The organism is Pseudomonas sp. Sample_11, from assembly GCF_004307505.1.
Taxonomy (GTDB): Bacteria; Pseudomonadota; Gammaproteobacteria; order Pseudomonadales; family Pseudomonadaceae; genus Aquipseudomonas; species Aquipseudomonas atacamensis.
In genome coordinates this window covers 57672-113092 of record NZ_RCOD01000027.1, presented here as the reverse complement: position 1 = coordinate 113092, position 55421 = coordinate 57672, and the positions used below count along the sequence as shown (strand labels likewise).

At 58.3% G+C, this 55421-nt stretch carries 60 protein-coding genes (2 of these 60 cut by a window edge); 22 read left to right on the top strand and 38 right to left on the bottom strand.

Annotation, left to right across the window (positions count from 1 at the left end; genetic code table 11):
- On the bottom strand, positions 1-211 hold the start of the coding sequence (xylA, locus tag D8U60_RS06095; protein WP_041480538.1) for a xylose isomerase. Its footprint begins 1106 nt before the window's first position; the window shows 211 of its 1317 coding nt (coding positions 1-211); it begins with the start codon at positions 209-211; its stop codon lies off the left edge, out of view.
- 284 nt (positions 212-495) lie between these two features.
- Here xylA and D8U60_RS06090 point away from each other — a divergent pair, with 284 nt between their 5' ends.
- Positions 496-1671 (top strand): DNA-binding transcriptional regulator, encoded by a 1176-nt coding sequence (locus tag D8U60_RS06090; protein WP_016774329.1) that lies wholly within the window; start codon positions 496-498, stop codon positions 1669-1671.
- Between the two features lie 12 nt (positions 1672-1683).
- Here D8U60_RS06090 and D8U60_RS06085 read toward each other — a convergent pair whose 3' ends face one another.
- The gene (locus D8U60_RS06085) at positions 1684-2850 is read right to left on the bottom strand and encodes an MFS transporter (protein WP_130899723.1); all 1167 of its coding nucleotides are present in this window, start codon (positions 2848-2850) and stop codon (positions 1684-1686) included.
- 95 nt (positions 2851-2945) lie between these two features.
- Between D8U60_RS06085 and D8U60_RS06080 the strand changes: the two genes are divergently transcribed.
- Both D8U60_RS06080 and D8U60_RS06075 read left to right on the top strand, forming a co-directional pair.
- Entirely contained in the window at positions 2946-3839 is an 894-nt protein-coding gene (locus tag D8U60_RS06080; RefSeq protein ID WP_130899722.1) for a LysR family transcriptional regulator, read from the top strand.
- Positions 3840-3942: 103 nt separating this feature from the next.
- Positions 3943-4332 (top strand): hypothetical protein, encoded by a 390-nt coding sequence (locus tag D8U60_RS06075; RefSeq protein ID WP_122610120.1) that lies wholly within the window; start codon positions 3943-3945, stop codon positions 4330-4332.
- 111 nt (positions 4333-4443) lie between these two features.
- On the opposite strand, the gene D8U60_RS06070 is transcribed toward D8U60_RS06075, so the two are convergent.
- Positions 4444-4959, bottom strand: a complete 516-nt coding sequence (locus D8U60_RS06070) for a hypothetical protein (RefSeq protein WP_039759025.1) — start codon at positions 4957-4959, stop codon at positions 4444-4446.
- A 72-nt stretch (positions 4960-5031) separates the two neighbouring features.
- Positions 5032-5982, bottom strand: coding sequence for an aromatic alcohol reductase (locus tag D8U60_RS06065; protein ID WP_130899721.1), 951 nt, complete (start codon positions 5980-5982; stop codon positions 5032-5034).
- A 93-nt stretch (positions 5983-6075) separates the two neighbouring features.
- On the opposite strand from D8U60_RS06065, the gene D8U60_RS06060 reads away from it, so the two are divergent.
- Entirely contained in the window at positions 6076-6534 is a 459-nt protein-coding gene (locus D8U60_RS06060; protein ID WP_016774338.1) for a helix-turn-helix domain-containing protein, read from the top strand.
- Between the two features lie 11 nt (positions 6535-6545).
- Here D8U60_RS06060 and D8U60_RS06055 read toward each other — a convergent pair whose 3' ends face one another.
- Positions 6546-6959, bottom strand: a complete 414-nt coding sequence (locus tag D8U60_RS06055) for a PaaI family thioesterase (protein ID WP_024012607.1) — start codon at positions 6957-6959, stop codon at positions 6546-6548.
- 132 nt (positions 6960-7091) lie between these two features.
- Here D8U60_RS06055 and D8U60_RS06050 point away from each other — a divergent pair, with 132 nt between their 5' ends.
- Positions 7092-7547 (top strand): GNAT family N-acetyltransferase, encoded by a 456-nt coding sequence (locus tag D8U60_RS06050; RefSeq protein WP_130899720.1) that lies wholly within the window; start codon positions 7092-7094, stop codon positions 7545-7547.
- Between the two features lie 7 nt (positions 7548-7554).
- Here the strand turns inward: D8U60_RS06050 and D8U60_RS06045 are convergent, their stop codons facing one another.
- From D8U60_RS06045 to D8U60_RS06005, 9 genes are all read right to left on the bottom strand, one after another.
- Complete coding sequence (locus tag D8U60_RS06045) at positions 7555-8184, bottom strand: DUF3885 domain-containing protein (protein ID WP_130899719.1); 630 nt, start codon at positions 8182-8184, stop codon at positions 7555-7557.
- Positions 8185-8232: 48 nt separating this feature from the next.
- Positions 8233-9174, bottom strand: a complete 942-nt coding sequence (locus D8U60_RS06040; RefSeq protein WP_130899718.1) for an AraC family transcriptional regulator — start codon at positions 9172-9174, stop codon at positions 8233-8235.
- Between the two features lie 230 nt (positions 9175-9404).
- The gene (locus tag D8U60_RS06035; RefSeq protein WP_122699104.1) at positions 9405-10229 is read right to left on the bottom strand and encodes an oxidoreductase; all 825 of its coding nucleotides are present in this window, start codon (positions 10227-10229) and stop codon (positions 9405-9407) included.
- A gap of 189 nt (positions 10230-10418) precedes the next feature.
- Positions 10419-10751 carry a hypothetical protein gene (locus tag D8U60_RS06030; RefSeq protein ID WP_122610114.1) on the bottom strand — a complete coding sequence of 111 codons (333 nt, stop codon included), beginning with the start codon at positions 10749-10751 and terminating at the stop codon, positions 10419-10421.
- Positions 10752-10962: 211 nt separating this feature from the next.
- On the bottom strand, positions 10963-12036 hold the full coding sequence (locus tag D8U60_RS06025) for an ArsO family NAD(P)H-dependent flavin-containing monooxygenase (RefSeq protein WP_130899717.1): 1074 nt from the start codon (positions 12034-12036) through the stop codon (positions 10963-10965).
- Between the two features lie 67 nt (positions 12037-12103).
- On the bottom strand, positions 12104-12817 hold the full coding sequence (arsH, locus tag D8U60_RS06020; RefSeq protein ID WP_073475046.1) for an arsenical resistance protein ArsH: 714 nt from the start codon (positions 12815-12817) through the stop codon (positions 12104-12106).
- Between the two features lie 47 nt (positions 12818-12864).
- Entirely contained in the window at positions 12865-13335 is a 471-nt protein-coding gene (locus D8U60_RS06015) for an arsenate reductase ArsC (protein ID WP_130899716.1), read from the bottom strand.
- Positions 13336-13351: 16 nt separating this feature from the next.
- Entirely contained in the window at positions 13352-14635 is a 1284-nt protein-coding gene (locus D8U60_RS06010) for an arsenic transporter (protein WP_130899715.1), read from the bottom strand.
- Between the two features lie 24 nt (positions 14636-14659).
- Positions 14660-15016, bottom strand: coding sequence for a metalloregulator ArsR/SmtB family transcription factor (locus D8U60_RS06005; RefSeq protein ID WP_122610110.1), 357 nt, complete (start codon positions 15014-15016; stop codon positions 14660-14662).
- Between the two features lie 281 nt (positions 15017-15297).
- Here D8U60_RS06005 and D8U60_RS06000 point away from each other — a divergent pair, with 281 nt between their 5' ends.
- Both D8U60_RS06000 and D8U60_RS05995 read left to right on the top strand, forming a co-directional pair.
- Positions 15298-15684, top strand: a complete 387-nt coding sequence (locus D8U60_RS06000) for a MerR family transcriptional regulator (protein ID WP_016774345.1) — start codon at positions 15298-15300, stop codon at positions 15682-15684.
- Between the two features lie 76 nt (positions 15685-15760).
- Positions 15761-16147 (top strand): carboxymuconolactone decarboxylase family protein, encoded by a 387-nt coding sequence (locus D8U60_RS05995; RefSeq protein ID WP_041480634.1) that lies wholly within the window; start codon positions 15761-15763, stop codon positions 16145-16147.
- Between the two features lie 59 nt (positions 16148-16206).
- Here the strand turns inward: D8U60_RS05995 and D8U60_RS05990 are convergent, their stop codons facing one another.
- Genes D8U60_RS05990 through D8U60_RS05980 form a run of 3 tightly spaced genes read right to left on the bottom strand, consistent with a single transcriptional unit; the run spans position 16207 to position 18989 of the window.
- Complete coding sequence (locus D8U60_RS05990; protein ID WP_130899714.1) at positions 16207-17208, bottom strand: NAD(P)H-quinone oxidoreductase; 1002 nt, start codon at positions 17206-17208, stop codon at positions 16207-16209.
- A 1-nt stretch (position 17209) separates the two neighbouring features.
- Positions 17210-17542: a carboxymuconolactone decarboxylase family protein gene (locus tag D8U60_RS05985; RefSeq protein WP_130899713.1), complete on the bottom strand. Its 333-nt coding sequence runs from the start codon at positions 17540-17542 to the stop codon at positions 17210-17212.
- Positions 17543-17552: 10 nt separating this feature from the next.
- Positions 17553-18989, bottom strand: a complete 1437-nt coding sequence (locus D8U60_RS05980) for an NAD-dependent succinate-semialdehyde dehydrogenase (RefSeq protein ID WP_130899712.1) — start codon at positions 18987-18989, stop codon at positions 17553-17555.
- 211 nt (positions 18990-19200) lie between these two features.
- On the opposite strand from D8U60_RS05980, the gene D8U60_RS05975 reads away from it, so the two are divergent.
- The gene (locus D8U60_RS05975; protein WP_130899711.1) at positions 19201-20127 is read left to right on the top strand and encodes a LysR family transcriptional regulator; all 927 of its coding nucleotides are present in this window, start codon (positions 19201-19203) and stop codon (positions 20125-20127) included.
- 70 nt (positions 20128-20197) lie between these two features.
- Here the strand turns inward: D8U60_RS05975 and D8U60_RS05970 are convergent, their stop codons facing one another.
- The 3 genes from D8U60_RS05970 to D8U60_RS05960 all read right to left on the bottom strand — a co-directional run bounded on the left by D8U60_RS05970 (position 20198) and on the right by D8U60_RS05960 (position 22095).
- Entirely contained in the window at positions 20198-20449 is a 252-nt protein-coding gene (locus D8U60_RS05970; protein WP_130899710.1) for a DUF2790 domain-containing protein, read from the bottom strand.
- Between the two features lie 222 nt (positions 20450-20671).
- On the bottom strand, positions 20672-21655 hold the full coding sequence (locus D8U60_RS05965) for an alpha/beta hydrolase fold domain-containing protein (protein ID WP_130899709.1): 984 nt from the start codon (positions 21653-21655) through the stop codon (positions 20672-20674).
- Positions 21652-22095 (bottom strand): TspO/MBR family protein, encoded by a 444-nt coding sequence (locus tag D8U60_RS05960; protein ID WP_039758892.1) that lies wholly within the window; start codon positions 22093-22095, stop codon positions 21652-21654. The genes D8U60_RS05965 and D8U60_RS05960 overlap by 4 nt, the downstream gene beginning before the upstream one ends.
- Before the next feature lie 163 nt (positions 22096-22258).
- On the opposite strand from D8U60_RS05960, the gene D8U60_RS05955 reads away from it, so the two are divergent.
- The gene (locus tag D8U60_RS05955) at positions 22259-22495 is read left to right on the top strand and encodes a hypothetical protein (RefSeq protein WP_016774354.1); all 237 of its coding nucleotides are present in this window, start codon (positions 22259-22261) and stop codon (positions 22493-22495) included.
- Between the two features lie 42 nt (positions 22496-22537).
- On the opposite strand, the gene D8U60_RS05950 is transcribed toward D8U60_RS05955, so the two are convergent.
- Positions 22538-23449 (bottom strand): magnesium transporter CorA family protein, encoded by a 912-nt coding sequence (locus tag D8U60_RS05950; protein ID WP_130899708.1) that lies wholly within the window; start codon positions 23447-23449, stop codon positions 22538-22540.
- 3 nt (positions 23450-23452) lie between these two features.
- Entirely contained in the window at positions 23453-25033 is a 1581-nt protein-coding gene (locus D8U60_RS05945) for a RimK family protein (RefSeq protein ID WP_130899707.1), read from the bottom strand.
- A 94-nt stretch (positions 25034-25127) separates the two neighbouring features.
- On the opposite strand from D8U60_RS05945, the gene D8U60_RS05940 reads away from it, so the two are divergent.
- Entirely contained in the window at positions 25128-26222 is a 1095-nt protein-coding gene (locus D8U60_RS05940; RefSeq protein ID WP_130899706.1) for a GNAT family N-acetyltransferase/peptidase C39 family protein, read from the top strand.
- Between the two features lie 10 nt (positions 26223-26232).
- Here D8U60_RS05940 and D8U60_RS05935 read toward each other — a convergent pair whose 3' ends face one another.
- On the bottom strand, positions 26233-27804 hold the full coding sequence (locus D8U60_RS05935) for a sensor domain-containing diguanylate cyclase (protein WP_130899705.1): 1572 nt from the start codon (positions 27802-27804) through the stop codon (positions 26233-26235).
- 159 nt (positions 27805-27963) lie between these two features.
- Between D8U60_RS05935 and D8U60_RS05930 the strand changes: the two genes are divergently transcribed.
- On the top strand, positions 27964-28395 hold the full coding sequence (locus D8U60_RS05930; RefSeq protein WP_122699117.1) for a DNA methylase: 432 nt from the start codon (positions 27964-27966) through the stop codon (positions 28393-28395).
- 22 nt (positions 28396-28417) lie between these two features.
- Here the strand turns inward: D8U60_RS05930 and D8U60_RS27595 are convergent, their stop codons facing one another.
- The 4 genes from D8U60_RS27595 to D8U60_RS05915 all read right to left on the bottom strand — a co-directional run bounded on the left by D8U60_RS27595 (position 28418) and on the right by D8U60_RS05915 (position 31625).
- Positions 28418-28558: a hypothetical protein gene (locus D8U60_RS27595; protein WP_163012312.1), complete on the bottom strand. Its 141-nt coding sequence runs from the start codon at positions 28556-28558 to the stop codon at positions 28418-28420.
- A 12-nt stretch (positions 28559-28570) separates the two neighbouring features.
- Entirely contained in the window at positions 28571-28873 is a 303-nt protein-coding gene (locus D8U60_RS05925) for a hypothetical protein (protein ID WP_130899704.1), read from the bottom strand.
- Between the two features lie 52 nt (positions 28874-28925).
- Positions 28926-29807 (bottom strand): manganese catalase family protein, encoded by an 882-nt coding sequence (locus D8U60_RS05920; protein WP_130899703.1) that lies wholly within the window; start codon positions 29805-29807, stop codon positions 28926-28928.
- Positions 29808-30086: 279 nt separating this feature from the next.
- Positions 30087-31625: a class I SAM-dependent methyltransferase gene (locus tag D8U60_RS05915; protein ID WP_130899702.1), complete on the bottom strand. Its 1539-nt coding sequence runs from the start codon at positions 31623-31625 to the stop codon at positions 30087-30089.
- 338 nt (positions 31626-31963) lie between these two features.
- Here D8U60_RS05915 and D8U60_RS05910 point away from each other — a divergent pair, with 338 nt between their 5' ends.
- Complete coding sequence (locus D8U60_RS05910; protein ID WP_130899701.1) at positions 31964-33883, top strand: tyrosine-protein phosphatase; 1920 nt, start codon at positions 31964-31966, stop codon at positions 33881-33883.
- A 36-nt stretch (positions 33884-33919) separates the two neighbouring features.
- On the opposite strand, the gene D8U60_RS05905 is transcribed toward D8U60_RS05910, so the two are convergent.
- From D8U60_RS05905 to D8U60_RS05895, 3 genes are all read right to left on the bottom strand, one after another.
- Positions 33920-35047, bottom strand: a complete 1128-nt coding sequence (locus D8U60_RS05905) for a mechanosensitive ion channel family protein (RefSeq protein ID WP_130899700.1) — start codon at positions 35045-35047, stop codon at positions 33920-33922.
- Between the two features lie 165 nt (positions 35048-35212).
- Positions 35213-36196 carry a helix-turn-helix domain-containing protein gene (locus tag D8U60_RS05900; protein ID WP_130899783.1) on the bottom strand — a complete coding sequence of 328 codons (984 nt, stop codon included), beginning with the start codon at positions 36194-36196 and terminating at the stop codon, positions 35213-35215.
- Positions 36197-36427: 231 nt separating this feature from the next.
- On the bottom strand, positions 36428-37039 hold the full coding sequence (locus tag D8U60_RS05895) for a transferase (protein WP_130899699.1): 612 nt from the start codon (positions 37037-37039) through the stop codon (positions 36428-36430).
- A 110-nt stretch (positions 37040-37149) separates the two neighbouring features.
- Here D8U60_RS05895 and D8U60_RS05890 point away from each other — a divergent pair, with 110 nt between their 5' ends.
- Positions 37150-37449 (top strand): hypothetical protein, encoded by a 300-nt coding sequence (locus D8U60_RS05890; protein ID WP_130899698.1) that lies wholly within the window; start codon positions 37150-37152, stop codon positions 37447-37449.
- Between the two features lie 43 nt (positions 37450-37492).
- Here the strand turns inward: D8U60_RS05890 and D8U60_RS05885 are convergent, their stop codons facing one another.
- The 4 genes from D8U60_RS05885 to D8U60_RS05870 all read right to left on the bottom strand — a co-directional run bounded on the left by D8U60_RS05885 (position 37493) and on the right by D8U60_RS05870 (position 41525).
- Complete coding sequence (locus D8U60_RS05885; protein ID WP_024012629.1) at positions 37493-38395, bottom strand: bestrophin family ion channel; 903 nt, start codon at positions 38393-38395, stop codon at positions 37493-37495.
- Between the two features lie 88 nt (positions 38396-38483).
- Positions 38484-39026, bottom strand: coding sequence for an AAA family ATPase (locus D8U60_RS05880; RefSeq protein ID WP_130899697.1), 543 nt, complete (start codon positions 39024-39026; stop codon positions 38484-38486).
- 84 nt (positions 39027-39110) lie between these two features.
- The gene (locus D8U60_RS05875) at positions 39111-40421 is read right to left on the bottom strand and encodes an MFS transporter (RefSeq protein WP_130899696.1); all 1311 of its coding nucleotides are present in this window, start codon (positions 40419-40421) and stop codon (positions 39111-39113) included.
- 57 nt (positions 40422-40478) lie between these two features.
- Positions 40479-41525, bottom strand: a complete 1047-nt coding sequence (locus tag D8U60_RS05870; protein WP_130899695.1) for an SDR family oxidoreductase — start codon at positions 41523-41525, stop codon at positions 40479-40481.
- Between the two features lie 145 nt (positions 41526-41670).
- Between D8U60_RS05870 and D8U60_RS05865 the strand changes: the two genes are divergently transcribed.
- From D8U60_RS05865 to D8U60_RS05845, 5 genes are all read left to right on the top strand, one after another.
- A complete protein-coding gene (locus tag D8U60_RS05865) occupies positions 41671-42603 on the top strand; it encodes a LysR family transcriptional regulator (RefSeq protein ID WP_130899694.1) in 933 nt (310 codons plus the stop codon).
- A gap of 509 nt (positions 42604-43112) precedes the next feature.
- Positions 43113-44060 (top strand): retron St85 family effector protein, encoded by a 948-nt coding sequence (locus D8U60_RS05860; RefSeq protein WP_130899693.1) that lies wholly within the window; start codon positions 43113-43115, stop codon positions 44058-44060.
- On the top strand, positions 44057-45007 hold the full coding sequence (locus D8U60_RS05855; RefSeq protein WP_130899692.1) for a retron St85 family RNA-directed DNA polymerase: 951 nt from the start codon (positions 44057-44059) through the stop codon (positions 45005-45007). The genes D8U60_RS05860 and D8U60_RS05855 overlap by 4 nt, the downstream gene beginning before the upstream one ends.
- A gap of 369 nt (positions 45008-45376) precedes the next feature.
- Complete coding sequence (locus D8U60_RS05850; protein ID WP_130899691.1) at positions 45377-46252, top strand: hypothetical protein; 876 nt, start codon at positions 45377-45379, stop codon at positions 46250-46252.
- A 307-nt stretch (positions 46253-46559) separates the two neighbouring features.
- The gene (locus D8U60_RS05845; RefSeq protein ID WP_130899690.1) at positions 46560-48029 is read left to right on the top strand and encodes a hypothetical protein; all 1470 of its coding nucleotides are present in this window, start codon (positions 46560-46562) and stop codon (positions 48027-48029) included.
- A 164-nt stretch (positions 48030-48193) separates the two neighbouring features.
- Here D8U60_RS05845 and D8U60_RS05840 read toward each other — a convergent pair whose 3' ends face one another.
- On the bottom strand, positions 48194-48706 hold the full coding sequence (locus tag D8U60_RS05840) for a nuclear transport factor 2 family protein (protein WP_130899689.1): 513 nt from the start codon (positions 48704-48706) through the stop codon (positions 48194-48196).
- Between the two features lie 179 nt (positions 48707-48885).
- Here D8U60_RS05840 and D8U60_RS05835 point away from each other — a divergent pair, with 179 nt between their 5' ends.
- Positions 48886-49860: an AraC family transcriptional regulator gene (locus tag D8U60_RS05835; RefSeq protein ID WP_241663515.1), complete on the top strand. Its 975-nt coding sequence runs from the start codon at positions 48886-48888 to the stop codon at positions 49858-49860.
- A gap of 70 nt (positions 49861-49930) precedes the next feature.
- Here D8U60_RS05835 and D8U60_RS05830 read toward each other — a convergent pair whose 3' ends face one another.
- Both D8U60_RS05830 and D8U60_RS05825 read right to left on the bottom strand, forming a co-directional pair.
- Complete coding sequence (locus tag D8U60_RS05830) at positions 49931-50596, bottom strand: transmembrane anchor protein (RefSeq protein ID WP_130899688.1); 666 nt, start codon at positions 50594-50596, stop codon at positions 49931-49933.
- Between the two features lie 12 nt (positions 50597-50608).
- Positions 50609-51346, bottom strand: a complete 738-nt coding sequence (locus D8U60_RS05825) for a HupE/UreJ family protein (RefSeq protein WP_130899687.1) — start codon at positions 51344-51346, stop codon at positions 50609-50611.
- 513 nt (positions 51347-51859) lie between these two features.
- On the opposite strand from D8U60_RS05825, the gene D8U60_RS05815 reads away from it, so the two are divergent.
- Positions 51860-52159, top strand: coding sequence for a metal-sensing transcriptional repressor (locus D8U60_RS05815; protein WP_016774379.1), 300 nt, complete (start codon positions 51860-51862; stop codon positions 52157-52159).
- A gap of 7 nt (positions 52160-52166) precedes the next feature.
- Positions 52167-53303 (top strand): nickel/cobalt efflux protein RcnA, encoded by a 1137-nt coding sequence (locus D8U60_RS05810; RefSeq protein ID WP_130899685.1) that lies wholly within the window; start codon positions 52167-52169, stop codon positions 53301-53303.
- Between the two features lie 164 nt (positions 53304-53467).
- Here the strand turns inward: D8U60_RS05810 and D8U60_RS05800 are convergent, their stop codons facing one another.
- Positions 53468-53830, bottom strand: a complete 363-nt coding sequence (locus D8U60_RS05800) for a hypothetical protein (RefSeq protein ID WP_130899684.1) — start codon at positions 53828-53830, stop codon at positions 53468-53470.
- Positions 53831-54376: 546 nt separating this feature from the next.
- Between D8U60_RS05800 and D8U60_RS05795 the strand changes: the two genes are divergently transcribed.
- Positions 54377-55421 carry the 5' portion of an APC family permease gene (locus D8U60_RS05795; RefSeq protein ID WP_130899683.1) on the top strand. It continues 278 nt past the right edge of the window, so 1045 of the gene's 1323 nt are visible here — the first part of the coding sequence; its start codon is at positions 54377-54379; its stop codon lies off the right edge, out of view.

Genomic DNA, 55421 nt, shown 5'->3' with positions numbered 1-55421 from the left:
TGCGTTGCCACGGGCGTTTGAAGGTTCCGGCACCGAACACATCGGAGCCCGGCCAGACGAAGGTGTGCCAGTAGCAGGCGGCCATGCGCAGGTGTTCGCGCATGGGTTTGCCGAGGATCAGTTTGTCGGCGTCGTAGTGGCGGAATGCGAGGGGCGAATCACTGTTCGGGCCTTCGTAGCGAACCGGCTCGATATTGGGGAAATACTGCATGGACCTTGTCCTTGTTGTTCTTGGCGGTGTCTCGATACTAGCAACGGCCCCGTGCCCGCTGATTATGAAAAGCCTCAACTGCGAGTGCGATTTTGCGTATTGAGCTTCAGCGCGCGCAGGCCTAGTCTGTGTCCATCGTCGCCGCGACATGGCGGCCCGGAACAAAAATAATTTGAGGCCGCTTTCGCGAGCAGGCTCGCTCCCACATTTGATTCGTGTCGTTCACAAAACCGTGTGGGAGCGAGCCTGCTCGCGAATGGCTTGACGCAAAATCCGGATACTGAATGAAAAGCCTACCGCCCGTGCACCGCATCGCCCTGTTGTTCAACGGCAGCAAGATCTACGACCGTGGAATCATCAGCGGCATCGGCAACTACTTGAGCAGCACCCGCGCTTCCTGGGACCTGTTTCTGGAAGAGGACTTTCTCTGCCGCTTGAAAGGCATCGAGCGTTGGCAGGGTGACGGCATCATTGCTGACTTCGACGATCCGCTGATCGGCGAGGCGCTGGCCGACATTCATTTGCCGGTGGTGGCGGTGGGCGGTTCCTACGAGGATGCACGCGCTTATCCAAAAGCGATTCCCTACGTTGCCACTGACAACAACGCATTGATCACCCTGGCTTACTCGCATCTGGTCGAGGCGGGGTTGCAGCGCTTTGCCTGTTTCAGTCTGCCTGAGGCGCAAGCCAATCGCTGGGCGCAGGAGCGGGAAAAAGCCTTTCGCAAACTGATGCAGCGCGACGGCCTCCACGCCGAGATCTATCGCGGCATGGGCACCAGCGCACCGCTGTGGGACAGCGCCGTCGAACAACTGATCGCCTGGCTGCACAGCCTGCCCAAACCGATCGGCATCATCGCCGTCAGCGACGCCCGCGCCCGGCAGTTGCTGCAAGCCTGCCTGACCGCCGGCATCGCCGTGCCGGAGCAGGTCGCGCTGATCGGCATCGACAACGACCCGCTGACCCGCAGCCTGACTCGCGTACCGCTGAGTTCGGTGATTCAGGGCACCGAAACCATGGGCCGCACCGCTGCGCAATTGCTGCACCAGATGCTCCACGGCATGCCGTCCACCGGCACGCAGATTCTGATTCCGCCGGACGCGGTCAACGTGCAGGTGTCGAGCTTGCATCAACCGCTGGGCAATCCCTACGTCATGCAAGCGCTGCTGTTCATCCGCCAATATGCCTGTCAGGGCATCAAGACCGCACAGGTGGCTGCGTATGTCGGGGTGTCGCGTTCATCACTGGAAGCGCATTTCCGCGCCGAGCGCGGTTGCAGCGTGCATGACGAGATTCTGCGTTTCAAACTGGCGGCGGCTACCAGCGGTTTGAAGAACACCGATGCGGCGATTGCCGACATTGCCCAGGCCTGCGGCTTCAAGTCTGCGCAGTATCTGCACACGGTGTTCCGTCGCGAGTTCGGCTGCACGCCCCGCGAGTATCAGCAGGGCGGCGCATAGCGCTGCGAAGACTTACGCCAGCGCAGCGGCACTGGCTCTGGAGCGCCAGGCGAACGTCAGCACCATCAGCAGGCCCAGACCAGCCATCGCCGCGCCGGCCAGGGAAATCGCCGGATAACCCAGCCCGGCATTGATCACCGCGCCACCCAGCGCCGCGCCGATCGCGTTGCCGAAATTGAACGCACCGATGTTCACCGCCGAAGCCAGATTCGGCGCGTCCTTGGCGGCTTCCATCACGCGCATCTGCAGCGGCGGCACCAGAGCGAAGCTGGCGATACCCCAGATCAGAATGGCGACGGCGGCCGGCAGCGGCCAGCGCATCAGCACCGTGAACGCCAGCAACACCACAATCAATGCGCTCAGCGACACGATCAGGGTGCGGTCGATCGAACGGTCGGCAGCCTTGCCACCCCACATGTTGCCCAGCGTCAAACCGATTCCGAACAACACCAGCATGGCGGTGATGAACGCGGCGGAGGCGTGGGTTTCGCTGCTGAGAATCGGCGCGATGTAGGTGAACACGGTGAACATCGCACTCGAGCCGACCACGGTCAGGGCCAGTGCGGCCAACACCGGACCGCTGCCCAATACACGTATTTCCGCCAGCGCACCCGCGCCTTGCTCTGCTTTCAGATTGGGCAGGGCGAACCACAAGGCGATCATGGTCAGCACGCCGAGACCGGTAATGCCCCAGAACGCCGTGCGCCAGCCGAACAGCTCACCGAACCAGGCCGCCAGCGGCACACCGCCAATGGTCGCCAAGGTCAGGCCCATGAACATCGCCGCCACGGCGCCGGCACGTTTTTCCGGCGCGACCACACTGGCGGCGACCACAGAGCCGACCCCAAAGAATGCGCCGTGATTGAGCGAGGTGATCACCCTGGCGACCATCAGGCTGTAATAGTCGGTGGCCAGCGCCGACATCAGATTGCCCAGGGTGAAAATCGCCATCAGCCCGATCAGCAGATAGCGCCGCGGAATTTTGCCGGTGGTCAGGGTCATCAACGGCGCGCCGAGCAGTACGCCCAAGGCGTAGGCGCTGACCAGCAACCCCGCAGCGGGAATGGAAACGCCGAGATCGGCGGCGATGCCGGGCAACATGCCCATCGGCGCGAACTCGGTGACGCCGATGCCAAAGGCGCCGACAGCGAGTGCAACAAGTGGTGGATTGATACGCATGGAAAGTCTCCTCATCTATGCCGCCAATGCTACGATCCATCGTTTTCAGGCGGTAGATGGCGATTTTGGCAATCACCTTTGCGTAAGAGGCACGAATGGACTTCAACGGCAGATCAGGGGAAATGAGCGTGTTCGTCACTGTGGCGCAGGAGGGCAGCCTCTCAGCAGCTGCGCGTGCGTTGGGGCTGACGCCTTCGGCGGTCAGTCGGATCATCGCCCGCGCTGAACAACGACTTGGCACCCGCTTGCTGCTGCGCACCACCCGCGCGCTGACGTTTACCGCCGAGGGCGAGGCCTTCCTGCGCGGTGCCCGGCGAATTCTCGCCGACATGGACGAAGTGGAAGGGGCCATCACCGATCAAGGCGTACCCAAGGGCCGCTTGCGCGTCAGTGCCGCCCTTGGCCATGGAAGGCTGACCATTGTGCCGCTGGTCGCAGCCTTCACCGCCCGCTACCCGAACATCGTCGTCGACCTCAGCCTTGGCGACGAAGTAGTCGACATCCTTGCCGGTCAGGCGGACGTCGCCATCCGCTTCGGCCATCTGCCCGACAGCCCACTCACCGCGCGTCGGCTCGGCCACACCGGCCAGGTCGTGGTCGCATCGTCCGACTACCTGCAACGCCACGGCACACCTCTCGAACCGGAAGACCTGCTCAAGCACAACTGCCTGCGCTTCAACTTCCGCCGCGCCGAAGCCAACTGGCCGTTTATCCGCGACGGCAAGGAGTTCTCGCTGAAAGTCAGCGGCAACATCGAATGCAGCAGCGGCGAAGCACTGGCCCAGTTCGCCAGACTCGGCGCAGGCGTTGCACGGATTGGCGAGTTCACCGTCAGGGAAGACTTGCAGCGCGGCACGCTGATCCCGCTGCTGCAAGCGTTCAACCCGGGCGATGAGGAGCCGATTCATGCGGTGTTCGTCGGCGGCGCGGCGATGCCGGTGCGGGTGCGCTTGTTTGTGGATTTTTTGTTGGAGCAGCATCGGATGTAAGAGGTGGCATCTTTTCATCGGATCTGATTCTGTGCACGCAAATGCAATCATATTGCTATCATTTGCAGCTCTTCATTTTTCAGTCTGAATACAGTGAGTACCGATGTTCGTGAAAACGCTGAATGGGTTGCTTGTCTTATTGGTTTGCGGCGTGCTGGGCGCTTGCGGAAAAACAGACCGTTTTGCCGACGGCTGGGATCAAGGCGGCAACCTGCATGACGTGAGTCTGCGCGAGTGGGCCTTTGCAACCGATGCCAACCGGCTTGCAAGTGCTGCCGATTTTGTCCGGGAATTTATTCCGGCGTTGCCAGCAGTGTCTTTGCCGCTTGCGAGCGCCCTGGTTGAAAAGTGCCTGACCGAGAGTGCGTATATAGCCGCTATCGAGGAGATTGGGGTGCGAAGCAGAATTGAACCCTGTATTGAATATGCTCAACAAACCGCCAAGAGCCTCGCGCAGGAATATGCCAAGCGCCAAGGTGTTTCCAGCCAGTAAACGGTCGCCAGCGAAGTATTGTCGAGTGTCGGCTCCCAGTTACAAAGGGCCACCGCAGAATGATGGACCAGGATGTTCTTTACTGGCGCCGAGCGAGACAGGTTGTTGTTTTCACTCGACGAATCTGAGGCATGCAAAAGCGGTTTTGATACGCAGTTGCTTGATGGGTTCGATGCTTTCCTGAGATCCGATTTTTTTGACTACGCCCAGGCCGCAGTATTGTTGATTGAAGGTGAAGATCGGGAGAAGGCCAGCCTTGGGTTCAGTCCAGTAGCCCGACTTCAACGTATAGCTGGCCCCAGCCTGAGGGGTGAAAGAGAAGGGTATCTGGCAAAACTTTCCACCAACCGTTTGCCGGTAAGTCAAAACCAGCTCTTTGTCGACAGCTACCGGCGATTGGATAAAACCCTCGGTATAGGGCAAAGGCGTGAAGCCTGCGTAACATCCCGATTCGTTGAAGGTCATCGCATCGAGGTTAGTGCCGCTTTCATATTTAAGCCTGACCGTCGCCGAGGGTTCATCCTGCCGGGGAAATTGATACTGTTTACCCTGAAACAGTGAAGTACAACCGCTCAGTGCCAATGCTCCAGCCAAAAGCGTCAAGCCAAATCTGCCATTCCCGTACATGTACTGCTCCTGGATACCATTGGACTTTTCAGAAGCAGATGATACCGAAAAGTGGCCACATGCTACTAAGCTTTACGAGGTTTCAGACAGCCCAAGATTTTCCCTCGCCCACTGCTCAGCCGTCGTGACCTGAATCGCCCGCTGCTCATTGAACGTGCCCGCTTTAGGCCACGCCACACCTCGACCTTGGGCAAACACCGCGCGGTATTTTTTGATGTGGTGAGTGGGGTCTTTTTCCAGTTCCTGCATCAGGTGCGGCACTGTCCAGACGTTACGCTTGAAGGGCCGTCCGAGCACGCGTTCGAGAAGGCCCGCGACCTGTTCATAGGTCAGCGTGTCGCCCGACAGATACACGATCTCGTTGCGAAAACGCGATTCGAAGAAAACGATTTCTGCGGTCAGCTTGCCGATGTCGTCCGGGGTCGTCAGCGTCACGCTGGTGTCCAGGCTGCCCAGGGCGTTAACGGTGTCGTTGTCGAAATCAACGACTTCAAACACCGGCTCGAAGAGGAAACTGGTAAACATGCCGGTCGAGATGATCACCCATTCGGTTTTGTCCTGCGCGCGCAGCAGTTCGCGCACGTCGAGCTGAGCATCGAACAGATCCTGCGGACTGCCCCGGCCGATCACTTCGAAGTCCACGCCAAACTGCCAGGGAAAGTAGCGTTTGATGCCCGACTTGAGCGCAGCGGTCGCCAGCTTCATCGGCGTCTCGCGACCAGCGACCATGCCGGCGCAGCCGATGACGGTATCGAAAGGTGCGAAGACTTCGGCCAGTTGGTCGATCGAATCGTTGACCAGATCTGCCGCTACCATCTGCACGCCGAGACTGCGCAGTTCATCGATTTCGGCTTTCTTTGCCGGCAACTGACTGTCGATCGTCGAGGCCCTGAGCAGGACGCTGATCGTGCTGCCGGGCGAGCGCTTTGCCACTCGCGCAAGGTTGCGCAAAACCGGCAGGCCGAGTTCGCCTGCGCCCAGGACAAGAATGGATTGCGGGGAAGGGTGGCTCAATTCGGTCATGATGTCTCCTGAGATCTGCATGTAAGATCGGCAAATGCTGGCACGATCGGGCAGCACTCAGAAGAAGGCACACGCGTGATACCAAGTGAAGAAATGACTGATCAGCAAGCGCTCAGTGAGGCAGAAGCAATCTGCCAGACGCTCAGACGAGACGATGATGGCGTGCGCCGCGAAGTGCTCGCGCACGCCGGCAGTCGCTGGTCTTTGGGCATCCTGCATGCCTTGGGGGTGTACGGCACGATGCGTCACGCCGAGATCAAACGGCAGATGACCGGCGTGACTCAGCGCATGTTGACCAAAACCCTGCGTGCTCTGGAACGCGACGGCCTGCTGACCCGGCGCGAGCTCGACCAGGTGCCGCCGCACGTCGAGTACGAGCTGACGCCATTGGGCATGGGCTTGCTGGTGCGGATGTCGCCGATCTGGACTTGGGTGGTGGAAAACGTCGAGGGTTTCCGCCAAGCGCGACGCACGTTCGATAGCCAGGTCGGCAAGAAACCCTCATGGCAAATTCCTGTTCCAGCGCGGGATGATTCTGAAGCGTCAGACTGAGGTTTCGCGCTTCAGCTCAGCGGCACCGCGAACACGGCACTGGCGCGCGCGACCGTTCGCTCACCTACGTGCAGACTGACGCCAGCAAACGCCAGTTGGCGGCCCTTTTTGGAGTGTTCAAGACGCACTTCGAGCCACTCGTTGATTTGCACCGCACCGAGATAATCCAGGGTCATGCTCGCGGTGATCAACGGCTGCGGCGGATCGCTGGAGAAGGCCATGGCGTAGCCCATGCCCACGTCCGCTAGTGTCGCCAATACACCGCCATGCAAAGTGCCACGGCCGTTGGCGTGGCGGGAGTCGGTCAGTAAGCCCAACTCCAATTGCAGGCCGTGGCCTCTGGCGTAGATCGGGCCGAGCAGATCCAGCAACGGACTGCTGCGGGTCAATGGAGTGAAACCTTCGGGAATGGCCGTGGTGTTCATGATCCCATCCTGATGCAGGTGGCTGACCTGTGTGATTGGGCGAGGAAACGCAGGAGGGGGCAAGCACTATGCGGATGGGGAATTTGCTGCGATAAGTGCTGTACACGGAACTGACCAGCAAGGAGCTACGGGATGGATATTCAAATTCACATTGCGAGGGATGCGGATGCATCGGCTATCAGTGAAACGATCATCAAGACGCTCCGTGAGAGCAATGCTCGCGACTATCCACCCGAAATCATTGATCGAGTGACTGAAAATTTTTCGCCCTCGAACATCCTTCGTTTTTTGACTGAGCGTCAGGTGCTGGTCGCTACGCTCGACAGTCAAATCGTCGCAACGGCAAGTCTTGATGGAGACGTTGTTCGAAGCGTATTTGTCGACCCGGACTTTCAAGGAATGGGTGTCGGAAGCCAGCTGATGAAGAGCATTCAATCACTCGCCATGGACGCAGGTTCCAACTTGCTGCGCGTTCCTTCCTCAGTCACCGCAGAAGGCTTCTATGCTTCGCTCGGCTTCAAGAAAATCAGAGATGAGTTTCATCAGACGGAGCGCACGATCATCATGGCGAAGACGTTGAAACGATAGCGTTCACCTAACGTTTCAGCCTGCCGAATGTGGCTTCCATCGCTACGCGGTCATGGTCGAGCAACCAGGCATGATGTCGTTGATAAAGCTGCAAAAGTAGTTCGGTGTTGGCTCCAACCACGTCCATGCCTCTGTCGTCATAGGGAAAGACCATGACTCGCTTGGGCAGATTGAACAGGTAGACAGCACAGTTCGCACGCGGTTGGATAGCACCGAAGTCCTTGGCCAATGCGCACCAGAGTAATGCTTGAATGCTCGCCACAGATGCTTCGAAGGCGACGTTGACCCAATACTCCGGTTCTTCCTCGGTGAACCATTCCTCGTTGTCTATTTCTTCGCTCCAGATGCACAGCGCTGATGGAGTGTCGATTCCAGCAGATTTAAGGGCGCGAAGAGTGCTGCGATGGGCGAATCGATTGCGACCGGAATGAGTACGCAGACACGCTACAAACGATGCGTCCCCTTGGAAAATGTCGCCGCAGATGGATATGGATTTGCGCATAGCGGTCAGGAATTGCTCGATCATTCCGCCCGTTTCGGAGAGTTCGAAACGCAATCCTCCCGGCCAGGAATAGAAAAGCGGACGGGCGAATGCCTGGGGTCCAAATGCGTTTTCGATCTCAGCTCTCAGATTCACTTTCTTCCCTTCAATGTGGATTTCTGTTTGTTCAAGACGCGGGTGAAGTCAGTGCGACGACACAAACGGCGAAGCAGTCGTCGGTGCCGGCAGCGCATAGGCCTGTTTCATCCACGCAACTTCCGCTAGCGGTGTGCGGCCGAAGAGGCGTTTGAAGTCGCGGCTGAATTGCGAGGCGCTTTCGTAGCCGACCAGAAATGCAGTTTTTGCCGCAGTCAGGTCGTTACGCAGCATCAGCAATCGCGCCTGGTGCAGCCGCGTCGACTTCAGATACTGCATCGGCGAAGAATCGGTAACCTTGCGAAAGTGCAGATGAAAATTCGGCACGCTCATCTGCGCTTCCTCGGCCAGGGTTTCTACGTCGAGATGTTGGTGATAACAGCTGTGGATCTTGTGGATGGCGCGGGTCACTTTGCCGAACTGGCCTTGTTGGGCGATGGCGGCGCGCAGGGTGCCACCTTGTTCGCCGGTGAGGATACGGTAGTAGAGCTCGCGCAGCATCGCCGGGCCGAGGATTTGCGCGTCGGCATCGTCGCTCATCACTTCAAGAAAACGCAGGGTTGACCGGCGCAGCGGTTCGTCGAGCGGCGAGGCGTACATGCCCATCGGTTGCGCTGTGGGAAATTCCCACCGCTCATCCACTTGCTGAATCAGCTCGCCGGCCAGGGCGAAATCCAGACGCACGTACACCGCGAGCATTGGCTCGGTTTCGCTGGCATCGGTTTCCATGGTGAAGGGTACCGGCACCGACACCACCAGATAATGCTGAGCGTCGTAGACGTAGACTTCATCGCCGAGATAACCGCGTTTACGCCCCTGACAAAGGATCACCACGCCCGGCTCGTACAACACCGGCGTGCGGGTCAGCGGTCGGTTGGAACGCAGGAAACGCACATCGTCCAGCGGGCTCAGGTTGTAACCTTCCAGCGGGGCGAGCTGGCTCATTAGCTGGACCATGCGCGCTGTGATGGGGTCTTTCGGTTTCGGCATGGGCTGTGGGTTTCCTTGTGAAAAGGCGGGTTTGAACCTGTCTGGCTGATTGGCGGGGTGTCAGACAGAGCCCTCACCCTAGCCCTCTCCCAGAGGGAGAGGGGACTGACCGTGGTGCTTTCTGGTACTACGCCGACCTGTAATATCGTGCCGAACGCGGGGTTGAATCCACCCGCGATCGGCTCCCTCTCCCTCCGGGAGAGGGCTGGGGTGAGGGTGCTTTTGATCTTTCAGCCATCCGTCGAGCGGCTAAGCGCTGCCCATTGCTCAATACTCTCCGCCGTGCGCTGCAACTTGTCACGCACCAGCGCCAGCGCATCACTGCCCAATAGCAGGTGAGCCGGTGGGTTTGGACTGTCGATGATCGTCAGCATGACCCGTGCAGCTTTCTGCGGATCGCCCAACTGATGGCCACTTTTCTCCTCCCGGGCCTTGCGCACCGGATCGAAGCTTGCATCGTAGTCACTGATGCTACGCGGCGTGCGTTGCATCGAGCGGCCTGCCCAGTCGGTGCGAAACGATCCCGGCGCCACAGCGGTAACAAAAATATTGAAGGGCGCAAGCTCCTTGCTCAAGGTGTCAGAAATCCCCTCCAGAGCGAACTTGCTGCCGCAGTAGTACGCGATCCCGGGCATGGTGATATGGCCGCCCATCGAAGTGATATTGAGGATATGCCCCGCGCGGCGCTGGCGGAAATACGGGACGAACGCCTTGGTCACCGCCACCGCGCCGAATACGTTGACGTCGAACTGGCGGCGCATTTCCTGCAGCGATGACTCTTCAAAAATCCCCTCATGGCCATAACCTGCGTTGTTGACCAGCACGTCCACCGGGCCGTGACGATCCTCCACAGCCGCAACCACCCCATCAATGGCATCGAAATCGGTAACGTCCAGCACCACCCCATGCGCGCGCTCGGGCGACAGCGCTTCGAAGGCTGCCAGAGCGGATTCACTGCGCACTGTGCCGATAATCCTGTGACCTTGAGCGAGCGCTTCCTTGGCCAGCGCCTGGCCGAAGCCGCTGCTGACACCGGTGATGAAAAGGGTCTTCATGGATCTGTACTCCAGCAGGCGATTGGAGAGGCCATGCTAGGGCGGATAACGCTGGCGGACGATGCCGAATCGGATCGAAGTATTGCCTGTTCCTATCAATTGAGTTTTCGATCAGGTCTTGCCTCAAAAGACGGAAAAGTCCTGCAGGTCTCAAACCCGCAGGACTTTTCCTGTCTCGGCAACACGCGCTTAAGCTGCGCGACGACCCGGTGTACGGTCCGATCCATCAGCGGCGAGCGCCTCACCCAGTGGGGTGCGGTCTGAGCCGTCGGCAGCGATGGCCTGGCCTTGTGGGGTCTTGTCATAACCGTCCTCAACCAGGCCTTGTTCCTCGAGGCGGTTGCGGCCGTTTTCAGCCAGAGCCTGGCCCTGCGGCGTACGTTCCGAGCCATCGGCAGCAACAGTCTGCTGTGGTTCGTTGACCTGGGTGAAGAAACGATCTTCCTGATTGCTCGGTACGGCGAATGCGCTGGCGCTGAGGGCGAAAGTGGCGACGGCGATCAGTTGGCTTACAGTTTTCATGGCGGTGACTCCGGTCAAGTTGAGATTGAGGTCCGGGTCGTTCAGATCAGTCTCTGGTTAACCCGTTGCAGTGGTGTGTTCTGCATGGGTTCAGATTAGGGGGCAGGGGGGTGTCGGCGTTAGGCGGATACTGTTCGCAATTTGCCTGATTCTGCTCGCTGAAGATGATTTACAGGCTAGCGACCTTATGGCTTCACGGCGCCGCGAGCAATCAGGTTCCGCCAGTGAGATAGCTTTGCACTTGCCTGACTACATCCCGGGCGGTGCGGGTTACGCCGATCAATGTGGCAGAAGCGAGCCCCGTCCAGTCGCCGTAACCCACCAGCCACAGATCGGGTATCGCAACGCTTCGGCTTTCGTCCACAATCACTTTGCCATCCCGGCCTACAATGTTCAGGTTGTTCAGGTGATCGAGCGCCGGAGCAAATCCCGTGCACCAGATGACAGCGTCCACCTTTGTCTCGATCCCCGATGACCATACAACCCCTGTCGAAGTAAAGCGCGTGAACGGCTGTACCGCGCTCAACACACCGCGCTCGCGAGCCTCCTTGACCGGTGGCACCATGACAATGTCGCCCAGTCCTCCAACGGGCTGTTGAGGCTCCACGCCATCCTGCTGCGCCTTCAGTCGAGCAGTAGCGCGTTCGAACAGGACGCGTCCATCCACCTCATCAGGTAGGAACGTTGGGGCCTGTTGCGTGACCCAGGTTGCCTGCGCCACTTTGGAGACCTCGGCGTAAATCTGGGCGCCGGAGTTGCCGCCACCGACGACAAGGACGGTTTTACCCGCAAACTCGTTCGGCCCGACGTAATGAGCGGAATGAAGCTGCCTGCCTGCAAACAATGCCTGGCCGGGATAGTCTGGTACGAACGGGCAGCTCCAGGTGCCTGTTGCACTGATAACCGCTTTGGCGTCCCAGTGGTTGTCCCTTGAGATTACACGCAAGCCGCCTTCGATCTTCTCGACACGGGTCACCCGCGTGGAGCGGATGATGGGGAAGTCATACCGGCGCTCGTACTGAGTCAGGTATTCGACAACGTCGTCCCGCCCGGGCGTCCCCTCGGACAGGGCCGGCATCGGCCAGCCTGCAATCGAACTCCATGCCGACGGCGAGAAGAGCCGCAGCGAATCCCAGCCATGCCGCCAGGCGCCTCCTGGTCCCGGCTCGGCATCCAGCAGCACGTAAGACAAGCCTGTGCGCTTCAAAAAATAAGCGACAGTCAGCGCGGATTGGCCACCACCAATGACCACGACATCAAGTTTCGAATTCTGACTCACCAGCATCCTCCCGGCGCAAAGGCCTCAACGTGTGAAAGATCGTGGTGCGGCTCATACCGGTTCCGCACACGCATCAAATGGAACGCTGGTTGACTCGTCTGGACAGCTCTTCGGCGGATTCCTTGCGCTCGGAATAACGGTCGACCAGGTAATCCTGACGATCACGCAAGAGCAGCGTGAACTTCATCAATTCTTCCATCACGTCCACCAGGCGGTCGTAGTACGAAGAAGGCTTCATACGTCCGGCCTCATCGAACTCGGTGAACGCCTTGGCCACAGAAGACTGGTTCGGGATGGTGAACATCCGCATCCAGCGGCCAAGTACCCGCAACTGATTGACCACGTTGAAGGACTGCGAGCCGCCGCAGACCTGCATCACAGCAAGGGTTTTGCCTTGCGTAGGTCGTACAGCGCCCAGCGCCAGCGGAACCCAGTCGATCTGCGCTTTGAACACGGCACTCATGGAGCCGTGACGCTCAGGAGAGCACCACACCTGACCCTCTGACCATTGCATCAGCTCGCGCAGTTCCACGACTTTGGGATGCGTGTCGGGTGCGTCATCAGGCAGCGGCAGACCCGCAGGGTCAAAAATCCTGGTTTCGGCGCCAAACTCCTTCAGCAGGCGTGCCGCTTCTTGCGTGACCAGACGGCTGAATGAGCGCTCTCGCGTCGATCCGTATAGCAGCAGAATGCGAGGCTTATGCTCCGAAGGATTACGAGGCGACAGTTGCTCCAGCGAAGGAATGTCGATCAGTTCGGCATGGACGTTCGGCAATGTGTCTTGCATATAAGCTCCTACGGCGGCGCCAGGTTGGGCACCGCCTCGGTTGATCTTCAAAGCGAACCGATGCGGTTCAGTTCAGCTTTCAACTGTTCAGCGCTGATGGTCTTCAGTGGCAGCGCAAGAAATGCGCTCACGCGCTCGTGGATTTTGGCGAGTGTGGTTTCAAATGCAGCGGTGATCTCGGCTTCCGACCCGCTAGCCTCGGACGGGTCGGCCAGCCCCCAATGCGCCTTCAGGGCTGGGCCGAAGAAGATCGGGCATGCTTCTCCAGCAGCGCGATCACAGACGGTAATGACGATGTCGGGAGGCGAGCCCTCGAAAGCATCCGAAGCCTTGCTGCTCAAGCCCGCCGTAGAGATGCCCGCCGCCTCCAGCGTTTGCAGTGCCCGTTGATTCACCCGGCCGCTGGGAAAGCTTCCCGAGCTGACGGCTTCTAGACCCTCGGGCGCCAAGTGGTTGAAAAGCGCCTCGGACAGAATGCTGCGGCAGCTGTTGTGGGTGCACATGAACAAGATTTTCATCAGACGATTCCTTGATTCAGAAACTTAGGCGCAGTGCCAGGGCGGACAATGTGGCGACGAGGATGGGCAAGGTCAGCACGATCCCGGTCTTGAAGTAGTAACCCCAGCTGATCGTTATGTTTTTCCGGGCGAGCACGTGCAGCCACAACAGCGTGGCCAGGCTCCCGATCGGGGTGATCTTCGGGCCCAGGTCGCAGCCGATGATGTTGGCGTAAACCATCGCTTGCTGGACTACACCGTCGACTTCGGCGGCATGAATGGATAAGGCGCCTACCAGAACGGTGGGCATGTTGTTCATGATCGAAGACAGCAATGCTGTCAGCAGCCCTGTACCAAGGGACGCGCCCCAAACGCCATAACCGGCGAACACGTTCAGGATCTGCGCGATGTGGTCGGTCAGGCCGGCGTTCTTCAGGCCATAAACAACCAGGTACATACCCAAAGAAAAAATCACCACCTGCCATGGCGCCTCTTTGAGCACCTTGCTTGTGTTGATGGCATGACCACGAGCCGCGATGACATAGAGAATGCATGCACAGACCGCTGCGATGGCGCTGATTGGCACCCCCAATGGCTCAATGACAAAGAAGCCGATCAGCAGTAGTGCCAGCACCCACCAGCCGGCTACGAAAGTGGCACGGTCATGGATTGCGTCATCCGGATTGTCCAGTTGGTTGAGGTCATAGGTCTTTGGTAAATCTTTGCGGAAAAACCACAGCAGCATGGCTAATGTCGCCGCCACGCTGACGATGTTTACCGGCACCATGATCGAAGCATATTCGTTGAAGCCGATATTGAAGTAGTCGGCAGAAACAATGTTGACCAGGTTGGAAACCACAAATGGCAAGCTCGCCGTATCTGCGATAAATCCAGCGGCCATGACGAACGCCAATGTCGCGGCGGGAGAAAAACGCAGCGCCAGCAACATCGCGATTACGATGGGAGTGAGGATCAATGCCGCTCCGTCGTTGGCGAACAGTGCCGACACAGCCGCACCCAGCAGGACGATAAATGCGAACAGCCTGCGGGTGCTTCCGCCTCCCCACCGAGCCACGTGCAATGCAGCCCACTTGAAAAAGCCTGCCTCATCAAGCAGCAAACTGATGATGATGACCGCGATGAATGTCCCAGTGGCATTCCAGACGATGCGCCAGACCTCGGGTATGTCTGCAAGGGTAACGACGCCTGCCAGCAGCGCCACGATGGCACCGAGCGTCGCACTCCAGCCAACCCCGAGTCCCTTGGGCTGCCAGATGACAAGGACGATGGTGGCGATAAAGATCAATACGGCAATCAGCATTTCATTAATCCGGTTGGGCGTGAATCAGTTGCACACGGCTTGGTTGATCGGACGGTCGCTCATGCCGCAAAGGCGCTTGGCCTCGGTTTCCAGCCATTGCTGATTGGCGTCTACCACTTCCTTCAAAACTGCAGCCACCCACGCGGGCAAATCAGGATTCACCCGGTAGTACACCCATTGGCCTTGGCGACGATCCAACAGCAAACCGGCAGAGCGCAGCAGCGCCAGATGACGAGAAATCTTCGGCTGACTGAGGTCGAGCGCTGCCGTCAGCTCGCATACACAGAGTTCACCTTGGCTCACGACAAGCAGGGAAATTTTGGCTCGGGTGTCGTCGGCCAGGCACTTGAACAAGGTGGTGGGGGTCATGGGTTCTGTCATACGTCCTCCAGAAGCTTTTGTCTTGACCAAAACGAAGAGCCTGATGCGCTTGCGGATGTCGTGACGCGTAATGGTGAAAGGCGGCGGCATAATTGCCGAGCAATGGATACGGATAACCGAATATACGCATAGTCATATATCTGGTAAAGCGAATATAACAGCGGTTGAACCGTCGAGACTGATAGCGACGGACCGCGCGGATAGTGCCCGCGATTTGTCTGATTCCACTGATTGAAAATAGCCATTGACTTAGAGCGCGCTCAAACCTTTACGGTGATGACATGAATCCAGAACTGACAATTTCAAAGTTGGCCAAGCGCCTTGATTTGAGCGCTCACACGATCCGCTATTACGAGCGCATCGGGCTGTTCGACCCGGTTGGGCGCGGTGGCAATGGCCACCGGGTGTACGCCGAGAAGGATGTGCTGTGGGCCGAGTTTCTGCTCCGGCTGAAGGCGACCGGAATGCCGATCCAGCAAATGCTGCGGTATGCCGAATTGCGTCGATCAGGCGACTCGACCCTGGCAGAACGCCGCGAACTTCTCGAGCAGCATCGCCGGGACGTGCAAGCGCAGATCAGCCAGTTGAGCCAGTCCCTGGAGGTTCTGGATAACAAGATTCAGATCTATCACCAACTCGAGCAAAAGGAGCATCACCATGATCCGTAAACTTCCCGGTCTCAATCGTTTGCTGTCCGCCACACTGATTGGCGCCAGCGTGACCAGTGTGGCAGCGCCGGTGGAGATGACTGATCGTCGAGAGCGCGGAGAAGCCGCTCTGACGCAGATTACTGGCGGACCTGGTCAGGCAGTGGTTGATTCATTGAAGGATACTGCTCCAGAGCTTGCGGACTGGATTCTGAGTTTTGCCTACGGCGATGTCTTCGCCCGCCCCGGGCTCGATCACTGCACTCGTGAGCTGGCAACCGTTGCGGCACTTACCGCATTGGGCAATGCCCAGCCACAACTGAAAGTTCATATCGGTGGCGCCCTGAACGTCGGGTGCACACCGGAGGCGGTGGTCGATGTGATCTTGCAAATGACCGTATACGCAGGGTTTCCCAGCGCCTTGAACGGTATAACCGCTGCGCGTGAAGTCTTTGCTGCTCGCGGGATCAGTGTCAAATCTTGAGTGCGCTGGCCGCTGACCTTGCAACAGGACGGTGCAAGGCCAGATTTGATCGACCTGCCTTAGCGCAAATCCTCCGGCTGCATCGTCAGGATAATCTTCCCGACATTCTGCGAGGATTCCATCCGCCGATGGGCATCGGCTGCGCGGGACAACGGAAAGGTGCTGTCCACCACCGGTTCCAGACTCGCAGCGCCAGCGAAGCGTTTCAGCCAGTGGTCGCGAAAGCGCTGGATCATCGCGTGCTTCTCTGGCTGGGTGCGCGACTTCATCACCGTGCCGATGATTTGCAGGTGCCGGTAGAGGATGTGCTCCAGCTCCACGTCGACCTTGCCGCCGCCACCGAGAATGCCGACCTGCACCAGGCGACCACCGTGGGCCAGCGAGGCGATGTTGCGGGCGAAGTAGGGTGCGCCGATAAAATCAATGATCACATCGACGCCGCGCCCGTTGGTTTTGTCGGCGATGACTGCGGCGAAATCCTCGTTTTTGTAGTCGATGGCCACGTCGGCGCCCAGGTGTTCGACGCGCGACAGCTTGCTGCCTTCGGTGGTCGCGTACACCGTGGCGCCGGTGGCGTAGGCCAGTTGCACGGCAGCGGAGCCGACGCCGCCGGCGGCGGCATGGATCAGCACCGAGTCACCTGACTTGAGTCGGGCCAGGTGCAGCATCGCTTCGTGGGCGGTGACAAACACTTCGGGAATCGCCGCGGCGTGCACATAGTCGAGCTGTGCCGGAATCGGCATGGCCATGCGGTAGTCGATGCGCGCCAGTTCGGCGTAGGCGCCGCCGCCGACCACGCCCATCACCCGGTCGCCGACGGCGAATCCGCTGACCTCGCTGCCGGTCTCGAGCACTTCCCCGGCAATCTCCAGACCGATGATCAACGAGTCGCCGAAGTTCGCATGGCCGTAGCCGCCGGTTCGGTGAGTCAGGTCGGCACGGTTCACGCCGGCCGCATAGACACGCACCAGCAGGTCGGTCGGGCGCACTTCAGGGTTGGGCGCTTCGCCGAGTTGCAGCACTTCTGCCGAACCGAATGCTTTCAGGTTGATGGCTTTCATCTCAGCGTTGCTCCGTGTCGGCAAGGGTGGCATTGGCGATGGCCGAGGCGGTGATGGCGCCCGGGAAACCGACGTAAAAGGCCAAGTGAGTGATCGCCGCCGACAACTCTTCATGGCTCACGCCATTGCTGACAGCGCGGCGCAGGTGCGCGGGTAATTCTTCGCAGTGGCCGCCGGCAATCAGCGCAGCGACAGTGATCAGACTGCGGTCGCGGGGTGACAAGGCGGGGTCACTCCAGATTTGCGGGTACAGCGTTGAGTCCACGAATTGCGCCAGTTTCGGGGTGAAGGCGCGGGCGGCTTCGCGTGGGCTGCTGAAATCGATAATCGACATGGAAATCCCCTTAAACCTGGCTGATGAATTTGTTGGTGAGGTAGTGCTCGATGCCTTCGATGCCGCCTTCGGAACCGTGGCCGCTTTCTTTCATGCCGCCGAAGGGCAGTTCGGTGGCGACGATGCGGTACTGGTTGATGCCGATCATTCCGGCTTCCAGGCCATCGGCGACGTCGATCGCGGTGCGCGCATTGGAAGTGAACGCGTAGGCCGAGAGGCCGTAGGGCAGGCGGTTGGCTTCTTGCAGGCCGTCGCTCAACTCATCGAAAGGCATCAGTATCGCGATGGGGCCAAAGGGTTCTTCGTGCATGATTCGCGCACTCATCGGCACATCGGCCAATACGGTGGGCTGGAAGAAGAAGCCTGCGCCCGGCAACGCTTCGCCACCGGCCAGCACCCGTGCGCCTTTTTCGACGGCGTCGGCGATCAGTTGCTCCATCTTCGCCAGTTGCCGTGGGTTGGCCAGAGGGCCGACCTGGGTTTGCGGATCCATGCCATCGCCGATTTTCAACGCCTGGGTGGCCGCGACGAAGTGCTCGACGAACTCGTTATAGGCCTCGCGCTGGATCAGGAAGCGAGTCGAGGAAATGCACACCTGGCCGGTGCCGCGAAAGCGATTGGCGACGCCTTCCACAGCAGCTTTTTCGATGTCGGCGTCGGCAAACACCAGCACCGGGCCGTGGCCACCCAGTTCCAGGGTGATCGGCTTGACGCCTTCGGCAGCGCGGGCCGAGAGCAGCCGACCGATCGGCACCGAACCGGTGAAGGTCACTTTGCGAATGATCGGTGAGGCAATCAAATGGCTGGACACTTGATCCGGCACGCCGAACACCACTTGCAGCACGCCTTTGGGCAAACCGGCATCGTCCAATGCCCGGGCCAGGGCCAGCGCGGTGGAAGGGCTTTCCTCGCCGGGCTTGAGCACCACGCTGCAACCGGCGGCCAGCGCTGCCGAGAGCTTGCGCGCCGGGGTGATGGCCGGGAAATTCCACGGTGTGAACGCTGCCACAGGGCCGATCGCCTGGCGTTTTACCAATTGCAGTACACCCGGACGATTGGCCGGGACGACACGGCCGTCGATGCGTCGTGCGCTTTCGGCGAACCACTCGAAATATTCCGCCGCACGGGTCACTTCATCGAGGCTTTCGCGCAGTGGCTTGCCTTCTTCCAGCGTCATTTGCGCAGCGATGTGCGGGGCGCGTTCGAGGATCAGGTCGGCGGCGCGCTTGAGGATTTTTGCGCGCTGGTCCGGCACGGTCTGGCGCCATTGGTCGAAGCTCAGTCGGGCCACTTCGAGGGCGTGATCCAGGTCTTCGGCGGTGGCCAGTGGCACCTGGCCGATTTCCTCGCCGGTTGCCGGGTTGACCACGGCGGCGGTCGCGCGGTCCTGGGCGGTGAGCCATTGACCACCGATGAAGAGATAGAGCGGATCGTAAGGAGTGTTCATGGATGTCGCCTTCATGGTTGAGGATTCATTCGGCGCCTTGTACGCAGCGGTTCAGGCGTCCCGTGGAATCCAGTCTATGGAAGGCGTGCCGTTTGATTTAGCCGGCCACGAGGGAATCATTGTTGTCCCAGAAGGTAATATCGAGCGCAGGGGCGAGCGTGTAGCATCCGTCCTTATCCGCAGTGAGTGGCAGTTCTACAGGACGATCAGGATGGACAAACTTTCAAACATGTCGGTGTACATCAAGGTAGTCGAGATGGGCAGTTTCACTGCCGTGGCCAACCATCTCGACTCCACCGTCGGTAACGTATCGCGTGCGGTCTCGGCGTTGGAAAACGTGCTCGACACCCGCCTGTTGCAACGCTCGACCCGGCGTCTCTCGGTGACCGATGCGGGCCGGCGGTTTTATGAACGCTGCGTGAAGATTCTCGCTGACCTGGAAAGCGCCGAAGCCGAGGCGAGCAATGCCGCCTTGCAACCACGAGGGACGTTACGGGTGCACTGCGTGCCCGGACTGGCCCGGCAACTGGTGACCGGCGCGGTGTTGGAATATCGCCAGGCGTTCCCCGAAGTGACCGTCGATTTGATGCTCTCCCAACGCATGCCCAATCTGCTTGAGGATCAGTTGGACGTGTCCATTCTGATCGCGCGAACGCTGCCGGATTCGGCGTATGTCAGCCAGAAGATCGGCGTCAGTCACTGCGTACTGGTGGCCTCTCCGCAATACCTGGCGCGGCATGGCGCACCCGAAACGCCGGAGCAGCTTTGCGATCATCAATGCCTGCTGCTCGGTACCGTGGATTACGTGCGCGATGAATGGCAGCTCAAAAGCAAGGCGGGCGATGCGACGTTCATCCCGAGCGGGCCGAGTTTCAGCGTGAACGATATGGACGCAATGGCCGTGGCCATTCGCGAAGGGGCGGGGATTGGTCTGTTGGCAGGCTTCACGGCGATCGACGATTTGCGTGCCGGCAGGCTGGTGCGGGTGCTGCCCGATTACCACACCTACGAGCGCAATGTTTACGCGGTCTACACGTCTCGCCAGTTTGTCGATGCGAAGATCACGCGATTCATCGATACCTTGAAACCCCGGGTCGGCGCGCAGTTGGCGAGCACTGCTCAGGCGCTCATCGATTGAAGCGGTTAAAGCATTTGCGTCTCAGCGAGCCAAATCTGAGACGCAATGGGTGTGCGAGGTATTGGCCTGATCAACCGTTGCTGCAGCCGCTGCCCATGATCTCGTATTGCAGGATGTGCTGTTTGCCTTGGGAATCCTGATAAGTCATGTGCACCGGCACTACAGCGCAGACATCCGGCACGGGATCTTCCGAGATGATTTTGGCGACGTCGAGGTGACTGGCGTAGGTGTATTGCTCGACGGGTGGCGTGGTAGTCGATTCCTGAGCCATGACCACCGAGCTGAAGCCGAAGAGTGCGAGGACGAGCATTGAGACTTTCATGGAGGATGTTCCTTTGCTGAAGTTGAGTGTGTTGCTGGAACGAACTCTATGAGGCGGCTGGCGGGGGAAACAGGCGCGGATTGGGTAAAGACTGTTTACGGTTTGAGCCACAATCGGCATGGGGTGAACGATCGCGCAGGGTTCAGCGCAAACAAAAAAAGGCGCCGGTGAGGGCGCCTTTTGCTTATCTCGGTTTTTTACGGCTCGCCATGCAATCGGCAGCTACGAAAGCGCCGGGCTGATCTCGGCGGATTTCACTGAGTAGCTTGCTACTCGCGCCGAGATCCACTTGCGGCTGTAAGCCAGCACATGGTCAGCAGTGGCGGTCGGGAAGTGAATGAAGCCATGCGGACATTCCGGCAGCACGTACATCCCCACCGGCGCCGCGTGTTGCCAGCGCTCGGCGATGAGCCGCGTGTCATCCAGCAGCGGATCGAGGTCGCCGGCAAACAGCAGCGCTGGTGGCAGTCCGCTGAAATCGCCGTACAGCGGCGACAGCGGTGGCTGGCGTCGTTGTTCGTCGCTGATGTCCGGCGTGAGCAGGCGCAACGCTTCGACCATGCCGGGGCCGTCGAGCACCAGAGTATCGGCGGGTGCGGTGCGCACGCTGGGTGTGCCGGTCAGGTCGTAGACGCCGTAATACAGCAGCGCGCCGCAGATCCGTTGCAGCAGTTGCGGCGAAGACTTGAGCGCGAGCAGGGTGGCCGCCGCCAGATGCCCGCCGGCCGATTCACCGACGACGACTACGGGCAGCCCGGCAAACTCGCCATCGTTCAAGATGCCGCGAGTGGCCCGTAGACAGTCCTCCAGCAAGCCCTCGATCGGCGTCGACACGGCCAGTCGATAATCAACCGACACCACCGCCACGTCGCAGGTGTTGACGATGGCGATGTTGAAGTTGTCGTTCATCTGCGCATTGCCGATCACCCAGCCGCCACCATGGAAATCCAGCACCACGCCTTTGGCTTTGCCCTTGGGGCGGATGATGCGCACGGGCACCGTGTCGATGATCTTCCGTTCGGCGCTCAGCCCATGCTGGCGCAGCTTGCCGTCGCCGCCGAGCTGACCCGCCCGCAGCAACGCCTGAATCAACCTCGGGGTGAGGCGATTGCGAATCTTGAAACGCGGCAGCCAAGCGAGCTTTTTGTTAAACGCGCGAACCTGCGCCAGCTCGCGCTCGCCGTGCGGCCATGGGAAGTCGCTCACAGGCGATTCTTCATCAGGATCGAGCAGTTCAGCGCCAGCGCGACGCACAGCCACGCCAGATACGGGAACAGAATCAGCCCGGTGACCACGTCCAGTTGCAGGGCGAGCACGACCATCACCGCGACCACCACCCACAGCACCGCCAGAATCACCAGCGCCGCCAGCACCTGATGCGCGCCGAAGAACACCGGTGTCCACAGGGTGTTCAGGGCGATTTGCGCAGCCCACAAGGCCAGCACCGTTTGGCTGCCGGGGATCAGACTCAAGCGATAACCGGCCCAGGCCAGCAGCAGGTAGATGATCGTCCACGCTACGGGAAAGGCCCAGTTGGGCGGGGTGAAAGAGGGTTTGGTCAGCGATTCGTACCACGGACCGGGTTTGAACATCACGCCAGTGGTTGCCGCCGCCGCACAGGCGAGAAGGAAGATGAAAAAGGTCATTGCCAGTCCTTAGCTGTGATCAGCTGTTATGGAGAGTTAAGAAGAGGACGCTTCGCTGCGCAAAAAGTTTGTTTGCAAACGCAAAATGGCAGTCAGGTTGAACTAAAAGCTGACCGTCGCGTCAGGATAAACACTGCCTTTTCCCACCGACGCGGACGACATCATGTACACCTATCACATCGAATACCGTTTCAATGGCGAGCCTCGTACTTATCTGCTCGAGCTCAAGGAAGCGCAACTGGCCGAGCACGACGCGGCGATGCATCTGCTGGAACTGCATCTGGGCGATGCGGAAAACAGCCTGGTCATGCCCACGGCGGATTCGACGCCAGAGCAGATTCTCGAGCAGGCCGAGCGGGTAGGGATTACACATATCCGGGTGGTCAGCCGGACCAATTGACCTTCGGATGCGGCGCAGGCGTCAGCAAAATGTGCTCTGGATTCAGGCCATGCGCCGCAATACCAGCACCATCCCCGCACCCACGAGGCCCATGCAGGCGATCAGCACGGGAAAGGACATCCACCACGGAACGCCGGACGTCATCATGCTGAACTCCGACATGCCACCGATGCTGGCGATCAGGTTCAAGGGAAGGAATACGACGTTGATCAGCGTCAGCTTTCGCAGCGCGCGGTTCATGCTGTTGTTGGCAAGATTGCCGTGGGATTCGATGAGGTTGGCGAACACCTTGGCGTGAATTCTGGCCTGCTGGAAGCTTTGTTCGTTTTCCACGATCAGATCGTTCAGCGCAGCCAGCTGACCGTCGCTGAAGCCCTGACGCTGACCGTGGTTGCGCAGCAGCGTCAGCACCGCACCGTTACTTTGAATCGCATTGACGTAGTACACGAGGCTTTCGCTCAGGTTGTACATCTGCGCCAATTGCTGATTGTCCATCGCCCGGGTGAATTGCTGTTGGATCTCCCGAGCGATCTGTTTGACCACGCGCAAATGCCCGAGATAGTGGTGAACGCTTTCTGCGAGTAACGCCATCAGCACGTCCAGCGGCCCGGTCATTTGCGCATCGTGCTCAAGGCCGGAGAGCAATGAGTTGCTCGCGCAAATGACCACCAGGCGTTTTTCGCTCAGCACCACTCCGAAGGACGAAACGTTGAATGCGCGCCCGTCGAAGCTTTCCGGGCGCTTCCAGATCATAAACAGGTGATCAGGCTTGACCTCGATGCGGGCCACTTCGTCAGGGTCCAGCGACGACTCTATCGCTTGTGCGCCAATGCCCAGGCGTCTGTGCAAATTCAGTTGCTCGGCTGCGTCCGGGGCGACACACAGCCAGACAGTCGCCTGTTCTCCAGATGTCCTGTGCAGGGCGCCGCAATCAATGCAATAGCCTTCAATCATTGCTCACCACGCTTGGCCACGGTGTTTGAGCTCGAGCCTTTGCGTGAACGCTTGCAGCACGCGCCGATAAAGTTCGTCGCCCAGCACCGCGTCTTCGATACCCGCATCGAGGTTGGGGTTGTCGTTCACTTCGATGACCAGGACCCGATCGCCCGCCTGCTTGAGGTCGACGCCGTAGAGGCCGTCGCCGATCAGCCGCGCAGTCTGTACGGCGAGCTGCACGACTTCGGACGGGGCTTGCTCGACCGGCACCGCCTCGCACATCCCGTTGATCTCGTCGGGCAGCGCCTTGTGGTTGTAAATCTGCCAATGCCCCTTGGACATGAAGTATCGGCAGGCATACAGCGCTTCGCCATTGAGCACCCCGACGCGCCAATCGTATTCGGTGTAGCAATACTCCTGCGCCAGCAGCAGCACCGAGTGTTCGAATAACTCCTGCGCGGCAGTGGCCAGAGCTTGCGCATCGGTGACCTTGATCACACCGCGTGAAAAACAGCCATCGGGGATTTTCAGCACCAGGGGAAAACCGAGGCGACGCCCTGCGTTTTCGAGCTCCTGCGGACGATCCTTGTAGAGGATTTCCGTTGCCGGCATGCCCAGCCCGCGACGCTTCAGCAAATCTGCCAGATAAACCTTGTTGGTGCAGCGCAGGATCGACGACGGATCGTCAATCACCACAAGGCCTTCGCTTTCAGCCTTCTTGGCGAATCGATAGGTGTGATCATCCACTCGCGTTGTTTCGCGGATGAACAGCGCGTCGAATTCAGCAAGACGCGCGTAGTCTTTTTTCTCGATCAACTCGACATCGATACCCAGCTGTTCGCCCGCGGCGATGAAACGCTGCAATGCCTCGGGGTTGGAAGGCGGCAGGGCTTCGTCAGGATCATGGAGGATGGCCAGGTCGTAGCGGGCCACGCGTTTGGAAGCGGGCTGACGCCACGTTCTGCGATTGAACGCGTCCAGTGCATCAGCGAAAACATGCTGCTGTTCGTCGCGAAGCTTGTGCAGCACTCCGGCTTTGATGCCTGCGATCTGCCAGCTCTCACCACGGCGGAATTCCACCAGCAGGATAGGGCAAGGGAACGCTTCGAACAGCTGACGGCCGATCTCTTGCAGCGGCTCGATCGAGGCCTTGCCGAAGTACAGCGACAGCGTGAAGGCTTCGGTTTCGCCGTACGGGTGGTTGGCCAGCGCCCGCTCCAGCGTGCGTTGCAGATCATTCAGCCCGACCCCATAAAGCGCTTTGCGCGCCAGCTCGCTGACGGTGCGCACCGAGGGAAAAACCTTGTGCCCGCGCGCCTCGGCCAGCAATGAGCAGTAATAGCCCTGACCGAGGTATTTGTAATTGCGGCAGAGGTTGATCACCTGGGTGCGATGAGGAAAATCATCGCTGTGTTCAAGGTAATCCTGGGCGAGCATCAGGCTCTCGCTGGGCAGGTAATCAGCCCAGTCATCCTTGCGTTCGACCAGTATGAGCAATCGACTTCCCGAGGGTTTGAGACTGGGAGGTTCCTCGCTGAGGGAGATTGTCGAATGCTCGGTTTTGTCTAATACTTCGTTCACGTTGGCTTGCACCGCTGACATGAGTAATGAATCCCTGTTGAAGAAGACGCCGCTTCAATAAATCACGGGCCTTTCGGTCTGTCCCGGTTCGTTACTCAAACTTTACGGTGCGGTCATGTCTTTTGATTTTCGCTTTGCATCCACTGACGATATCGACGATCTGGTCGAATTGGAGCGGGTGTGTTTTACCCTCGACCGGTTGAATCAGCGCAATTTCAGCTGGATGCTCAGTCGAGCCAATGCTGCGCTGATTGTCGTGACCTCGGGCGCAATCCTCTGCGGTTATGCACTGGTGCTTTTTCACCGAGGCACCTCACTCGGACGCCTGTATTCGATAGCGGTCAGCCCAGCGTGGCGCGGACATGAGCTTGGCCAGCGTCTGCTGGAACAGGCCCAGGCCTGCGCATTGGCGCGCAACTGCGCATGGCTGCGTCTGGAGGTGCGCGCTGACAACGGCGCTGCCATTCGCCTCTACGAAGCCAACGGCTATCAGCGCTTTGCCAGCGTCGAGGACTACTACGAGGACCACTGCGAGGCGTTGCGCTACGAGAAACGCATCCTGCGCGAAACACCTGCCCCCGCACGTCAAGTCCCGTATTACCAGCAAACCACCGAGTTCACCTGCGGCGCCGCGTGCTTGCTGATGGCCATGTCTGCCATCGATTCGAGCCGCGCCATGACCCGAGCGGAGGAAATCCAGCTGTGGCGCGAGGCAACCACCATTTTCATGACGGCGGGGCACGGTGGCTGTAGTCCTCAGGGTCTGGCATTGGCGGCCTGGCGGCGCGGTTTCGATGTGCGCCTTGAGGTCAGTCACGCGGGCTCGCTTTTTCTTCACGGCGTACGCAGCACGGAGAAGAAGTCGATCATGAAACTGGTCGAGGACGGCTTTGCCCAAGACCTGGCTGCCACGCAAGTCGAGCAGGTGCTGGGTGAATATCTGCAGATCGGCGAGGCGTTGGCGGCTGGATACAAACCGCTGGTGCTGATCAGCAGCTACCGATTCACCCGCTTGAAAGCGCCGCATTGGGTCATCATCACCGGGTGCGACGAGGACTTCGTCTACCTGCACGATCCTGATGTCGATCACAGCAAACTCAAGCGCGGTCTGGACTGCCAGCACTTGCCGGTCAGTCACCAGGAATTTCTGCGCATGACGGTGTTTGGCGTCCAGCGGGTTCGCGCTGCCGTGATGCTGCGCTCCCGCTGAGGAACGGTGGCTAGGCGCCGAGCACTTCCTCGCCGATACAGTAGCGATCCCTGCCTTTCTGCTTCGCGGCATAAAGCAGTTTGTCAGCCGACTCGATAAGAGTGGCGGGGCTCACTTCTTGTTCGGCCGGTTTGCCAACCGCAATACCTGCGCTGGCGGTGACGTGACCCAGCGGATGGGCTTTGTGCTCCATCCGCAAGGATCGGATGGCCTCAAGAATTTCCTGCGCCACAAGCGCCGCCCCGCGAATATCGGTGTTGGGCAGCAGCACGGAAAACTCCTCGCCGCCATAACGCACGGCGAGATCACCCGGCCGTTTTACTGCTTGCGCAATGGCTTGGCCGACGGCGCTCAGGCAATCGTCACCTGCCGCGTGCCCGTAGCTGTCGTTGTAGAGTTTGAAGTGATCGACATCGATCATGATCAGTGAGATCGACGAACCCTGGCGTCTGGCCAGGCGAATTTCGTCAACCAAGGCAGTGTCCAGTCGGCGACGGTTGGCCAGTCCGGTCAGGCTGTCGGTCAACGCCATGTCCTTCATGGCCTGATGTGCCCGGCGCAGATCCTTTTCCATCACCATCCGTTGACGCAGTTGCCTCAAGACGATCAGTCCGAAGACCGTGAACGCGGTAATCACCGACATCAACACGAAACCGGTTTTGATCAGGTCCCAGCGCCACGGCGCGATGATCGATTCGCGGGAAAGGCCGGTTTCGACCACCAGCGGGTAGGTGCTCAAAGCTCTGTAACCATACAGACGCTGGGTGCCGTCGACGACCGCTCGGACCTCGGCGATCCCTTGACTGGAAAAGGGCAGGTAGTTTTTGAACACCTCACTGTCGGCGAGGCTCTGACCGATTACCGAAGCGATGAAAGGACGCCGCACGAGAATGGTTCCGTTGCGCAATGCCAGCACCAGCGCACCCTTGTCGTCGATCTTGAAATCGCCGTAATAGTCGACAAAGTAACTGACCTTGATGGTGCCAAGCAGCACGCCGGCGAAGGAGCCGTCCGGGTTATTCAAGCGGCGGGAAATCGGGATAATCAGGTCGTCGGTGGATTTGCTCTTGACGACATCACCGATACGCACGTTTCGATCAGTGTTGGCGCGGTGATATTGGAAGTAGTCGCGATCGGCGTTGTTCGCCGGGTCCGGGATCATTTCCTTGTCGGTGACGATCCATTTGCCGTCCGGGCCGTAGATAAACAGTCCATGCAACTGCGGCATCAATTTGGCCTGCTGCACCAGCAAGTTGTGGTTGCGCGGTACGTCTATGTTTTGCAGGCCATCACCTTCGACGCGCTCGCCCAGTGCGGCGGTCAACACATCGACCTGGCGGATGGCGTCTTCAGCGTGTTGCGCGGTTGCCCGCGCGAGGTTGGTGACCGAATCACGCGCCGACGAGAAGGCTGCATGATAGTCACGCCAGGTTCGCCATCCCTCCACGCCGAGAAACGCCAGAATGACCGTCAGCATGAAGATGACTGTCAGGCGGAAAGCGGCGATCTCGCTGGCAGCTTTGATGGGAGCGGTTTGTGCGGCGTCATGCCCCCGGGTTTTGGGCATCTTACGACCGAGCATTTGAGGGTCCTTATGCTTGTCATCTCTCATCTCTTGAAAGATGACATCCTTTTTCACTTGGAATTCAATTTACTGCCTTGGCCAAGCGGTCGCGATTGGATCGTTCAAAGCCGTGCCGGGTCAACATCTGTAATTGAAGCGCGCCTTTTGGTGAGACTTGTGAGGGAAATCATCACCGCCGGTGACTTGAACATCGACCTGCACAATGCCAGCGAAACCGGCCTGTTCCAATGGCTGCTGGCGAGTTTTCTGATGGGCAAAAGGATTCAGGGCACCATCGCCGCCAAGGCGTATCAGGTCATAGTAGAGCAGCATCACAACGACACCCCGCAAAAGCTCGCGAAGTGCACACACCGTCAATTGGTGTCGATGCTGGGGCAGGCGCGTTACGTTCGCTACGACGAAAGCACGGCGTCGCGACTGCTCGCGCTGGCCAACAAGCTCAACAGCGAGTACGCCGGTAAGGTGAGCAACATCGTGGCGGCGAGCGCGGATCGTAAGGCGCTGGAGAAGCGCCTGTCCGAGTTCGAGGGGATAGGGCCGAAGACCGTTGAGATCTTCATGAGGGAAGCGGCTGCGGTGCTGTTTTGAACGCCCGATAGCAAACCAAGGTTCACATCGCAAAGAAGGTTCCCGCCAGTTCGCTCATCAGGATCAGTGTTCCGCCGGCGAATATCGCACAGCCCAGCAGAAACTGGAGTCCCGGGGCGACACCCAGGCTTGAGGGGAAACTCAGGTTTTTATAAGTTCTCATGTCGCGCTCCTGTTACCGATGAAAACTTTCCGCCCCGTCGATGGAACGGTTGCGCTGCGCCAATACGCGCTTGGCGACCATAGGCATCGTGGGCAAGGCGTCGTCGACGGCTGGATGTCCGTCCGCTGGCGGGACGGCAGTCTCCTCAGCGAAATTATTCGGCAGCAGGGTGCCCAGGCCAAATACATTCACCGCCATGCTGACTTTCAATCCCCGACAGGCCTGTTTGCAGTCCAGCTCAAAACCGGCGTATGCGTGCTCCATCAAACGTTGAAAATGTTCAGAGGTCAGTGCCGAGACTTTGCTGTTTTTCATGTTGATCACCTTGAGCAAGTGGCGACCCCGATCCGGGGCCGCCGAACGGGGTTCAGACATCTTTGCCTTGCACGTAACCGGAGCCCAGATCAGCACCGGTCACCGGCTCGCTGAGTGGGTCAGAAGCTGTACGGGTCTTCATCGCTTCCAGCACCTGTTCGTCTTCAGCCGGAAGGGTGACGGTCGCCAGACCATCGCCGCCGTCGACTGCCGGCTCTGGGTTTTCCACGTACTCCCACGCACCGCCCTCGTTCCACGGACCGCGCACGTTGGGCTCGCCAGACATATTGAAGTATTTGTTGGTGAACTCCGGCATGCCCGGCAGTTTGCCCTGCGGGAAGTTCGGCTGGATCGAATGCAGGGCTTTTTCGAAGGACTGTTGATGGGCGATTTCCCGCGTCATCAAAAAGCCCAGCGCCTCTTTGACACCCGGATCATCGGTGATGTTGATCAAGCGTTCGTAGAGAATTTTTGCCCGCGCTTCGGCTGCGATGTTGGAGCGGAAGTCGGCGGTCGGCTCGGTGATCGAGTCAACGTAGGCCGCCGTCCACGGTACGCCAGCCGAATTGACCAGAGGCGCGCCTGCGCCATAGAGCAGGCTGGTGATGTGCGAGTCATTACCGGCGCCATTCAGCGCGCGGTACAGCTCGCCTTCCTCTTGAACGCCCTCGGCGAGTTGGCCCTTGGCGCCTTTGTTGAGCATGACGATGATCGAGCCGACCACCTCCAGGTGACTCAACTCTTCGGTAGCAATGTCCAGCAGAAGGTCTTTGCGCCCCGGATCTTCTTCAGCCAAGGCTTGGGTGAAATAACGCGCTGCCGCGGCCAGTTCGCCATTGGCGCCCCCGAATTGTTCCAGCAGCAGATTGGCCAGACCCGGGTTGGGCTCGGCCACGCGAACGGTGTACTGAAGTCGCTTGTTATGTATGAACATTCAAATTTTCCTCAGACCAGGCTATCGCGCCTTGCCCTTGTGGGCGTCGGCGCATGCATAGTTTGTGAGGAGGGCGCGCAGCAGAAATTTCGTTTTTTGCCGAGTGGCATGACGGGCGGCAGAGGGCGGAAAGTTCCGCAAACAGGACGGTTGGCTTAGCCACGTACCTCGACCAATGTGGGAGCGAGCCTGCTCGCGAATGCGGTACGTCAGTCACCGATTGGCGGCTGATCCAGCGCTTTCGCGAGCAGGCTCGCTCCCACCTTGGTTCGTTTGCAATCAAGCGATTTTAAGCGCCCTCAGCACAGGCAGTGTCTGCTCGGCGAACACTTGCGCCTGTGCGGTCAGCGCGGCGATGTTGGCTTCAGCGGTGAGCAGCGGCTGGCCATTGTCGACCAGCACTTCACCTTGTTCGCTGATCACCCCCCACGCCAGTTGCGCCCATTCGGCCGGCTGCTGTTTGCCTTGCTTGATCGAGATCAGGAACAACTGCTGGAAGCGGCTGACCGTCACGCCACCACCGGTCACCGGGCTGGCCAGGGTCTGGATGTTGGCGCCGTACAGCGAGCGTTTGCACAGTTGCAGATTGAGCGCGGCGCAGCGACCGCTGACCTGCGACTCGGCGGCCTCGCTCTGGCACGGAGCGACCGCGCCCATACCGATCAGCACGGCCAGGGCTTGCTCGAGGTCGTCGTAAGCCATTGCAGTCTCGGAGAGCAATTGGCGCATGGATTTGGCCGCATAGTTCTCCGCCGCCAAGGCATCGAGCACCGGGCCGTAGATTTCCGCTTGCAGGGTCGCTTCGCCGGCAGGACCGGTGACCGAGCCTGCGACAGTTTCCCAGGGTTGCAGCAACGCGAAACGGCTGTGCAGCATCCTTGCGCGGCGTTCGGCAGCGGACAGGCGCGTCGCGCCACGCACGTACAGGTCGCGGCGGAAGTGCTGGTTGACGAAGTAGTCCCGCGCTTGCTCGCGCATGATCGGGTGTTCGATGGTTTCGAGAAAATCCATGCCTTCGGCGCTCAGGTTGAGCGGGTCGACCGAGTCCAGCGGCACTGCCGTGGTGGCGTAGTCGAGTTTGGCCGGGGCCAGCGCGTCGACCATGTCGGCGAAGTACATGCAGTTCCAGTCACGGTTGAAATATTCGTGGGCGACGTAGTGACGATCCTGGCCCTTGATGCTCTGCAGCCGCGCGCCCAGGCTTGGTGCCGCAGCGGCATACTTCGGATTGGCCGCGAGCAACGCTTCGGAAAACTCCAGTGCGGCGTCGATGCGCTCATCGGAGCGCGCCGAGGCGTTGGCGAAACGGTCATGCAGGCTGAACAGATTGCGCAGCGGCGCCGACGGCGACCAGCCGGGGAAGCAGTTGTAACTGACGTAGAGCATGCCGCCCGGTTTAAGGTGGCGGCGGGCGAATTCGACGATCAGCTTCTGATTGTCGCGGCTGACCCAGGTCCAGATACCGTGCAGGCTGATGCTGTCGAACTGCGGCAGGTCATTGCGCGCCAGCAGCTGTTCGAAACTGTCGTCATACAGGCGGGCGCCGTTGTTGGCGGCAGTCGCGAGTTCGATGGCATGGGCCGCCATACCCGGGTGAAAGTCCGTACCGACAAACGAACCCGGGTTGGCGGTGGCGTGGATGTTGATCGACACTCCCTGACCGAAGCCCAGTTCGCAGTGCACGCCGTCGTTGCTTTCCAGCGTGGCGAAACCGCGCAACAACAGGCAGTAACGCAGGAACACCGGATTGATCTCCCGGCTATAGCTGTAGGTGTAGCCTTCGTCGGTGAAATAACCTTCGTTCCAGGCGTTGCTCATGGGTACAGCCTCTTGTTCTTGAAAGTGATGGCAGTCTTATAAGGGGTTGGCATTGCGCGCGACAAATTGAAAAAACGGATACTTCCCCAAACCCTGTGGGAGCGAGCCTGCTCGCAAAAGCTTTTTTTCAGTTTGAATATAATCGGCTGACACGCCGCTTTCATGAGCAGGCTCGCTGCCACAGGGATCTTCAACACATTCAAGCAGGATTGATGGACCGATCACGCACCCCACGGCCCATTCGCGCATGCATTTTGTAGCCGGCCGAAACTGTCATATTCCCTCCCACTCGCCTGCCCATAGTGACCAGCCCAACGCTGATTTCATGAGGCTGCACTGTGTTCCAACGTCTTCTGTGTTCGCTGTCCGTTCTGAGCCTTTCCATCGCCGCTGCCCACGCGGCCGAGCCTGTCACCCTCGACACGCCGCGCTTGTCCGGCATCGACAACTTTCGCGACATCGCCGGCATCACCACTGCGTACTCCATCGCCTACGACGGCGTTATGCGCAGCGGCGTGTTCTACCGCTCCAACGCTTTGACGCCGTCGGCGGCGGATCTGGCGACGCTCAATGGTCTCGGCATCAAAGCCATTTACGACTTGCGCACGCCCAGCGAAATTGCCGCCACGCCTGACACGATGATCAGCGGCGCGGCCTATCGCAATATCGACATCATCGGCAGCACCACCTCGGGTGCGGACATCACCAATATCTCGTTCCACAGCGCCGCCGAAGCGGTGGCAATGATGGAGGAAACCAACCGCGCTTTCGTCAGCGATGCCGGCATGCGCGGGCAGTTCGGCCAGTTGTTCAATGAGCTGGCCAGTGTCGACGCCGCGCAGCTGTTCCACTGCACCGCCGGCAAGGACCGCACCGGCTGGACCGCCGCCGTGTTGCAGAGCATCGCTGGCGTCGATGAGGCGACGATCATGGCCAATTATCTGGCGACCAACGACTACACCGCCGCCCGCGTCGCCGCGACCCTGAAAGCCTTGCCGCCGAGCATGGCCGCTGTCTACGAGCCGCTGCTCGGCGTGCAGGCCAGTTACTTGCAGGCCGGTCTCGACCAGGTCGCCGCCGAGTACGGCAGCATGGACAACTACCTCAAGCAGGGCCTCGGTCTGTCCCAGGAAACCATTTACGTGCTGCGCGGCAAACTGGTCGAGTACAAACGCTTGCCGGGGCAGGCCGGGCTGGTCGGCAACGCCGCCGCTGGTGCCGAATTGCTGCGGCAGTTGCAGAACTCCGAGCTGTCCGGCACCTACAGCGCCTACAACTACTACCTGCAATCGGCGATCGACGCCGGCAGTCTAGGCGGTGTCGAATCTCAAGTTGGCGGACAGGTTCACGCCGATGCGGCCAGTCATCTCTTGCGGCAGAACGCGATGATCGAACAAGCCGCCGCACCGTTCGCCAGCGGCAGCGATTTGAAGGTCGGCCAATACCGCCTGTGGAGCACCGCGCTCGCCAGCTACCTCGGCACCGACGGCTCAGCCCACGCCGAGAGCAGCAACGAACACAGCCAAGGCCTGATGCTCGGCATCAGCCAGCGCTTCAGCGAACAACTCAGCGCACGCGGCGGCTTCGGCTACAGCAAGGGCAGCGTGGGCGGCGCGGGTGGCGAGGCCGATACGGACTTCACCTTCCTCAACCTCGGTGCGCGTTACGGCCTCACCAGCCTTGAGCGCGGCATGTTTGTCGATGCCAACGCCAGCGCCGGTTACGTCGACTACGACAGCAAACGCGAGCTTGGCGGTGGCCTCGGCACAGCCAAGGGCGACAGCCACGGCAATCTCACCGGCGCGACCGTGGCGTTTGGTTATCGCCTGCCGCTCAGCAGCGTGATTGTCGAACCGAGCCTGGGCTTTCGCGTCAGTCGTCTCGACTTGCAAGGTTTCAAAGAGAAGGGCAGTGAGCTGGCGCTCGACGTCGATGGCATCGAGCAGACCCGCCGTAGCGCGGTAGCCAATCTCGACGTGTCATTCGCACCAGTGGCCATGGGTGCGTGGCAGTTGGTCCCGGGTGTTCGCGTGGGCTATGAACGTGCGCTGGGCGATCAGCAAGTCGACAGCGAAGGCCACCTGCTGGGGCTGGATATCGAGCAGCGCGCGGCGTTCGACAACCGCGACCAGTTCAGCGGCGGCGTTAGCTTGATGGCCAGCCTCGGCGCCCTGAGTGTAGGCGCTGAGGTCGGGGCCAACGGTGGCGGTGACAGCCATGGTTTCAATGGCGGGCTCAAGGCCAGTTACGCGTTTTGAACACAGCGAGCCCGGCAAATTGCCGGGCTCTTGCGCTCAAGCATGCTGCGCACGCGAAGGTTGCTGTGTGCGTGCCGGCTGCGCGCTGGGTTCGGGCAGGGAGGCGACATGCACGGTGCGCGCCGGGAAGGCGAACGTCGCGTCCAGGTCGGCCACCGCTTCCATGATTGCCAGATTGATGCGTTGCTGCACGTCCATGTAGACGTTGTAGCTGGCGTCCAGAACGATATATACCGTCTCGAATTCCAGCGCGCTCTCACCAAAACTGCGGAAATGGCAGCGGTCAAAGCGGGCCTGTTTTTCGTTCTTGATGATGCTTTCAACGCGTTGAGTGATCTGGCGGATCTGTTCGCTGGTGCACTCGTAAGTCAGACGAAACTCGAACACCACTCGACGTTCCTGCAAGCGTTTGTAGTTCTGAATGGTGCTGCCGATCATGTCGGCGTTGGCCATGACAATCTGCTCACCGCCGAGACTGCGGATGCGCGTGGTCTTCAGGCCGACGTGCTCGACCGTACCGGCCAGCGTGCCGACGACGATGAAATCACCCACCTCAAACGGCTTGTCGACGGCAATCGACAGCGAGGCGAACACGTCGCCGAGAATGTTCTGCACCGCCAGCGCCACCGCGATACCGCCGACACCGAGGCTGGCGACGAATGCAGTGATGTTGACGCCCAGGTTCGACAGCATCGCCAGCAGAATAACCGCCCACAGCAACACTTTGACGCCCCACAGGCTCAGGGTCGCCAGGGCGCTCGCCTGAAAAGTGCCGGTCGCGTTATGCCGCGAGAAATACCGATGCAGCCCCAGCGCCAGCGCGCGGTTGGTCCACAGGCCGACCTGCAACGCCGCCACCACGAACCATAAACTGCTGACCCGCCCGAGCCAGCGCTCCGGCAAATCCAGCAACCCGATGCCGACCAGAATCGACGCCAACAGCAGCAACGTGGTGCTGGTCGCCGCCAGCACTTCGCTGGCCATGTAGGTCAGATGTCCATTGCCGGCACTGGCCCGCGCCTGCACCTTGCGGAACACGAAACGGATCGCCGTGGTGGTCAGCAGATAACTGAGTGTCGCGGCGAGAAATGCCAGCGCCCAGTTCGCCAGTGAAATTCCTAAAATCGTGTGAGCCGTGAAAAAGCCGATGAAATCCTCGGTCATGGAAACCCCCTTGCGAAGCCTGCACCGACGCGCGCAGAAACGCACCGTCGGTCGCAGCCAGGTAAACGCCGCTTGAATCGGCGGTGCCGTCAAACGACCTGTCTGGGTTAGTCGCCCTGAGATTCCTGGTGTTCAATCAAATGCAGGTTTCGCCGGACCGAATGGTCAACGCCTGGCCTTCAACTCCGCTGGGCTTACGCCGTAAGCACTTTGAAAATACTGACAAAAGCGCCCGACATTGCTGAAGCCAAAACGCAACGCCACCTCCGTCACAGAGCCTGCATGCCCTCGCGCCAACGCCTCATAGGCGCGCTGCAAACGCACCTGCCGCTGATACGCCACGATCGACATCCCGACAAAACGCCGAAAACCTTCCTGCAAGGCGCGCTGGCTGACATGGCTCAACCGCGCCAGATCCACGCCACTGACCAACTGCTGCGGATGCGCCTGAATAAACTCCATCGCCACCTTCACATGTCGCGGCGCCACACACGGCGCCGGCCCCCGTAATGCCTCGGTGAAATTGTGCGGCCACGCCTCCAGCACCGCATCGATCAACATCTCGCGCAACCGTGACGGCATCAACGTGCCGCTGTTGATCAAGGCATCGAACTCAGTGCCCGTGGCCAGATCGATCAACGCCTTGAGGCCCTGAAATGCCGGGGTATTCAGATCCACGCTTGGCTCAAACACGATCTTCTGCACGACCGGTTTCTCCAGCAGCGCCGACAACCGCTCGGTGAGCTGCAGACGATTGATCGAAATGCCGTGATGCGCGTGGTCATCAACAAAGCGCATCGAACGGATATCCGCCTTGTCGATTGCCAGACCGACGTGCGCCATGCCAATGGATTCAGCGACGTGGTTGAAAACGATCTTGCCGGCGGTGGGGATGACGAAAGTGATTTCGTTCTGCGGATCGGGGAGGGCGACGCTGAAATCGCCGTGGTAATGCATACGCCGAAAACTCACCCCGTCGTGCCGCCCGTAGACCCCGCCGATGATGATGTTGGAAGGTGGCGGCGGAGTCTCGGCGTAGCGGTTGCCGAAGAGCCTGGAGAACAGGGCGCCGAAGTCGGAAGAGGTGAGGTTGTCGGAGCGCAGGATGATCTTTTGGCGGGGTGGGGAGGTGGCGGTGATGGGCGGCATTTTGGAATGCGGGCTCTTGGGAGTATGGTCGAGATCGGTCGAGCGTAGGAGGCGGGTGTGACGGTTCAGTGACAAGGCTGGAACCATGGACTGCTTTCAAGCAAGAGCAGACAGCCAATTAATCGCACTTGCATATTCCCGGCAGACAGATCACCACCTCGGAACATACTCGGGAAGGTACACATTCCAACGGCAGCTGCTGGCCGAAAACATAGATTCGAACATCTGGTTTCACTCGTAAGCAAACTGATCAATCAATCCCAAGCGAGGAACACGCGTATCGGGCCGCAACAAAGCGCCAGGAGCAATCACAGCGTTTGCGCCAATCTTGCAGCCATCACCCACCAGCGCTCCGAATTTGCTGACGCCTGTTTCGATCACCTGATTTTCGTGGCGGATCTTGATATCGGCTCCGTCCAGTTCGTTACGGTAGTTGGCGATGATCGCGCCGGCTTCAATATTGACCGCTTCGCCAATCAATGAGTCGCCGACGAAGTTGAAGTGGGCAAGCTTGCTGCCATCGAGCATAAAGGTACTTTTCAGCTCACAGCTGGGGCCAACAATGCAGTTTCTGCCCAGGTAAACGCCTCCACGGAGGTAAGCGCCCGCTGCTACGAGACAGCCCGCGCCGATGATGATTGCGCCTTTGAGAACGGCGCCTTGCTCAACGATGGCGGTTTCATGAATCGCACAATTGTTGTGGCGCCGGTATCCCGCGCCGAGCGTTTCAAGCAATTCCAGAATCCGGCTCTCGCAATCCTGAACCACCGCCCAAGGGGCAGCGGAGTCCACGCCCAGTAATGGCCATTGAGCGATGTAATCTTCGATTTTTGGCGATTTCATAAGAGTCTTCCGAATAAGTGAGAGTGGGGCGTGGGTGGACTGTCGACGACTTGAACGACTCGCAATGCCTGCCAGTCGTACCTGTACAAGCATTTTCAAGGTACGGCGCAATGGATAAGACAATCACCGTGGATCAACTGGCAACCACTGATCTTGGATCAATCAACGAGATATGGCTCGGCGGGACCCATACCCAGTTATGCCTATGGCGTGCTGAACAAGTCTTCACCCACGAAATGCTCAGCGAGGGGACCCATGACCAAAATGTTCGACGCCTGTGCTTGCAGTTGGTTGACCCTGACGATCGAGAAGCAGTGGCACGTGTTGAGGCGATCGCGCGCGAACGACTGGAAGAAATGGGCAAGCAGGGCGAGTTTTACCCGGCCGAGGCGGCGGACACTCGTCAATAGCCGCTGCGCATCTGATGAAAAGCGCTGCTGCTAAAGCAGCGCCTCAAGCGGGCTCCTCAACCCTGCGCACATCCCCCAACGAATCACGCTGCATCGACTGCAAATTCTTTTCGATGGTTTCGCACAGCGCTTCCATTTGAATCTGGTGTTCGCTGTGGCGAAACGGGCTTTGCAGGTCGGTGCCGATGCGCTCGATGGCCAGCAGCATGAACCCGACCACAGTCGACGCCAGCGGCGTGAACCAGCCGAGGGATTCCACCAGACCTATCGGGACGATCAGGCAGAACAGCGAAATGAACAGCCGTGGGAAATACACATAAGGGTAGGGCAGCGGGGTATTGGCGATCCGCTCCATGCCGCCTTGGCTGTTGGACAAGTCCACCAGCGTCGACTCAAGCCGCGCCAGACGAATACTGTCCAGATGCCCGGCCTTGTATTCGCGAGCGAGCAAAGTCGCCGAGCCGGTGAGGATATCGTTGGCAAAGTTATTGGTCGTGCCACTGCGGGCGAATTCTTCGGCGGGAATAAACGCTCGCACCTCGTCGGGACATGGCTGGCCTTGCAGATGCGCGGCGAGGCAATTTACGTAAGCGACGTGGCGGCGCAGCAGCGTGGATTTGACCGGGTTCACCTCGCCACCAGCGTCGTCCAGCAGCGTCAGCACCTGCCTGGCAAAGCTGCGGGAATTGTTGATCATCGACCCCCACAGCGTCCGCGCCTCCCACCAGCGGTTGTAAGCGCTGCTGTTGCGAAAACTGATCAACACGATCAACGCCGAACCGAGCAAGGTCAGCGGCATCAGCGGCAGGTTCAGCTTGGCGTTGAGAAACAGCATGAAGTCGACGGTGACGGCGATGTCCCAGAGCAGCAACCAGAACAAAGACCAGCCCACGTAGCCGAGGGTCTTGATGATCAGACGGTATTTTTTGACGATGGCAGCTTTCAAACGGAAACCTCGTGGCGAGCAGTTTGCTTAAACGCTTAAGCTCGGACGATGCCTGGCACCGGCAGTTCCCTGGTGGAGCGGTCAGCCGTCAGTCAGTCTGTAAAGTCTGGCCCTGTGCATGGCGAATGCTTTCAAGAAATATCTTCGTCTCTCGATTCGACCGCAGATGAACCACCCGGCAAGCCGATGGCGCCGTTGACACGAATTGGCGCATTTTGGCTCGCGAGGTTTTTCTCGTCCGCCACATGAACTTTAGAAACTCCGGCAGATTCGCCAGCTGTTCGGGGCAGTTTTCCGGCAAGTCAGGCCGAGACTGACCGTGGTTGAGCAGCGTTCTACGCAGGACGCGCAAGAATCGAAGCGGTGGCGAACGATCGATCCAGATCAGCAGATCTGCACGGGCGATGCGATTTTCCCAAGTGGTTGAATGGCCACCTTCGAATATCCAGCGATCACGCGCCTCGACCTCCAGGCAAAGTCGGGTCTTCTCATCCGGGCTTCGCTCGATCCAGCCTGGCTGCCAATGGATCGTGTCGATATGCACGACCGGCAACCCCGTGCGCTCACCAAGCCTGCGCGCCAACGTACTTTTGCCAGACCCAGGCTGACCAACAATCATCACCCGTTGCATCGAAGCTCCTTCTCGCTCTGCAAGCTGATTTTTTGGGCGGGCGATTCTACGGCAATGCCTGTCTCAGTCAATGACCGATGAACGCTAGGCGGGGTTTTGCCGCGCCGCCGACACACTGGCTCGGCGGTCCGCCCGCTCGCCGAGCCGCCACCCCAGCAGCCCCCAGAGCAGTGCACACAACGCGCCGACCAGCGCTGCCATGCCTGCACCTTGGCCGAGGGCGTCCAGCGCGCTTTTCGCCCAGGCACTGATGGCATCGCCGGCGCGGTAGACCACGGTGTCGATGAAGTTCTTCGCCTTGTACTTGCTTTCGGCATCGAGCGGGGCAAACAGCATCTCTCGGCCTGGGCGCACGAAGGCGTACTCACCGATGCGACGCACGATCATCAGCGCGGCGATCAGGCCAAAGCTGGGCGCGAAGATCAGCCCGATAAATCCCGCGCACATGACCAGCGGCACCATGGCCAACAGCACGCCGACACCTAGTTTTTGCGCGAGGCGCCCTGTGATGAACAGCTGACAGAGCAGGGCGCCCGCCTGCACGACAAAGTCGATGATGCCGAACACGCGCACCTGCGCCTCGCGGTCCGGGAAGTGTTCGGCGACGACGCGTGCCTGCTCGAAGTAAAGGAAGGTGGAGACTGTCGCCAGCAGCACCACAAAGCCGCAAATGCCGAGCAGATAGGGTGATTTCAGAACGGCCGTCATACCGCTGAACGGATTGCCCGGCAACGGCCTGCGAGGGCTTTCGCTCGGCGCGGCATCGGGGCGTCCTGCGCCACCCCGTTCACGCCAGCGCATCAGCTGGCGCTTGAACCACATCGCAGCGGCCAGCAGAACAGCGGCCAGCAGCATCAGGCCGGACTCGCCCAGTGGACCGATCAGCAAGGCGCTCAGCGCAGGGCCACTCAGGCCGCCGACGCTGGCGCCCGCCGCGATGAACGCGAACAGACGTTTGGCCTGGGCACTGTCGAAGACATCGGCCATCAGGCTCCAGGCGACCGATACGACAAACAGGTTGTAGACCGATATCCACACGTAAAACACGCGCGCCAGCCACGGGCTTTCCTCGCCGAGGAACAAGGCGGCGAACAACAGCAGATTGGTGCAGAAGAATCCGTATACCCAGTCGACGAAATGCAGGCGCGGCACGCGTGCGCTGAGCCAGGCGAACAGCGGAACGGCCGCCAGCATGACCAGGAAGGTCGCGGTGAACAGCCACTGCAAGTTCTCGACGCCGGCAGTGATGCCCATCGATTCGCGGATCGGGCGGAGCATGAAATAGCCGGCGAACAGGCAAACGAACAGCAGAAAACCGTTGAGCGCAGGGCGCAGCTCGTGAGCCTCGGCATTGATGATGGCGCCGGCGCGGTGGGCGAGAAGAGACGTATCCATGTTGCGCTCCTGTGGGAGTGGCGGGGCAATGGCACGGGGCCTGCCCGTGCCGGGCGGTCAGCGGTAGGTGACGCCGGTCAGTCGCTCGGAGAGTTGCCACAGTGTGGCCGAATTCGAGCGATCGGCAGCGGCCGGCGGCATCTTGGCGAAGCCCAGCGGCCCGCGCTTTTCGTTATCACCGGTAGGGCCGTAGTAGGCGCCGCCAACCGCCTCCAGCGCCGTCGCCGCATACAGCGTGGGCAGCGCGCCCTGCGCTGCGGAATGATACAGGTCCCGCTCTACAGCCCATTGTTTGCCGAATTCACTGTCCAGGCCAGGCCCACGGGCGATCAGCTCGGTCACGGCAACGCCGGGGTGCGCGGCGATGCTGCGTATCCCCCAACCGGCGGCATCGCTGCGCTGCTGCAGCTCGATACTCCACTTCAGAACCGCCAGTTTCGATTGGCTGTAGCTGGCGAAAGGGTCGTAAGCGCGCTCAGCCTGCAGGTCATCGAAGTTCAGGATTGCGCGCCCGGCGGCGATGCTCGACAGGCTGACCACCCGACCATCGTCGCTTTTGCGTAGCAGGGGCATCAGCAGGCCGGTCAAAGCGAAATGCCCCAGATAATTGGTCGCCAGTTGCATCTCGTAGCCATCGGCGGAAACGCCTCGAACAGGCGGCGACATGATCGCGGCATTGTTGATCAGCACGTCGAGCCTCGGCAGGCGCCCTTGCAGACGGTTGGCGAGGTCGCGCACCGATTGCAGATTGGCAAGGTCCAGCGTTTCGAATTGCACGCGCGCCTCGGGCACGGCTTGCTTGATCTTCGTGATTGCTTCGCGGCCGCGCTCGGCGTTGCGTGCGGCGATGATCACCTCGGCACCGGCGCGCGTCAGCGCCAGCGCGTCTTCATAGCCCATGCCGCTGGTTCCCCCGGTGACCAGCACGATGCGGCCTTTCTGGCTGGGCATATCGTGGGTTGACCAGTCCGGCTTCGGCTCCGTTCGGGAAGTCGCCTGCGCAGCCAGTGTGCCGGCCATCGCGGAAATGGCGAACAGCATTCGGGTGGCCTTGAGAAGGCGTTGGGTCGCGGTATTGCTCGGCGTAGCGGGTGAATGGCTCATCGGGGGATTCTCATTCGCGTGACAGGTTCCCGCTTGGCGGGGCGAGTGAGCAGTATCGGTGTACGAGTGCGCGAGGATAAGTCGGGCATTGGTGGATGACCCGTACGGTATGGCGTACAGTCAGGCGCCTGCGGAGGAAGCATTCATGCGTAAACCAAACCTTACCGATGTGTCGATATTTGCTGCGGTGGTCGAGGCGGGGGGATTTCGTGCTGCGGCGCAGAAGCGCGGTTTGTCCGCCTCGTCGCTGAGCGACTGCATGCGTCGGCTGGAAGGCGACTTGGGCGTGCGCCTGCTCAATCGAACCACGCGCAGCGTCACGCCAACGGCAGCCGGCGAGCGACTGCTCGAGCGCCTGCGCCCGGCCTTGCAAGAAATCGACGCCGCTTTCAACGATCTGGACGACGACGCTCAGCGCCCGGTCGGCACGCTGAAGCTCAATGTGCCAGTGCCGGTGGCACGCTTTCTGTTACCCGACCTGCTGGCGCGTTTTCTGCGCCTTTATCCAGGGATCAGTGTCGAAGTCGTCATGGACAACACCTTTGTCGACGTCAACGCTGGCGGGTATGACGCCGGCGTGCGCTATGAAGAAAGCCTGGCCAAGGACATGATCGCCGTGCCCATCGGCCCGCGTCGCCAACGCTTCGTTGCAGCCGCCGCCCCGGGCTATCTGGCTGAACGCGGTACGCCCACTCACCCCGAAGAACTGCCGAGCCATGACCTGCTTGGCCATCGCTTCGAGAGTGGCAAAGTCGGCGTATTCGAGTTTCATCGAGACGGCCGTATCGTGCGTATCCCGCATCAGGGGCAACTGCTGACGTCGTCGCACGATCTGAAAATTCGCTCCGCCATCAATGGACTGGGCATCGTCTATACCTTCGAGGACTTCCTGCGCGAGCCGCTCTCCGATGGTCGACTGGTGCCGATTCTCGAGGACTGGTGGCAGACATTCGACGGTCCGTTTCTGTATTACCACGGCCGCCGCCACATGCCTTCGCCGCTGAGGGCGTTTGTGGATTTTTTGCGGGGGGAAGGGGAGATTGCGGAGAGTTTAGGTGTTTTCGGCGGCGTTTCGTGAGGTCAATGCATGGTCTGCCAGCAGGGCGCCCGTGGCGACGGGCAGCAATTGGCCAATAGCGGACGTTGCACGCGACCGCTATCGGCCAGAAGAAGACATTCGCCATAGAACAGCGCCCGGCAATTACTAAAACCTTTCACAGGGAGCCCGCAGCTTACCGGTAATGGTTAGGGGCACATGCTCTTGATCCCTCAACCGCCGCTTCGTAAGCGTTTTCTCCCTATCTATGGGATTGAATTTTCCTACAGTAAAAGCCGCTAGAGGCCATGGAGCAGCGGCGTGGATATTGAAACGTTGACAGTGATGGCACTCTGATCTAGATTCGGCATCTCTTTACGCGTACATAGCTAGACGGTTTCCGTCGATGGCTTAGTCAGGCGGTTCGCCAGACTCAATTACATTGCGTTGTTTTATTCCGCAGACAAGATCTGCGGCCCTACGCTCGCTCCGCTCACTCCGGTCCACAGATCTTGTCTGCGGCTGATCCTTGGTAAAGAGCCCCCCATCGCATGGACCCGCGACAAAGAATTCTTGCAGACGTCGATCTTGAGCAAAGCAAGGTTCATTTCTCGAAAAATCCTATCGTATTACTTTGCGGAGGATTTGTTCCGGAAAAGGAACATGCGGACGCCGATGATCCACCGATTAGGTCTCTTCGCGATGCGGTGAAGCGCAAAGCACTTCAGATGGCCGCGTCACCTCATATATTCCGTCCAGAAGAAATCAAGTCTTGGCATGAAGATGGCGTGTTCAGAAACCTGATGGACTTCGAGGCGGATCTTGGAAGTGTTTGTTCCTTGGTGGTAATTGCCGTTGAAAGTGAAGGTGCAATTGCAGAGTTGGGTGCATTTTCTCAACTGCCAGACTTCAATAAAAAACTGATCGTTTTTGTTCCTGAGGAGTATGCGGGTGCCAACTCATTTATTAATTTAGGTATTCTTCGCCATATTAAGGAGAAACATGGGACAGGAGTGAAAGTGTATCCTTGGTGTCCAAAGTTTCCAGGTGATATACCTGAAGATGTTGTAACTGATGTTCTTGAGGATATTGCCAGCGAGATATTAGAGCTTCAAAAAACTCAATCTTTTAACGTAAATAATAATATTCATCTTATTGTTTTAATTTACGAGTTGCTCAAGTTGTTCGTCGCATTGAAGGAGAAAGAGCTGATTGATTCAATCAAAGCTTTAGGCCGGGAGGTGCACAGGGATGACTTGAGGCGGAAGCTTTTTCTTCTCCAAGAATTTAGGCTTGTGAGAAAAATAGAATATAGCGATTCAACATTCTATACCTGCGATGATGATACTTTTCACAGCCTCCGCCTTGTTTTGAAGTCAGGTGTAGCCGTTGACCCTCTGCGTTTGCGTGTTGAGTGTGTGGATTACTACAAGGTCACTGGAGCTGAACGTAACCGCAATAGGGCAATAGATCGTGCGAAACTGGGAGGCCCAAAATGAGCCTATATGACTTTCGAAAACATATGTCAAAGACGTTGTCGCTGTCTGAACATGATGTGGCTCGACTGATTGTTAGGGCGCCTTATGCTTACAAAAGATACTTCATTCCAAAAAAATCTGGTGGGGTGAGATCCATCGCACAGCCCGCAAAAGAAACTAAAGTGATACAAGGTTTGCTGGTTGAAGACTGGTTCTCTCAGCTCCCTGTCCACGAATGCGCAGCCGCCTACAGGCAAGGCTCAAGCATCAAAGCAAATGCCGAGCGGCACAAGCAGAATAGTTATATTGCTAAGTTTGACTTCTCCAATTTTTTTGGATCTATAACCGAGTCTGATCTAGTTAAGCACTTTTCTTACGTGCTTTGCGGAAAATTATCAGTACAAAGTATCAACGATATTGCAAGGGTAAGCTGTGTGAGAGATCGGGTGACAACTCGACTTGTTCTCAGTATTGGAGCGCCTAGTTCTCCAGTTCTGTCGAATTCAATTATGTATTATTTTGATCTGGCGATGGATTCCTGGTGTTTAGAGCGGAATATAGTGTACTCGCGTTATGCAGATGACCTTACGTTCTCCACAAATGATAAGGGGGCGACATCTGAAGTCGAGAAATTTATCTTGGATACGCTTGAAGTTATCCCTTATCCACGACTTCAATTAAATCATGAAAAAACAGTCCATGCTTCTAAGAAAAAGCAGCGTCGCATTACTGGGCTAATTATATCCAATGATAATCAGGTTTCTTTAGGGCGCGATAAAAAAAGATTGATTAGCGCTATGATTCATCGTTATATTCATCACGAACTAGACGAGAAATCAATCTTCCATCTTCAAGGGCTGATGGGCTTCGCACAAGATGTTGAGCCGCTGTTTGTTGCAAAAATGCGAGGCAAGTATACAGGCCGAATAATTTCAGATTTGCTTAGGCAAAGAGGAAAAAAGATGTAAGTACAATCGTTATTGCGAGCGTCTCTCCTAAATTGTGGGAGCAATGAATTAGTATATTCTGCTTTCCTTCGCAACAGATATTGGCCGCTTTCTAACTGTCAAGAAGGGCTGATTCGACCTAGGGCTGACGGTGACGAGAGGCAAAAAAGACTCGCTGCCAGATTTGGAGTGTGGTCGTAGAAAGAACCGTAAACATACGACCCGGCGCTCCATAACCTCATCGTAGATCCTATTGGTTGAGTTCTAAGTACGTCATTTCGTTAATTTATTCCAATAAGTGCGGTATGAGCGGTACGATTGATTTTAGAATAATTTTTAATTTGATGAATTTTGCCAAAACTTAGTAGTGGCAGGGGTTTGGGGTTTGAAATGCTCGACAACGGACAGAATAAAATTGATGAGATAGTAGGCGATCCTGTGAATTACAAGCAGATGCAGCGTGATCGCCTAAAGCAATTTTTCATTGGGGGTAAGGATATATCTGGACACTCAATCGTGAATGTTTTTACACGGGGTGACGAGTTTGTTGTCTACGCGATAGCTGATGCCGATGAGCCTGAAACATTCAAAGTTTATGTTGATACGGAGATTGAGTCGGACCCGGAAGGTGTCATGGGCAGACTTGAGTCAATAAAAGAAGAGCTAGCAGATTTTAGATCGATCTTGCACAAAGGGGTGCACGATAAATCCATAAAGCATCGTGCGGCGAACGCTGTTTCTACGGCTCTCCGTGGAGATCCTGAAGCGGCGAAAAAGATATTCATAAAAATACATGAGCAGGTAAGCAAAGAGTATCTTGTCGTTCAAAGGGGTAGGGTCCTATACCTTTCTGGGTCATTTTCTTCAGTGGTAATGCTGGCTTTGCTTGCTTTGATATTGTACTCAGTCCGTAATTCAGGATTTGCGCAAAACGTTGGCGTGATTAGAGAGTTTTCGTACGCTGCGTCTTTTTCTGCACTTGGCGGGCTCCTGTCAATATCCCTGAATTTGAAGTCTATCGCTTTTGAAAGGGAGTTGCAGCTCTATGCTTATTTTGTTTATGGAGTGCAGCGTATTGTTTTGGCCGCACTAGGTGGGATTTTTGCATATGTTGCGGTAAAAAGCGGCCTAGTGCTTAGTCTCGTTTTGACATCTGCTGAACCTATGTATGCAATGCTGGCCGTTTGTATAGCTGCGGGCTTTAGTGAAACACTTATTCCAAATGCGCTCCAAAAGCTTGAGTCTTCTGATTTGGCTGGTCGGTAGACAAGCAGTTTTTGGGTAGGGGTAGACCTTACCATCCCCAACTCTGATCTAGCGATGTTATGCACAGAGGCAAAGGCAGCTATGCCACCTTTTTGTGAATGTCCGCTATTGGCCGAAAGCGGCCGCAGGCTGGCTCAAATGATGGATTGGGCGTAGCTCCTCCATTGCCCCCCGGTCACCCTGGCTCGTCCGTTCCCGCGCCCAAGCGAAGTCGCTATTTGTAAATAACCATCGAACCGATAAACACCGATCACCGTACGAGCAACTTTTATTAAAAAGTCCAACACTAGGAATATGAGGCAGAGCAATGAAGTACATCGATATTCAATTCCACCGCCTCGCCCTCGAAAACAATTACATCCTGATACTCACGTCCAACGACAAGGAAAAGGATGCGATTAACAACATTCTAAAACACAAGGCAGAACTGAGGCTTCACATTCCCAACCGAGGCTGCACCATCGGCACCTTGGATAGAAGGCTAATCGTGCATTTGAGCGGCGCGAGTGGCGCATCGAAAGAGGGCTCCATCGCGAACGCCGCAGTCCGATTCATTGAAGCTTACCCGAAGCCGCGTCTGATGATTCTGACCGGCATCTGCTGGGGTGCTCCCAATTTCACATCTATTGGTCAAACTCTGGTATGCACCCATGTTTTGTCACTGAATGATATGGAAGTCACGCCTACTGGCATTCGTTACAGAAAAAGATCCTTCAATAGCAACACGGTTTTGGACGACGACGAACTCGCCCGCGTGCCTTGTACTACCACGACCATGGCGAGTCTGGAAACTCTATATAAAAGCGATGCGGCCCGCGATAACTTGCTGGCACAGTACCCGGAGGTGAACGCGGGAGAAATGGAGGCCTTCGGTTTTGTGCAAAGTGTCGGACAGGTGCCGTGGGTGATTATCAAGACTGTGTCGGATTACGGCGGCGATAGCTTTTCGGATATCGGGCAGAAAGAAATTGCCATCACGACAGCCGAGCGTCTACCCGTCGTTATAGATTCATTGTGCCAGTCGAATGGCTACAGCTTTGAATATGAGTCTACCGCTTACCTTCATCTATTCGACGCGATGATTGGCGACACCATTTCTCTACACGAACGAGATGTGAAGAAACTAGGCCTAAATGACATTCTCAACAACGAGTATGGCCCCCTACTGCTACGTAAGCTGCACAATTACTGTTCTGAAATCGAATATGACAGTGAATTCCCTTATCTGATATGTGACGTTCTGCTCGAACTTTCCCAAAACGCCTTCAAACACAATGGTTCAAAGACGCTGAGCATCTGCCTGAATGCCACATCGATTACGGTGGTTACCGACAACGATGTCTTCGATATGAACCAGCTAACTACTGGGCGCGGAGGGGCAGACGCGTGGAAAGATTTCTCCGAACGTTACATAGAACACGGTGAAATCTCCTATCGGGCGAAGAAAAATCAACACAAATTCTCGCTCCACCGTGTCGATAAGAACCTTCGAAAAGCCAAGGAAAACTGTGCTGCGACCATCAGACCCGACATGATTGGCAGCGGATTCAGCGCGCCATATGGCGTTCTTGTCTTTGAAACTTCCTGCTCATCCATATTCATCAGTACCGACGGTATCTTCATGCGATCACGTGCATTTTCGATCATCAAAGACATCAAAATACATCTTTCACAGGGTCTGATTATCTACCTGTGTTGCCGTAATTCGGATGAAGCCCAGCGCTACAAAAGCGCAATTGAAGATGATACGGGGCAACTGAGAGTGTTTACCGTCTAGATGGCGGCAGTTGTTATTTCGCCAACCGGGGGAGTGGCACAACCATGCCGCGGTAGCCAAGAGTCCGCTTCTGGCCGAAAGCCGACATTCGGTGACAGGTCTACCCGCGTAACATCTGGCGGCCTCTCGCGAGCAGATCCTCCAGCCGATCTTGGCGGGCTTATTCATTCACCATCGCCCGCTTCAAGCGGAATTCGCCTGATAACGTCGTCATAAGGCACCAGGTCCAGAAAGGCAGTGACCTCAACTGCCTGCATATTTCGCATGCGCATGATCCATACGTAGCTGTTGCGATAAGGCGCGCCATCGGCTGCGGTGGCGGTGCCGTCCCAGTGCACGACGACGTCATCGCCTTCAGCCCAGATATCTACCACGGTAGGGCGAACGGGCGAGGCAAGCCGTTTTGCGAACGGTTGGACTGCGCGTTTCAGGAAGTCATCTCGGCCGCGATAAGTGCCCGCCGAAGGGCTCGTCCCCTTGATTGTCCAGATCACATCGGGAGCCAGGACATCTGTGAAGAACGTCCGGCCGCCCTGAGCCCACTGGTTGAACGCTTGCGCAATGAATTGGCGGTTGCGTTCCGTAGTCGGTTCGCTGGCCACGGCGGGCGCCGGCCCTGCAATGAGTGTGGTGAAGACTAATGCTAGCGCTGTAGAGAGGCGGTGAACAAACGTCATTTCCTGTGCTCCTTAATCTGTCCCGAGTTGGATGGGCCGTTGTTGTTATCTGTAAGCCGCTAGTTGCGTTCCCTCACGCCGTTGCTCTATATGGGGCTTTGGCAAAGAATCGGCGCGGGTGTGGACGGCAGTACCTCTGGGCTTCATCTGAAGTGTGACTTATGAGCGGAGGAGGGCTGTTGCAGGATCGTCCTGATTTCTTGCTTGATCATCCGATACCAGATGCCCAACCGCCGAATCCCCACGTTATGGAGTTGTGTTTGAATTCCCTTTCAAAGCTTGTCGATATCGTTGGTCGTCACGCCCGGGATGACGGCATTCACAGGACTGCGATTCCGGGTGTCAGCCTGATTCGTTCGGCTTCGCCCACGATGCCTATGCCGGTGGTGTACGAGCCAACGCTCTGCCTTGTCGCCCAAGGGCGTAAACAAGCGATGCTGGGAACTACCGCCTATGTTTACGATCCGGCCAAGTACCTGATTGCATCGGTAGACCTTCCGGTGATGGGCTCGGTCATCGAGGCGAGTGAGGCTGTTCCGTATCTGTGCCTGGCGCTGGATCTCGATACCACTGTGTTGAGCGACCTTGCGCTGCGCCATCCGCTACGAGAAGAGAGCGTCAGTGCACCGCCGGCAGGCATTGCGCTCAACGATACGACTCCAGAACTGCTGGATGCTGCGGTTCGGCTGGCCGGGCTGCTCGACAGGCCACGGGATATCGAAGCGCTCGCTCCGCTGGTGATTCGCGAAATGCTTTATCGCCTTCTAACCGAAAACGGCAACAGCCTCATCAGGCAGATGGCACAAGCAGACAGCCGCTTGAACCAGATTGCCAAGGCCATTGCCTGGCTGCGCAGCCACTACAACGAAGCGTGTCGAATAGATGAACTCGTCGAAATCGCGGGCATGAGCCGTTCTTCGTTTCATGCGCATTTCAAGGCGATCACCTCGATGAGCCCGCTGGAGTTTCGCAACCAGTTGCGGCTACAGGAAGCACGTCGGCTGATGGTCACCGAAGCGGTCGACGCCGCAGAGGCGGGATATGCAGTCGGTTATGAAAGTCCCTCGCAGTTCAGTCGGGACTACGCCCGCTTGTTCGGTATGCCGCCGGCGAAGGACGCCTGGCGGCTGCGCACGGACATTTGCGGAATTTGAATCCAGCGCTTTTCGTCGCGCAGAAAAAAACGAGGCCGCATTTGCGGCCTCGTTTTCAATGTGTTCCGGACTACTGTTTGACGCTCAGATAATCGCCGCTCGTATTCAGCGAGATGGTCACGTCCTTGTTGCTGCGGTTACGCCAGAACCAGCCATGGGTGCCGTCAAATAACGCGGTGAATTGGCCTTTATGTCCTTCGACCTGCTTGCCCTTGTTGTAGCTGTGGAAGTAACCCTTTTCGCCGTTGTAGGGCTCGCCGTGCGTGTCGTAGTTCACGAGCCCGCCAGTGGCCGTCCATTCGTAGCTGACAGTCTTGCCCTTCAGCATTTCCAGTTTGATTTCCGTAGCTTCGCCAGGTTTGAGCGTTACGCTCATCTGATTGGTTTTCAGCGCCGTGGCGGGCGCGGTTACTGGCTTGGTAACAGGCTTCTCAATGGGTTGGACTTGCGCAACTTGCTGCACCGGAGCTGGAGCAGCAGTTGCAGTCGGAGCTGAAGCGGCTGCTTGAGGCGCAGCGGCTTCCGCCAACGCTTCTTGAGCAAGGATGAGTTTCAGTTCGCCCATCTGGGTCAGCCCCAGTGTTCGGCCTACACCCGTCGGATCGATCGCATATTCGGAAGGCATGACAACGGTCACCAAAAGGCCGGCGGCGACCAGTATCGCGATGACGGTCGAGCGCAGCAGTTTGCGGGTGCTGGGCAGTTCATTAACAGTTGGAAGCGGAGTATTGAACATCGTCGGAATTCCTTAGGCAGAGACAAACAGGCCGGTGATCTGGTAACCCATCAAGAGGAAACCGGCACTCATCATGGCGACGTTGGCGGTATACGCGTGGCGCCAGAAACTACCGGTGCGCCGCCAATACCCCATCAAAATAAGAATCGCGCTGAGGGCCAGCAATTGGCCGATCTCGACACCAACGTTGAAGGCGATCAGGTTCGGAATCAGGCCGTCTGGTGAGATCTCGTATTCCTGAATCTTGGTCGCCAGACCAAAACCGTGGAGCAAGCCGAAGATCAGCGTGGCCACTTTGGTATCGGGTTGGTAACCGAACCAGCGCTGGAATGCGCCGAGGTTATCGAGGGCTTTGTACACCACCGAAAAGCCGATAATGGCGTCGATGATGTAGGAGCTGATGCTGATCTCGGCCAGCACGCCAAGCAGCAGCGTGACCGAATGGCCTACGGCGAACAGCGTGACGTAAAGGCCAACATCCTTCAGGCGGTAGAGGAAGAAGATCACCCCGAACAGAAACAGCAGGTGGTCGTAGCCGGTCATCATGTGCTTGGCGCCCATGTAGATGAAGGGCAGCAACATGACGCCTGAGCTTTCCTGGATGAAACCTTTGTCGCCTTCCGCAACAGCGTGAGCCATCGCCTCGGGTGTCCCGAGTAAAAGTGCAGCGACAAGTAAAAACAACAGCAGTAGCGGGCGGTGCGAAGGCGCAGTAAATACGCCTGTGCCGCTCATCGAGTGCGAATGCATGGGTCAGTCCTACGTTGCAATGATCGTGGGCCGCATTGCGGCCGTGGTCAGGATGCGAACGAAGGGCGAGGTGGACGCTCGATCAAAAATATCGGCGGCAGAGGAACCGAGTGTCGAAGTGCATCGACCCGGATCGATGGCATCGGCGATGTCGCCAACATCAACGCGGCTGTGAGTTGCGGCGTTTCGTGCTGATGATCAGGGGTCAATGGCGAGTGATAGTGTTCTGAAAAGCTTGAGTGGCTGGATGACGACTCTACGCCGTGAGCATGATGGACGTCCTGAGCGATCTCCCAGGCTGGCTGCCCCGAGGTGACTGACAACGAATAGGTATGCCCGGCCCAGGCCATGAACATGGCGAGAGCAAGCGCGATTACTACCGTCGTTGTCAGTGTTTTGCTGAACATGGCGTTAAAGGTTTCAACTCGTTGACAGGGCGCTCAAGCGATTTGCCTAATCCCCCCTGGGGGGATACGATGCCAGCGTAATTGATCGAGCCCTGAGACTCAACTCATGAGTGAACACGAACACGACCACAGCCATCCCCACACCCACCAAAGCCATGAGGCGATCATCAAACGCCTCAAACGGGCGGACGGGCATTTGCGCGGCATCATCACCATGATCGAAGAAGGGCGTCAGTGCGTGGATATCGCCCAGCAGCTTCATGCGGTTGAGAAAGCGATTTGCCAGGCCAAACGCACGCTCATCCAGGATCACATCGACCACTGCCTCGAAGATACCGTTTCGGCGCTAGGCAATGGCGAGCGCGCACCGCTGGAAGCCTTCAAACAAATCACCAAGTACCTTTAGGTCTGACATGCCCGATTTCGCTGAACTGTTGCAGCAAGGCGGGGCTCACGCCTGGCTGTATTTCCCGAGCGCGATTCTGCTCGGTGCCTTGCATGGCCTGGAGCCAGGTCATTCGAAAACCATGATGGCAGCCTTCATCGTGGCCATCCGTGGCTCGGTCAAACAGGCTGTTTTGTTGGGGTTGGCCGCAACGCTTTCGCACACCGCCGTGGTGTGGCTGGTCGCCATCGGCGGCATGTACCTGGGCAAAGGCCTGGATGCTGAAACCACTGAGCCGTATTTCCAGATTGCTTCCTCTGCACTGATCATCGCGATTGCCCTGTGGATGCTGTGGCGTACCTGGCGCGGTGAGCAGATGTTCAAGTTTGAGCAAAGCGATGATCACCATCACGGCGAACACGACCATGGTCATCATGATGAAACGCACCGAATAGATACCGGCCATGGCCGTGTTGAACTGTCGATCTTCGAGGAAGGCATGCCACCGCACTGGCGCCTGAAGACCTTGAGCGGACACGCCTGGGCAGCCTCGGATGTTCGCCTGACCACGACGCGTCCGGACGGCAGCAGCCAATCGTTCGCGTTCGTCGAGCGTGAAGGTTTTCTGCAGTCGACGGTGGATATTCCCGAACCGCACGAGTTCAGCGCTCGGTTGAGCCTTGGACATGCCGGGCATTCGCATGATTACGATCTGACTTTCCAGGAGCATGATCACGGGCATGCACATTCCGAACTTGAAGGCCTGGAGCTGTCGATTGATGGCTATCAGGATGCGCACGAACGTGCTCATGCCAACGACATCCGTAAGCGCTTCACCAACCGCGAAGTGACCACGGGTCAGATCGTCATGTTCGGGCTGACTGGCGGCCTGATTCCCTGTCCGGCTGCCATCACTGTTCTGTTGCTGTGCCTGCAAGTCAAAGAAGTCGCGCTCGGTGGCATGCTCGTTCTGTGTTTCAGCATCGGCCTGGCGCTGACTCTGGTCACTGTCGGTGCCGCTGCGGCCATCGGTGCCAGACAGGCTTCCAATCGCTGGCCGTGGCTGGGAACCGTGGCGCGCCGCGCTCCTTACCTGTCCAGCGTGCTGATCATTGGCGTTGGCCTGTATGTCGGCTTTCATGGCTGGATCGGGCTGAGCGCATAAGGCCCTTTGCGCGCAACGGTGGCACTGATGCAAAGGGTTGCCATCGCAACCATAAAACCAACGACTACCACTGCCACTGACGAGCAAAAAGCCCAGCGCAAGGCTGGGCTATCGAGGCGCGCGCGATGGGGGCAAGGCTTTAGCGGACGCCTGCATCCGCAGACCTACTCGACCGGCACGACGTTATCCAACGCCTGATTAACCGCCAGCTCGCCGAGCATCACCACTTGCGCGATACCTTGCAGTGTCTTGCGAGCAGATCCTTCAACCATCCCGATCACATCACTCAGCATTACGGAGGCAGAGCCTAGCGATTCGCTGGCGTTGACCAGCAGTTCTTCGGTGGCGATTTTCGGGTTGGCGAGGAACATGCTGCTGGTCTGGTAGGGCGTGGTTTTGAGGGTGTCGGTGGGTTTGAGGTAGTGGTCGAGGGCGCGGTCGGCGGCTTTGTGGAGTTTTTTTGAGTCGAGGGATTCGTAGGGGGAGGTTGCGTCTGACTGTGGCGGGTTGGGCGTGACTTTGAACATGGTGAAGCTCCATATGTGACCAAGGGAGCCATCACTCTCGCTACCAAACGAAGGGTGGTGGCCATACGAAGGTTGGTAGACCGGCCCACATGGAAAAACCGGCGCGCTCGAAAACGCCCTGCGCATGGCCACCATAAAACCGATGCGAAAGCATCTGCATACGATGACGTTATGCGCCATGTGGAAAGCGGGCTACCAAACCCGATCACTGTTTTCAGTGACCGGCCAACGATAGAACCCCGGCCCGAGGCGCACAAGCCGGCGGATTCTGGCGTAGTCGTAGGCAATGGCGCAAGGTGTTGTAGCTTGCTGGCATAGTCTGGATATCGGTTTTAAACGAGGTGTTTAGGGATTAGGTTTTGGCTGATGTTGTGTGTTGACTGGGCTGGAGTCTTCGCGAGCAGGCTCGCTCCCACAGGTGTCGAGTTGGCAATGTTTATAGCGTCGTGCCGACAAGTCCCATCACACATTTTGAACTTTGCTTTCGGCGTCATTTCCATTGTTTGAGGTGACAACCCTCCTGCTCCTCCACACCTGAACCAAGGAATGACCGTGACGGCTCCCACTGACAAAACTTCTCTGCGCCGGGCTATCACTTTCCCGATGCTGTTTCTGTTTATTCTCGGCGACGTACTCGGCGCGGGAGTTTACGCACTCGCCGGAACGATCGCGGGGGAGGTGGGCGGCGCGATTTGGGTGCCGCTGCTGATCGCGTTGTTCTTCGCCATGTTGACGGCAGGTTCCTACGCGGAGCTGGTGACCAAATATCCCCACGCCGGCGCGGCTTCGGTGTTCGCGGAAAAGGCCTTCAAGTCGCCGCTCATTTCCTTCCTGGTCGGTTTTTGCATGCTGGCGGCTGCGGTCACCAGCGCTGCGGGTTTGTCGCTGGCGTTTGCCGGTGATTACCTCAACGCCTTTGTCGACGTATCGCCGCAGATTGCAGCGCTGGTGTTTCTCCTGGCGATCGGCCTGCTCAACGCGCGGGGGATCAAGGAGTCGCTTGGGGCGAATCTGGTGATGACCGTGATTGAACTGTCCGGGCTGATTCTGGTGATCGTGGCTGCGGTCTGGTATTTCCGCACAGGCGATGCGGACCTGGGGCGGACGCTCACGTTCAAACCGGGCGTCAGTCCCATGCTGGCGGTGCTGGGGGCTGCATTGTTGGCTTTCTATTCCTTCGTCGGTTTCGAAACTTCGGCCAATCTGGCCGAGGAAATCAAGGACGTGCGCAAGGTTTATCCGCGTGCTTTGTTCGCGGCTTTGCTCACCGCTGGCGTGGTTTACATGGCGGTGGGCGTGGCGGCTTCTTCGGTGTTGCCTACCGAGAAGTTGGTGGCCACGTCGGCGCCTTTGCTCGAAGTTGTCCGCGCATCGACCCTCGCAATCCCGCCGGCGCTGTTCTCTTTTATTGCGCTGATTGCTGTGGCCAACGGTGCGTTGTTAACCATGATCATGGCCAGCCGATTGACCTATGGCATGGCAAATCTGGGGCTTTTGCCGGGTGTTTTGGGTGCGGTGCTGCCTCAGCGAAAAACTCCGTGGGCTGCAATTGTTGCAACCACGGTGGTAGCGATTGCCCTGACGCTCACCG

Bases quoted from the DNA above. Each gene is read 5' to 3' on its own strand.
- D8U60_RS06090 (WP_016774329.1), top strand. From the start codon at position 496: ATGAAAAGCCTACCGCCCGTGCACCGCATCGCCCTGTTGTTCAACGGC.
- D8U60_RS06085 (WP_130899723.1), bottom strand. From the start codon at position 2,850: ATGCGTATCAATCCACCACTTGTTGCACTCGCTGTCGGCGCCTTTGGC.
- D8U60_RS06080 (WP_130899722.1), top strand. From the start codon at position 2,946: ATGGACTTCAACGGCAGATCAGGGGAAATGAGCGTGTTCGTCACTGTG.
- D8U60_RS06075 (WP_122610120.1), top strand. From the start codon at position 3,943: ATGTTCGTGAAAACGCTGAATGGGTTGCTTGTCTTATTGGTTTGCGGC.
- D8U60_RS06070 (WP_039759025.1), bottom strand. From the start codon at position 4,959: ATGTACGGGAATGGCAGATTTGGCTTGACGCTTTTGGCTGGAGCATTG.
- D8U60_RS06065 (WP_130899721.1), bottom strand. From the start codon at position 5,982: ATGACCGAATTGAGCCACCCTTCCCCGCAATCCATTCTTGTCCTGGGC.
- D8U60_RS06060 (WP_016774338.1), top strand. From the start codon at position 6,076: ATGACTGATCAGCAAGCGCTCAGTGAGGCAGAAGCAATCTGCCAGACG.
- D8U60_RS06055 (WP_024012607.1), bottom strand. From the start codon at position 6,959: ATGAACACCACGGCCATTCCCGAAGGTTTCACTCCATTGACCCGCAGC.
- D8U60_RS06050 (WP_130899720.1), top strand. From the start codon at position 7,092: ATGGATATTCAAATTCACATTGCGAGGGATGCGGATGCATCGGCTATC.
- D8U60_RS06040 (WP_130899718.1), bottom strand. From the start codon at position 9,174: ATGCCGAAACCGAAAGACCCCATCACAGCGCGCATGGTCCAGCTAATG.
- D8U60_RS06035 (WP_122699104.1), bottom strand. From the start codon at position 10,229: ATGAAGACCCTTTTCATCACCGGTGTCAGCAGCGGCTTCGGCCAGGCG.
- D8U60_RS06030 (WP_122610114.1), bottom strand. From the start codon at position 10,751: ATGAAAACTGTAAGCCAACTGATCGCCGTCGCCACTTTCGCCCTCAGC.
- D8U60_RS06025 (WP_130899717.1), bottom strand. From the start codon at position 12,036: ATGCTGGTGAGTCAGAATTCGAAACTTGATGTCGTGGTCATTGGTGGT.
- arsH (WP_073475046.1), bottom strand. From the start codon at position 12,817: ATGCAAGACACATTGCCGAACGTCCATGCCGAACTGATCGACATTCCT.
- D8U60_RS06015 (WP_130899716.1), bottom strand. From the start codon at position 13,335: ATGAAAATCTTGTTCATGTGCACCCACAACAGCTGCCGCAGCATTCTG.
- D8U60_RS06010 (WP_130899715.1), bottom strand. From the start codon at position 14,635: ATGCTGATTGCCGTATTGATCTTTATCGCCACCATCGTCCTTGTCATC.
- D8U60_RS06005 (WP_122610110.1), bottom strand. From the start codon at position 15,016: ATGACAGAACCCATGACCCCCACCACCTTGTTCAAGTGCCTGGCCGAC.
- D8U60_RS06000 (WP_016774345.1), top strand. From the start codon at position 15,298: ATGAATCCAGAACTGACAATTTCAAAGTTGGCCAAGCGCCTTGATTTG.
- D8U60_RS05995 (WP_041480634.1), top strand. From the start codon at position 15,761: ATGACTGATCGTCGAGAGCGCGGAGAAGCCGCTCTGACGCAGATTACT.
- D8U60_RS05990 (WP_130899714.1), bottom strand. From the start codon at position 17,208: ATGAAAGCCATCAACCTGAAAGCATTCGGTTCGGCAGAAGTGCTGCAA.
- D8U60_RS05985 (WP_130899713.1), bottom strand. From the start codon at position 17,542: ATGTCGATTATCGATTTCAGCAGCCCACGCGAAGCCGCCCGCGCCTTC.
- D8U60_RS05980 (WP_130899712.1), bottom strand. From the start codon at position 18,989: ATGAACACTCCTTACGATCCGCTCTATCTCTTCATCGGTGGTCAATGG.
- D8U60_RS05975 (WP_130899711.1), top strand. From the start codon at position 19,201: ATGGACAAACTTTCAAACATGTCGGTGTACATCAAGGTAGTCGAGATG.
- D8U60_RS05970 (WP_130899710.1), bottom strand. From the start codon at position 20,449: ATGAAAGTCTCAATGCTCGTCCTCGCACTCTTCGGCTTCAGCTCGGTG.
- D8U60_RS05960 (WP_039758892.1), bottom strand. From the start codon at position 22,095: ATGACCTTTTTCATCTTCCTTCTCGCCTGTGCGGCGGCGGCAACCACT.
- D8U60_RS05955 (WP_016774354.1), top strand. From the start codon at position 22,259: ATGTACACCTATCACATCGAATACCGTTTCAATGGCGAGCCTCGTACT.
- D8U60_RS05950 (WP_130899708.1), bottom strand. From the start codon at position 23,449: ATGATTGAAGGCTATTGCATTGATTGCGGCGCCCTGCACAGGACATCT.
- D8U60_RS05945 (WP_130899707.1), bottom strand. From the start codon at position 25,033: ATGTCAGCGGTGCAAGCCAACGTGAACGAAGTATTAGACAAAACCGAG.
- D8U60_RS05940 (WP_130899706.1), top strand. From the start codon at position 25,128: ATGTCTTTTGATTTTCGCTTTGCATCCACTGACGATATCGACGATCTG.
- D8U60_RS05935 (WP_130899705.1), bottom strand. From the start codon at position 27,804: ATGCTCGGTCGTAAGATGCCCAAAACCCGGGGGCATGACGCCGCACAA.
- D8U60_RS27595 (WP_163012312.1), bottom strand. From the start codon at position 28,558: ATGAGAACTTATAAAAACCTGAGTTTCCCCTCAAGCCTGGGTGTCGCC.
- D8U60_RS05925 (WP_130899704.1), bottom strand. From the start codon at position 28,873: ATGAAAAACAGCAAAGTCTCGGCACTGACCTCTGAACATTTTCAACGT.
- D8U60_RS05920 (WP_130899703.1), bottom strand. From the start codon at position 29,807: ATGTTCATACATAACAAGCGACTTCAGTACACCGTTCGCGTGGCCGAG.
- D8U60_RS05915 (WP_130899702.1), bottom strand. From the start codon at position 31,625: ATGAGCAACGCCTGGAACGAAGGTTATTTCACCGACGAAGGCTACACC.
- D8U60_RS05905 (WP_130899700.1), bottom strand. From the start codon at position 35,047: ATGACCGAGGATTTCATCGGCTTTTTCACGGCTCACACGATTTTAGGA.
- D8U60_RS05900 (WP_130899783.1), bottom strand. From the start codon at position 36,196: ATGCCGCCCATCACCGCCACCTCCCCACCCCGCCAAAAGATCATCCTG.
- D8U60_RS05895 (WP_130899699.1), bottom strand. From the start codon at position 37,039: ATGAAATCGCCAAAAATCGAAGATTACATCGCTCAATGGCCATTACTG.
- D8U60_RS05890 (WP_130899698.1), top strand. From the start codon at position 37,150: ATGGATAAGACAATCACCGTGGATCAACTGGCAACCACTGATCTTGGA.
- D8U60_RS05880 (WP_130899697.1), bottom strand. From the start codon at position 39,026: ATGCAACGGGTGATGATTGTTGGTCAGCCTGGGTCTGGCAAAAGTACG.
- D8U60_RS05875 (WP_130899696.1), bottom strand. From the start codon at position 40,421: ATGGATACGTCTCTTCTCGCCCACCGCGCCGGCGCCATCATCAATGCC.
- D8U60_RS05870 (WP_130899695.1), bottom strand. From the start codon at position 41,525: ATGAGCCATTCACCCGCTACGCCGAGCAATACCGCGACCCAACGCCTT.
- D8U60_RS05865 (WP_130899694.1), top strand. From the start codon at position 41,671: ATGCGTAAACCAAACCTTACCGATGTGTCGATATTTGCTGCGGTGGTC.
- D8U60_RS05860 (WP_130899693.1), top strand. From the start codon at position 43,113: ATGGACCCGCGACAAAGAATTCTTGCAGACGTCGATCTTGAGCAAAGC.
- D8U60_RS05855 (WP_130899692.1), top strand. From the start codon at position 44,057: ATGAGCCTATATGACTTTCGAAAACATATGTCAAAGACGTTGTCGCTG.
- D8U60_RS05850 (WP_130899691.1), top strand. From the start codon at position 45,377: ATGCTCGACAACGGACAGAATAAAATTGATGAGATAGTAGGCGATCCT.
- D8U60_RS05845 (WP_130899690.1), top strand. From the start codon at position 46,560: ATGAAGTACATCGATATTCAATTCCACCGCCTCGCCCTCGAAAACAAT.
- D8U60_RS05840 (WP_130899689.1), bottom strand. From the start codon at position 48,706: ATGACGTTTGTTCACCGCCTCTCTACAGCGCTAGCATTAGTCTTCACC.
- D8U60_RS05830 (WP_130899688.1), bottom strand. From the start codon at position 50,596: ATGTTCAATACTCCGCTTCCAACTGTTAATGAACTGCCCAGCACCCGC.
- D8U60_RS05825 (WP_130899687.1), bottom strand. From the start codon at position 51,346: ATGCATTCGCACTCGATGAGCGGCACAGGCGTATTTACTGCGCCTTCG.
- D8U60_RS05815 (WP_016774379.1), top strand. From the start codon at position 51,860: ATGAGTGAACACGAACACGACCACAGCCATCCCCACACCCACCAAAGC.
- D8U60_RS05810 (WP_130899685.1), top strand. From the start codon at position 52,167: ATGCCCGATTTCGCTGAACTGTTGCAGCAAGGCGGGGCTCACGCCTGG.
- D8U60_RS05800 (WP_130899684.1), bottom strand. From the start codon at position 53,830: ATGTTCAAAGTCACGCCCAACCCGCCACAGTCAGACGCAACCTCCCCC.